This is a genomic window from Ruegeria sp. EL01, assembly GCF_900313035.1.
Taxonomy (GTDB): domain Bacteria; phylum Pseudomonadota; class Alphaproteobacteria; order Rhodobacterales; family Rhodobacteraceae; genus Ruegeria.
Genome location: NZ_OMPS01000021.1, coordinates 1 through 54997, shown reverse-complemented (window position 1 = coordinate 54997; position 54997 = coordinate 1). Strand labels below are relative to the sequence as shown.

The window sequence follows — 54997 nt, the reverse complement described above, 5'->3', positions numbered from 1 at the left end:
GTGAAATCCTACCTCGCCGCGTTGGAGAGAACACAGATCGTTTTGTGGATCACCGTTGTGGCCGCCTTGGTCAATGGGGTGACCAACTATGCGTTGATCTTCGGAAATTGGGGTGCGCCCGAGCTTGGTGTGATGGGGGCCGCCACTGCGTCGATCGTGACGCAGATTGTGTCTTTGATTGCGGTTGTTATCTACGCCATACGTGTATTGCCCGAGCACAGCCTGTTCCAACGGTTCTGGCGCCCGGATTGGGAGATGTTCTTTAGCGTTCTGCGCCTGGGGGTGCCCATTGGGCTGACCACACTTGCCGAGGTTACCCTGTTTGCAACCTCTGCCATCATGATGGGATGGCTGGGTCAGGTGCCGCTGGCCGCGCATGGAATCGCACTGAACCTGGCCTCGGCCACTTTCATGGTGCATCTGGGTCTTTCGAACGCGGCAACCATCCGGGCAGGCAACGCACTGGGGCGAAAGGATCGTGCGCATCTGGAGAAAGGCGCGATTGCTGTGACCGGCATGTCGCTAGTGATGTCCGTTCTGACGGTGATATTGTTCCTGACCTGCGCCAAGCCGTTGATCTCACTGTTCATGGAGGCCGATGATCCGCAACGCACCCAGATCCTTGTAATCGGTAGTGGATTACTGGCTATGGCCGCCCTGTTCCAACTTGTGGATGGGGCGCAGGTGATTGCACTGGGCCTGTTACGCGGATTGCAGGACGCCAAGATTCCGATGGTCATGGCCGCACTCAGCTATTGGGTCGTGGGTATTCCCGCGTCCTACTATTTTGGCTTTGTTCGGGGAATGGACGGGATTGGCGTCTGGTTGGGACTTGTTCTGGGTCTGGCTTGCGCAGCCGTCCTGTTGATGGCCCGGTTCTGGATGCGGTCTGTGCGGGAAGTCGGCGTGCCAGCCGAATAGATCACTCTTTGCTCAGCCGGTCTGCTTTTTTGCGCACCAGGACCGACCGCAGATCGTGCATCGCCATCAAAAGCCGATCAGTCACATCCTCAAGCTGGTCGTTCGAGGCCTTGGATTGGGCCCATTGGGTGGTCAGGTTCAGGTAATCAACCGCGCGATGAATATCATCAATATCCCGTTGTGCCAGCAGCGTTTTGCGATCTTCCATCCACTGCGCGATTTCGGCCTTATCTGCATCGGACAATGTGCGTTGCCCGTGCGGTTTCACCTCACCATTGCGGATATTGATGACAGCGATCTGATCCATCTCGATCCGGCGTTGCCGGTTTTCAGTGTTGATCTTGAACACGACCGCTCCGTTCTCGCGGACGCGAAAATAGTACTCTGGTAACTGGGTGCTCATTCCACCTCACTTAGTTTTTGTGACACGCCTCAGGTTTCCGTCGATATCAGTTATAGCAAACATAGCGGGAACTGGGTCGTTTTGCGGTATGATTTTCATAAGTCACAGAAATTCAGGCGATTGGGACTGCAGAAAAAGCCCTGTCCAAGCGGGCAGGGCAAGTTGGCTGAGACTCTACCCGTTGCTACCGGGCTACTATTTCAAACTCGCACAGAAATCCTGAATGCGGGTGCAGGCCTCGGTCAGGGCCTCGTCCGAGGTCGCGTAGCTGACCCGAAAGTTGGGCGACAGGCCGAAAGCAGCGCCAAACACAACGGCTACATCAACTTCTTCAAGCAGGGCTGTCGCAAAGGCCTCGTCGCTATCGATAAGAGTTCCGGCAGGTGTGGTTTTGCCAATGAGACCCGCGATTGACGGGTAGACATAGAATGCGCCTTCAGGTGTAGGGCACGTGATCCCGTCTATGGCATTCAACATATTGACCACCAGATTTCGGCGGCGTTTGAACGTCTCATTGTTCGGGGCCAGAAACGCCTGGGTTCCGTTCAACGCCTCGACCGCGGCCCACTGGCTGATCGAGCAGGGATTCGAGGTTGACTGCGATTGGATCTTGCGCATGGCGGCAATGACCTCAACCGGGCCAGCAGCATAGCCGATACGCCAGCCCGTCATGGCATAGGCCTTGGACACGCCGTTACAAGTCAGCGTGCGATCATACAGCCCGGGTTCGACCTCGGCCGGGGTGCAGAATTCGAACCCGTCATAGGCCAGATGTTCATACATGTCGTCGGACATGATCCAGACCTGCGGGTGGCGCATCAGCACATCTGTCAGCGCCTTCAACTCGTCGCGGCTATAACCCGCACCAGTGGGGTTCGAGGGTGAGTTGAAGATGAACCATTTGGTTTTTGGCGTGATCGCCGCCTCAAGCTGTTCGGGTGTCAGTTTAAAGCTGTTTTCCAGCGTTGTTTCGATGACAACCGGCGTGCCACCGGCCAGCAACACCATATCCGGATAGCTCACCCAGTAAGGCGCCGGGATAACGACCTCATCTCCATCGTTCATTGTCGCCATCAGCGCGTTGTAAAGCGTCTGCTTGCCGCCCGTTCCGACCGAAATCTGCGCAGGTGTGTAGTCGAGCCCGTGATCGCGCTTCATCTTGGCGCAGGCCGCCTGCTTTAGTTCCGGGATGCCGTCCGGCGCCGTGTATTTCGTCTTACCTGCTGCGATCGCCGCGACGGCTGCGTCCTTGATGTTCTGAGGGGTGTCAAAATCCGGCTCACCCGCGCTTAGACCAATTACATCGCGCCCGGCAGCCTTCAACTCGGCCGCTTTGGCTGTCATTGCGATGGTGGGCGAAGGTTTTACGCGTGACAATGTCGCAGACAGGAAACTCATGGTCGGCCTCGGTTTGAATGTTCAACCTGACTGTCATAGGGTGCGCCCGAATGACGATCAAGCAGTATACAAAAATAGAATTGGAGCCCCAAATGAATGACGAGACCGACTGGTACGGACCGGACGCAGCAACATTTGGGGATCGTTTGGCAGGCGCGCGCGAAGCAGCAGGAATGACCCAGTCTCAGATCGCGCGACGTCTGGGGGTCAAGAAGGCAACCATTGCCGCCTGGGAGAACGATTTATCCGAACCCCGCGCAAACCGGTTGTCGATGATGGCGGGTATGGTGAACGTGTCCATCGTTTGGTTGTTGACTGGGGAAGGCGAAGGCATGGATGCCCCGCTGGATGCCGAAGACACCAATCTCGACCTTGCCGGTGCCGTCGCCGAATTGCGGGCAATCCGCGGCGAAATGCGCGCCAGTTCGGAACGCGCGGCACGTCTTGAGAAAAAGCTGCGTCTGATGTTGGAACCAGCGAAGTGACCGAAGCACGCGACGTCCGTATCAAGCGCATGAAAATGCGCTCGATGCGGCGGGGGATCAAGGAAATGGACTTGATCCTGTCTGCCTATGCAGATCGCAATCTGGCCACGATGGATAGAGCTGGTCTGGAGACCTACGATGCGTTGCTGCACGAAAACGATCAGGATTTGTATCAATGGGTCACGGGTCAGGTCCAACCACCGGCCCCCTATGCAGACCTGATTGCGGACATCGCGCAGACCTTTCAAAAATAACAGAAAACCCGGCTTAACCGATTTTTCGGGATTTCGGTTCATCGTGGCGGAAACACCACGACTGAATCGGAGGGTCGGATGAGTATGGAATTGCAGGTCTCCGCGTTGGGAACCAAAGGGTTCATGACCAGCTATCTTGAGGCGTTGGCACTCGTGGAGCGGCTCCATCGGTTGCTTCTGGACGTCATCAAGGATGAATTTGAGCGGGTCGGCGAGCTTGAGATCAATGCCGTCCAGGCCTTGCTGTTGTTCAACATCGGTGATCACGAAGTCACGGCGGGGGAATTGAAAAGCCGCGGTTACTATCAGGGCAGCAATGTCAGCTACAATCTCAAGAAACTGGTCGAGATGGGGTATATGCACCATCAAAGATGCGAGATTGACCGGCGCTCGGTCCGTGTTCGACTGACACCTCGCGGGCGGGAAATTCGGGACGTCGTGTCAGACTTGTTCGCCCGTCATGCCGAAGGATTGCAAAACCGGGGCGTATTGGGTCTGGAAGGGATCGAGGATATCACGGGGTCGTTACGCCGGGTCGAACGGTATTGGACGGATCAGATCCGCTATATCTATTGATCAGGGGCGCGCATCTGACAGTACCAGCCCTTCCAGTTCCCGGATGAGTTTGCGGGTCATGGCGTCCTCATAGGCCTCAAAGCCCAGCGCGACTTCGACGAACGCATTTTGCCCCAGGATGACCCAGCTGTTGTAGTAAGCGGACAGTTCGCCGATCTGAACATACCGCTTGTCACCGTGACTGGGATCATCTGCGCCGATCACCAGACCATTGATGGTGATGCCAGACGCAAGCAAGGCAGATTTCACGTCACGAGGATGCGGCCCGAGGTTATGCTTCCCATCACCCGACAAATCCAACGTACGTTTCCAGCAAACTTGTTGTTGCGCCAACAGCCCCGCGCCGAACTGCATGGCTGATCCAACGGCTGTGCCTTGTGGCGCAGAGCTCCGGGCAACCGCACGGAGCTTCGCACTGACTTGCTCCAGATCGGAGATCGAGCGAATGTCTCTCCAATCCAACAGCATTCTGTGATGGCCGGGTTCGCTCCATTCAAAGATCGCAAGCCGTATCGAAGCAGCGCTGTTCGACAGGATCAACTGACTAACTTCGGGACGGCGCAGCGCCGCAGCCAGGCCACCTATCTGTAATCTATACTCGCGGCTGTCTACGGACCCGGAAACATCCAGCCCCAATGCCAGGGCCTGACGGCATTGGGCCGAAGCCGCCCCGGCCAGCAGGCTTAGCAACACGGCCAGAACCCGGGCTGTCATGGGTCAGCGCCTTGCAATGCGCCTATTTGCAGTCCTTTCAGTTCCCGCTCCAATTTCTTGCGCATGGCGCGCTCAAAGTCTTCGAACCCTTGCGCCACTTCCAGAAACGCGCCGGGGCCGTGCAGAACATTGTTTTCAAAGAACGGGATCAAAAACAGTTCGCCTTCGAAATCTGCGGCGTTGATCACCAAGCCGTTGACCACAGTGTTTTCAAAAGGAAAATGCCGATAGGCGATCTGAGGGCCGTACCCATCATTATTCGAGCCGTCACCAGACAGATCGATAGTTTGAAACAGACACTCTGGCGCTTTTTGCATCAGTGTTGCGCCAAAGGCCAATGCATATCCCATAGCGGTGGCAGAGCCGATATCGGACCGGGCAGACTGACTTATCCGGGACGAGGCGGCCAGCAGGTCGCCTACATCGTCGATCAACAGCCAATCCAGAATCACATGCTGGTTCGATCGCCCGCCCCATTCGTAAACCGCTAACGCAACAGGCATGGGCGACGCAAAAAAAGCTTCCTGAACTTCGGGTGCGATCAGGGCTGCGGCAAGCCCTTGTCTTTGCAGGGTATCTTCGAACTCGTCGACCGATACCGATATATCCAGCGCGAGCGCCAGCGCCAGACGACAGGGCTCTGCCTGAACCGGATTGGCCAAAGCGGCCAACCCCAATGCTATCAATTGACGGATCACCAGTGGCCGATGTTTTCCATGCTGCTCCAGGGTTCAGCTGGGGCCAGCGCCTCACCAATTTGCAGCAATTCGACCGAGATGTTGTCGGGAGATCGCACAAAAGCCATTCGTCCATCACGCGGAGGACGGTTGATTTCAACCCCGTTGTCCTGAAGGTGCTGACAGGCCTCGTAGATATTGTCGACGCCATAAGCGAGGTGACCAAAATGACGGCTATCGCTTGGCAATTCGTCGTCACCATCCCAGTTGTAGGTCAGTTCGATCGGTGCTTCTTCCTGACCCGGAGGCGCCAGGAAAATCAGCGAAAAGCGTCCGGCTTCGCTGTCATACCTGCGTATCTCCTTCAATCCGAGCAGTTCATAAAACGCCATGGATTTCTCCAGATCTTTCACGCGGACCATGGTGTGAAGATATGTCAGCCCCATTGTGGCTTTCCTTTTTTGATTAAACTTGGAGTCAGCTTAGCGCGCTGAAGGGGCGAGTCGAGGGGGCAGGGAAGCACAAATTAAAAAATGCACACCAACAGGCACATCTCGCGGTTTCGGCGGCGGGAATGACGAGATATAGTGGTCGGCGACTCATTACCGGAAAGGAAGATTTCATGCCGCTGTCTGTCGACCAACTGGCCGAGATCGAAGCGCAACGCGCGCAGTCGCATCCAACACGCCGCGTCGTTGCAGCGGGAATGGAAGACCACCTGTATACTGCCCACCAGGTTCTGGATCACGGGTTTGTTCGCGTGATCGACTATATGGGCGACGATTCTGCGATTTGCCAGGCGGCTCGGGTTTCATACGGCACGGGCACAAAGTCGGTGCAAAATGACGAAGGGCTGATCCGGTATCTGATGCGGCACTGGCATTCGACTCCGTTTGAAATGTGCGAGGTCAAGCTGCATGTCAAACTGCCGGTTTTTGTGGCTCGCCAATGGATTCGTCATCGCACGGCAAACGTTAATGAATATTCTGCGCGCTATTCGATTCTGGATCGTGAATTCTACATTCCTGCGCCCGAACACGTGGCCGCGCAGTCCGAGGTCAACAATCAGGGTCGCGGAGCGGCCCTGGAAGGTGAAGAAGCCGCCCGCGTATTGGAAATGCTCAAGGCGGACAGCGCACGGTGTTATGACAATTACGAAGCCATGATTAATCAGGACGGACAGCAGGGTCTGGCACGAGAGTTGGCGCGGATGAACCTTCCGGCAAACATCTATACGCAGTGGTATTGGAAGGTAGATTTGCACAACCTGTTCCATTTCCTGCGTTTGCGCGCAGATCCGCATGCGCAATACGAGATCCGGATTTACGCCGATATGATGTGCAAGATCGTGGCTGATTGGGTTCCGTTTGCGTACAAAGCCTTTGAGGATTACCGCCTTGGTGCCGCCAACCTATCCGCTCAGATGGTCGACAGTCTGCGCCGTATGCTAGCCGGAGAGACCGTCACCCAGGAAAACTCGGGGATGACCGCGCGGGAGTGGCGTGAGTTTGAGGCCATCATTCGCTAAATTCGACTCTGAAAGATAGCGTTTGTCTATACGTGTCGTCATGGAACTGTTACGTTGGTTTCATGACACGTGTCTCAGTTATTCCTATTCTATGTCTTTCCCTTGGGCTGACTGCACCGGCGCTGGCCAAATCTCCCATCGCCGAGGTTATTTGTGAGCCGACCGGAAGGCTTCATGACAAATTGAAGCGCCAATTCAGATCAGAGCGTGTGGCGAGCGGGGTTCGCGGACCAGAGCAGGTCATGGAGGTTTGGAGCAGTGAGAGGGGCGACTGGACGATGGTCGTGACCTATGCAACGGGCACGTCCTGCATCGTTGCTATGGGCCAAAACTGGCTAACGCATGCTGCAGAGACGCCAGCACGGGGATAAGGCAGATGCCGATAGGGGGCGGCTAACGGCCGGAAATTGGCCGCCAACCTTAATTGATACTCCCGGCGCGGGGCAGGGGGGCATTACAGGGGTTTTAGATCAGAAGCCATTTGGCGGCCGTCACGTCCGTCCTCCAACTCGTATGAGACTTTCTGATTGTCTGCTAGTCCGGTCAGGCCGGACCGTTCTACGGCTGAGATGTGAACAAACACATCTTTGCCCCCTTCATCAGGGGCAATAAACCCATAGCCTTTCGTGGTATTGAACCATTTCACGGTGCCGGTTGGCATGTCCCGTGTCTCCTTCTACTTACGCATTGTCCCACAAATTGGTGGGGGCCGTGATTGGAGAAACGGCAAATCTTTACTGTTTCCAGAACAAGATACAGTCCGAATTGCATGTTTCACCTTTTTCAACATTGCATGGTGAAGTAAAAAATCAAGAATTACCGCCAGAAATGGGCGGGTATGCCCAAAACTGAGTCAAACGCAGGAGCAGGAAATTGATGCGCCTTTATGGTCTGAAGACGTGCGACACATGCCGTAAGGCGCTGAAAATGTTGCCAGATGCTGAATTCTCGGATGTCAGAAACGACGGAGTGCCAGACATTGTGCTGTCGCAGGCTTTTGCCGAGTTCGGCGAGGCTTTGCTCAATACACGGTCAACAACCTGGCGCGGGCTGGATGAAGAACAGCGTGCCCGCGCACCGATGGAGTTGTTGAAAGACCACCCCACGCTGATGAAGCGCCCCCTGATCGAAAAGGACGGGGTGTTTTTGCTTGGCTGGACTGCCGAAACACGATCAAAGCTTGGTGTTTCCTGATCCAGTACTTATCTGCTCATTCGCAACTGCGAGGATAGTTTATGCGTAACGCTGCCATGATTTTGGGCGTCATTTCCGGTTTGATCGGCATGATCGTCGGCTTCTTTGGATATGGGTATGTCGAAGTGATCAACCATTTCGGCGATATCGAGGGGGTCGCGGAGCAGGTCGAAAATCCGGATTTAATCCAGGCCGCTTCGATCATTGCACCGCTTTTGGCAATTGTGGGTGGCGCTATGGCCCATGCCCGCGCTTTGATCGCGGGCATCTTGTTGTTGTTGTCCGCAGCAGGGATGTACTACGCGTTTGGTTTTGGTGTCTTCACGATGTTCCCAATTGCCTTTGCCGGCGTCGCCGGTGTCCTTGGGCTGGCCGCGGGAAAACCGGACGAGCCCAAGGCGCATTTCTAAATTACTTAAGGCGCAGGATCCGGTCCAGCGACAGTGGGCCTGCGCCATTGATCACGATGATCAGCAACAAGAACGTCCACAAAGTTCGTTGGTCCATAATCGACGGCGCTGCATCAAACAGACCGCCCAGCTTCACGCCATGGCCGGTGACGTCGACAAATGTTTGTACCCAGACAAACACGATCAACCCGAGGGCTGCCAATCGAGTGAACAAGCCCACCAGCAGTAGGGCGGGCAGAACAAATTCCGCAACGGTGCCAAAGAAGATGACGACACGCTGGAACAGGGTCATCTGCGTAACATCGTACAGCACCGCCTCGGCCGCTTTTGGAAAGATCTGGCCAAATGCACCGGCAGAAGGCGAAAAGATCGAACCGTCGATCTTTAGCATGGCCGAATTCCAGTAATAGATCAGCAAGACGGCGACAAACACCAGCCGTGCAAGCGTGGGGGTTAGCCAGCTGGACGTGTGGTCCACCTTTCCCAGAACGTTGTTGTGAAGTGAGATCAGGGCAGTCATATCTCCAGCCTTTCGATAGTCACAGAAGTTAGCGCACCGCCCTGCAAAAGCAGTGCCAAAGTGGTGCCAAGGTCAAATTCGGGTGTTTCTGCAGCGGTTTTTTCAAACGCGCCGCCAATAGTTTCGCCATTTTGAAGGCGTTCAATCCAAGCCGCTCCGCCTGATGGCAGGGCCTGCGGGATTGGGTCGTATTCGGGCCGCGTAATCAGAACATCCTGGGCCTGGGCCTCGGGTTTTGGCGCGTCTGCTTCGGTGTTGAGCCGCCAGATCGCGAAAATCGGCCAGTCCGAGCGAACAATCTGCATCGACGGTGCGAAGGTCAGCCGGGCTTGCATGACCGCCTCGGGCGACACGGCCAGTGCATCCTCTGGTGCGGCCTGACTGTCGGCGGCATGGTAAGAGTGCCGCAATGCCAGCTCTAACCGGGCGACGTCGGGCAGGTATCCCAGATGTGACAGCTGGGGCATGTCGGCCAGAAAATTCGGAAATTCTTCGCCGTAGAACATCATCAGGGGCGACGACGGCGGGTGCTGACGCAGGAAGATCCCTGAAAGGCCATCCATATTCTGCGTACCAAGCAACTTGGTGATGACAGGAAAGGCTTGATGCATCGCTTCGGTCAAAGATACAGCCACATTGTTGCGGTATACGCTAAAGCGGCGACCAGCAGGTTGTGCCATGGCGTCTGTCAGGCCATTTGGGACAGGGACCTGTGCGTCCAGTAAGGCCGCCTGAAATTCTGCCTGGGATACGCTCATGCCGGTATCCGCTCCAACGCTGTTTGAGCGCGCACAGCCTCGTCCCGTAGAACGGGCCAATCGGGGACATCCGTATCCCATTCGACCAAAACCGGTTTCGGGCCCGAGCGGTCAAGGACATAGTCCAGCAGTGCCCAGACCGGGTCCACAACTTCGCGCCCATGGCTGTCAATCAGCAGAGGGTGTCCTTGGTCGTCTTCATCTTCGTCATGCCCACCAAGGTGGATTTCGCCGACCTTTTCCAGTGGGTAGGCGTCGATATAGCCTTGCGGTGAGAAATCCAGATTAGTGGCCGACACAAATACGTTGTTTACGTCCAGCAACAGACCGCAGCCGGTGCGCCGCGCAATTTCTCGAAGGAAATCGGGCTCGGACCAGGTGCTTTCTTCAAAGGCCAGATAGCTTGAAGGGTTTTCAAGCAGCATCTGCCGCCCGACAGTTTCCTGCACCTGATCAATGTGGTGGCAGATGTTGGCCAAAGTTGCGTCCGTGTAGGGCAAGGGCAGAAGGTCGTTCAGAAAATGGCTGTCATGCGTGGACCATGCCAGATGTTCGGAAAAGCTGGCTGGGTTCAGCCAACCCACCAGATGCTTCAACCGGGCAAGATGATCGGCATCCAGCGGTCCTTCGCTGCCGATGGAAAGGCCAACACCGTGCACTGAAATTGGGAATTGCTCTGACAAATGGCGCAGTTGCGCCAAGGGCCGACCGCCATCACCCATGTAGTTTTCTGCGTGAATCTCAAGCCATTCGACTGGCTTGGACTGTTCAAGAATCTGAGCAAAGTGCTGCGGCTTGTATCCAACGCCCGGTGCTGCGGGCAGACGGTTTGACCTGAGTGCATTGTCCAGCATTTGTCAGTTCCTTGATCACAAATAAAGGGGCGGGCGATACGGCCCGCCCCCCAAACATGTCTGGCCGAAACTTATGCCGGCAGATCGCGGTCCAGTGCTTCCAGCGAACCCTTGCGCGCGGTGCCATTTGCTTCGGCAGGCAGTTCGATATCTGCGCAGGTGCCAGCATCAACCAAAGTCCATGCGTTGCCCTGATAATCAACGGTCGAGGTGCCGGCGCAGGTTGTGCCGGGGCCTGCTGCACAGTCGTTCTGACCGGCCAGCGAAACGCCATAGCATTTCTCTTTGGCTTGTGCAGATGCTGTGGTGGCGGCGCCCGAAACGGCTGCGGCGACGGCGCTTGCGATAACCAGGGTTTTTGCGGTGTTCGACATCTCGGTAATCCTCTTAATGACTGCGTATGTCTGCTTGTGACAGTGACAAAGGTAATGGCATGTACGGCACAGTTAAATTCACGAGCCCGTGTCTCACAAGCCCGTCAAAGAACGTCATGCGCTCTTGCAGGTTAACAAATTGTTTTTGAATTGAAAATTGTTAATTGTTTCAATCCGGCCCCTAAGCCGGGGCCGGATTTTTGGCGATTTGCTGCCGAATGTTACAACTGATCCGGCGGGGTTGCCGCCTGTGCCAGCTCTTTTGTTACAGCCTCAAGCGGTTGAACCTGCGTTTGTTTTTCACCAAGACGACGGACGCTGACGGTGCGCTCGTCGACTTCGCGGTGGCCGATGGCCAGTATGACCGGGACTTTGCCAACAGAATGTTCCCGGACTTTGTAGTTGATCTTTTCGTTGCGGATATCCGCTTCGGCGCGCACGCCTGCAGCTTGCAGTTGGGCAACGACCTCGTTCACGTAATCGTCTGCGTCAGACGTGATCGAAGTCACCACGACCTGACGTGGGGCCAGCCAGAAGGGCAGCTTACCCGCATGTTCTTCGATCATGATGCCGACGAAGCGTTCGAATGAGCCCAGGCAGGCCCGGTGCAACATATAAGGGCGCTGTCTGCTGCCATCTGCGGCGATGTAGGTCGCGCCCAGCCGTTCGGGCAAGTTCGGGTCAACCTGGAAGGTGCCGCACTGCCAGACCCGGCCAATGGCGTCGGTCAGGTAGAAGTCCAGTTTGGGCCCGTAGAACGCGCCATCCCCGGGTTCCAGTGTGAACTCTCGCCCGGTTGCCTTGATGGCAGATTCAAGTGCGCGCTCGACATGGTCCCAGCTCTCGTCGCTGCCAACGCGCTTTTCCGGACGAGTGGCGAATTTGATCTCGAACTTGTCAAAGCCCAAATCGGAATAGACATCCGCAAGGTAGTTGATGAACTTGGCGCATTCGTCCTGAATCTGATCTTCGGTGCAGAAGATATGCCCGTCATCCTGAGTGAATCCGCGGACGCGCATGATGCCATGCAACGCGCCAGAGGGTTCGTAGCGCGAGCATGATCCGAACTCGGCCAACCGCAGGGGCAGGTCGCGATAGGATTTAAGGCCCTGATTGAATATCTGCACATGACACGGACAGTTCATCGGCTTAAGTGCGTTGACGGCTTTTTCCTTGGCATGTTCCTCTTCGACTTCGACGATGAACATGTGCTCTTGATATTTGTCCCAGTGACCAGAGGCTTCCCACAGCTTGCGGTCCACGACCTGAGGCGTGTTGATCTCACGATAGCCACCCGCGCGTTGTTTGCGGCGCATGTAATCCTGCAACTCGGTATAGACGGTCCAGCCATTGGGGTGCCAGAACACCTGACCGGGGGCCTCTTCCTGCATGTGGAACAGGTCCATTTCCTTGCCCAGCTTGCGGTGATCACGCTTGGCGGCCTCTTCCAGCATATGCAGGTGGGCCTTAAGCTTTTCTTTGCCGGTAAAGGCCACACCATAGATACGCTGCAACATCGCGCGGTCGCTGTCGCCGCGCCAGTAGGCTCCGGCGATGGACATCAGCTTGAACGCATCACCCGGGACCTGACCGGTATGTTGCAGATGCGGGCCACGGCACAAATCCTGCCAGTCGCCATGCCAATACATGCGCAGCGGCTCGTCGCCTGGGATGGCTTCGATCAATTCGACCTTATAGGGCTCATCATTCTCCGTGTAGAACTGGATCGCGCGGTCGCGGTCCCAGACTTCGGTTCGCACAGCGTCGCGCTTGTTGATGATCTCTTTCATCTTCTTCTCGATGAGGCCTAGATCTTCCGGTGTAAACGGTTCGGCGCGATCAAAGTCATAGTACCAGCCGTTTTCGATAACCGGGCCGATGGTGACCTTGGTGTCGGGCCAGATTTCCTGCACGGCGCGGGCCATGATATGCGCAAGGTCATGGCGCACCAGCTCGTTCGCCTGCTCTTCGTCTTTCATGGTGTGAAGGGCGATCTGCGCATCAGACTCGATGGGCCATTGCAGGTCCCAGTGCTGGCCATTTACCGTGGCCGAGATGGCCTTTTTGGCCAGCGAGGTTGAGATATCGGCAGCGACCTGCGCTGGCGTGACACCTGCGTCATAGGATCGGGAATTGCCATCGGGAAAAGTAAGGGAGACTGACTGTGAGTCCAGGGCCATATCGGCTCTCCTCGTCGGTTTGGCGCCCACTGAACGCCCGGTTGCGGGTATATGTGTCCGGGCTATTTGCCGCCCGATGGGCATGATGTCAACTGGTAAGGGGGGTCGGTCAGAAAACGTCACTCAATTCGTGATCGCGTGGCGTTTTCCAAAAATTGTCAGGCTGCCGCAAAAACGGCGTAGCCCATGATCAGGCAGCAGACCCAGCCAACCGTGAACAACATCGGCCGGATGGGCATCCGGGCGATTCCGGTAATCATGCCGGCCGCGTGCAGGACGCGAATCCAGAAAAACAGGATCGCGGTCCAGTAGGTCAGCGTGGAAAACCCGTCCAATGCGTTGACGATCAACACCAAAACAGCGAACGGCATGGCCTGTTCCAGCAGGTTCAGCTGGGCCCGATGTGCTCGCTGCACCCAAGGGCGCAGGTTCGAGATCTGCGCAGGCCGGGCAAAAGCCTCTTCTTCCGAGGGGTCCGAAGAAATGCCAACGACGTAGGGTATCCACATCGAGACCGCCAATAACATGAGACAGGTGAGAACACCCAATTCAGTGGGAAAATCGGTCATCACACAGCCTCCTTCAGGGCCGAGCCCGTTTCCAACCAGGTTTTGAGAGAGGCAGCCAGTCGCGCCCAGCCTTCGGCAAAACCTTCCTGCCCTTCGGCAAGATTATAGTGCTCGATGGTCAGTTTGCAGACGTCGCCTTGTGGTTCGATCAGATAGACCATTTGCGAAGACGGAGCGTCCGGGCCCATGAACATCGGCTCAAACCCCATTTCAATCCGGGATTTCGGATCCAGCTTTTGGGTCACCTGCCGCAGCATTTCATTTCCGTCCGGCGTGATGAAATGCACGGTTTCACCGGGTGAAACCTGGCCTCGTACTTCGTTGCACAAAAAGTGGTAGGCAGCCATTTGTTCTGGCGTGGTCAGAGCGTCCCAAAGGGCATCCTGCGTGCAGCGAATAAAAGTCTGCATCGTGAAATCCGGTTTTCCCATTCGTGTCTCCATTTCCAATTTGAGTTTCAGTGCGCTGACCGCACGGGCCTGAGGTTGAAGGAAAGGTGCAACCCAGCGATCCACCATCTCCTGCAGGGGCAGGGGGTTGAGGTAATGATGCTTGAACCGGCCCTGCCTGCGGGTCAGGACAAGACCTGCTTCTTCCAGCAGTTTAAGGTGCTTCATGACGCCAAAACGGGTCATGTCGAAATGCTCTTCGAGCTGGGACAGGGATTGTCCGTCCTTCTGTCGCAACCGATCAAGGATTTCGCGGCGCGCCGGGTCATTGAGGGCTTTGAATAAAATGTCCATGAAGGCCTTATACGTGATTCTATAGTCACGTGACAATATGGTCACCTAAAAATTGTTGAATTCCGGTTTCCACTCGTCTGTCGGGCGGGCTAGGCTGGCAAAAATCAACAACAAAGGCCGGAATGATGAGCCGATTTCTGACAACCGATCAAGGGCGACAGATTGCCTATGACATCACCGAGGGGCAGGGGCCGACAATCGTTTTCCTCTCCGGGCTCAAATCCGACAAGGAAGGTACAAAAGCCGTACATCTTGAGGCTTGGGCGAAGGCGCGCGGTCGGGCTTATTTGCGGTTTGACTATTCGGGTCACGGCAAAAGTTCAGGTGAATTTACGGATGGCTGTATCGGCGATTGGCATCAGGACACCGTCGCTGCAATTTCTTCCCTGACACAAGGCCCGCTGATCGTGGTTGGGTCTTCCATGGGCGGGTGGCAGGCATTGTTGCTGGCGCGCACCATGCCCGACAGGATCGCGGGCATGGTCACAATCGCTGCCGCGCCGGATTTCACCGAAGATGGGTATTGGGCGTCTTTCAACGACAAACAAAAGGCCGCGTTGGAGGCGGTCGGTCATGTGGAACTGCCGTCGGACTACATGGAACCTTACGTCATCACCAAACGGATGATCGAGGACGGGCGACAGAACCTTGTCCTGCGATCCCCGCTCAGCCTGCCATTTCCGGTTCGCATGCTGCAGGGCACAGCAGATACGGCCGTGTCCACGGAAACCGCTGTGCGCCTTTTGGATCACGCGAGAGGTCCGGACATGCGGCTGTTATTGATGAAAGACGCGGACCACCGCTTCTCGGACGTACCGTGCTTGGGGCTGATTGAAGACGCGATACTGGACGTTATAGGAGAACGCGGATGCAGCGTGTAGGTTGGTTTCTGGGGCGCTTTCTGCCGGCGCTGATTGTTGTCGGTGGGCTGGTTTATTGGTTTGGCCCGCGAGAAGAGGTGAACCTTCGCCCGAATTTTGACGCGGGTAGGTTTGGCGAAGGTGTTCAGGTCTATTTCGAAAGCTCGGAATCCGGCTATGACGATATCGTGCCGGGCGTCGAAAAGCGGGTTATCTGGCAGGATGGGTTCAAGGAACAGCGTACGCCATACTCCGTTCTGTATATTCACGGGTTTTCAGCAAGTTCGGAAGAAATCCGCCCGGTTCCGGACATGGTCGCCGACGCGCTGGGTGCCAATCTGATCTACACTCGCCTACAAGGCCACGGGCGCAATGGCGACGCGATGGGGCAGGCGACGGCCTCGGGCTGGATGCGGGACACAGCGGAAGGTCTGGCCGCAGCACGGGCCGTAGGCGAGAAAGTCATCGTCATGTCGACCTCGACTGGCGGTACATTGGCGGCGGCTGCCGCCCTTGACCCAGACCTGAGCAAGGATGTTGTCGCGATGGTCTTTGTTTCCCCCAATTTCGGGGTCAATACGCCAGGGTCATGGATACCGGGCTTGCCATGGGCCAGAAGCTGGTTACCGATCGTTATGGGGCAAACGCGGGATGTGTCCGGGCCCAACCCCGAGAAAAACAAATATTGGTCGTCTGTTTATCCCTGGATCTCCGTCGTTCCCATGACTGCTTTGGTACAGACCGTCTACGCGCTTGATTTCTCAGGCGCTTCGGTTCCGGCGCTGTTCTGGTTTTCGGACGATGATCAGGTCGTGCGGCCTAAGCGCACGCATCAGATCGCCGAAAACTGGGGCGCCCCCGCGACGGTCGAACTGGTGACAATGGGGCCGGAGGATGACCCGCATTCGCATGTGATAGCGGGTCGGCTAATGTCACCTAGCCAGACGGATATCGTTGTTGCCGGTGTTTTGGACTGGCTTCAAAGGTTGGGTGTTGGGCCGTCTCAGTAACGGGCCTCAACAATATCGAAACTCGCACAAAGAATAGGGAGACCAAGCCATGGAACAACGTGTCAGCCTTGTTACTGTCGGCGTAGAAGACCCCGAAACCGCTGCTCAATTCTATGAAGCACTGGGCTGGAAACGGGTTGATAGCCCGGACGGGGTCATCGCCTATGACCTGATCGGTCAGACCTTGGGGCTGTACCCGATTTCGGCCTTGGCAGATGAGATCGGTGTTGAGGTCGAAACCCTGGGGCAAGGTGCATTGACGCTCAGCTACAACTGTCGATCCAAAGAAGACGTTGCACAGATGTTGACCCGCGCACAGGCAGCTGGGGCGGAGGTTCTGAAACCGGCTTCTGACGTGTTTTGGGGCGGGCATCACGGGTATTTTCGGGCTCCGTGCGGCACGATCTGGGAGGTGGCATACAACCCATTCTCGGCTCTGGGACCGGGCGGCGCGTTTCGCTGGAACGGGTATTGAGCATGCGCAAGCCGGGCAGCATGTGGAGCCTTGAGACCTTAGGTCGTGTGCGGCTGTCCCGGCACTTCTTCATGCGCGATTTCCTGTATTCCGAGATCGGAAGCTTTCATCAGAAACAGAACATCCCGGACAACCCAGATCTGGCCATCGCAACAGGCCGTGCCTTTTGCGAGACCCTTCTTGATCCGCTTGAGGAAACATTTGGCCGGGTTGCAGTGCGCTCGGGCTATCGCTCTCCTTCGTTGAACCAGTTTGGCAATGAGAACAAGTTGAACTGTGCCCGCAACGACAACCCGCTGGAATGCCACATATGGGACCGTGGCGAGAGGGACGCACGGATTGCAGGCGCGTCTGTAGTGATCCCGTGGTTTGCCGACCAATATGCAGATGGGCGGGATTGGCGGGATCTGGCGTGGTGGATGCACGACCATCTGAACTATTCCGAGATTTGGTTCTTTCCCAAGCTTTGCGCGTTTAATCTGGTTTGGCGACCCAATCCGATCCGCAGGATCGATAGTTACATCGCACCCCGCGGCAGTTTGTTGCGGCCAGGCGCAGATCCGGATGAAGACCTGCCAACCAGGCAAGCGCGTTATGGTGATTTTCCGGCCTTGCGAGCCATCGCTTATCCGTGAAGTTTCCCTTGCCCGCCCGTGGCAAAACTTTCATCCTTGGGGGAAACGAATGGACCCGGAAAACCGAGCTGATGGAGGCCCCGCGTGATCGAGCCGTTGGTGTTTTTGCCTGGTTTAATGTGTGATGCGCGACTGTTTCGGACCCAGATCGATGTGATGTCGCGCGACCGCGCTGTGACGGTGGCGCCGACATCTTCGGGTGAGCGTATCGAAGAAATCGCCTCTGGCTTACTGGATCAATTACCGCATCGGTTTGCATTGGCCGGGTTAAGCATGGGCGGAGTTGTGGCGCTGGAGCTTATCCGCCGCGCGCCCGAGCGTGTGTCTCGTTTGTGTCTTATGGCGACGGACGCGCAGGCCGATACGCCGCAAATCGCCGCCGGGCGCGAGGATCTGATCGTCGCCGCACAGGCCGGTCGACTTGAGGAGGTTATGCGGCGCGTTGTGGGGTCAGATGCACTGGCGCCGGGTCCGCAAAGGATCCCGATCCTGAACAGCCTTCTTTCAATGGCGATGGATCTGGGGCCGGAATTGTTCGTTCGCCAGATGCGTGCCTTGCAACGGCGTCCGGATCAGCAGGGAACCCTGCGACGGATCAAAGTTCCCACGCTGTTACTATGCGGTTCGCATGATACGCTGACACCGGTTCGCAAGCATACGTTTATGGCTGACCTGATTCCGGGTGCTGTCTTACAAACCATAGAGAATGCTGGGCATCTGCCGACGCTTGAAACACCGAATATTGTGATCGACGCATTGCGAATCTGGCTGAGTGTTCCCTACCAGCCGGACTATGGATAAAGCGCGTCGCGTTCGCATTTGCTGATGACGGCGGGCGTTACAATTGGGTCACCTGTCTCGGTATTGAAGAACGGTGTGCTTTTCCAGCCCCCGGTCAACCGTGATTTGGCGGCGCGCTTGAAAAGCTTGAAGATGGCTGACCCGATCTTTTCGTGCTTTTGTGTTCCATCCGGCTGGGGCACCGAGCCACGCGATGTCACCGGGCCAAGCGCCGCTGGGTCTGCGATGCGATCGACAATCACGCCGACAAAAGGAAATTTCGGCGTTTTGAAGGTGTTTGCCACCGGTGCGTTGCAGCATGTTACGTACCAGCGGTACATCCCCTTGGGGCTAAGCTGCATTGCAGCAAGATTTTCGGTGCCTTGATGGAATTCGATCGCTTCGGGCGAAATCTGCAAGATCTCCACGGGGCCCGGAGCTGGGTCGGGTTGGTCAAAATACAGCTGAGCAGCGCGACAATCGGAACAAAAGCATTCAGCATGTGTGCCCGATTTTATCCCGTCTGGCTTGATGTGGCCTTGCACGGAACCACAGCTGCAGGCAAAGGCGAGACCGGATTTTTCGCTTTTGCCCATCGGTCTTAGGCCACCTTGTTGCTGTTCGCTGCGCGCCGACGCGGTTTGCGGCTGTTCTGGTTCATGAAATCAATCACCAGGGGTCGAATGTTGTCACGCCAACTGCGTCCGGCAAAAATGCCATAGTGGCCTGCACCGGGTTCCACATGGCTGGCTTTTTTGCTGTCCGGCAGGCCGGTGCAAAGATCCAGCGCGGCAATACACTGGCCGGGTGCCGAGATGTCGTCATTCGCGCCTTCGACGGACTTCACGGCGACATTGGTGATCTTTCCGATATCCACTTTGTGTCCGGCGACGACAAATTCGTTGCGGGCGATCTCGCGGTTTTTGAAGACACGTTCGACCGTCGACAGATAGAATTCAGCCGTCATATCCATCACAGCCAGGTATTCATCATAGAACCGGTTGTGCGCGTCCTGATCCGATGCTTCGTCCCGCGCAACCCGCTGAATCTGATCTGTGAATGCCTTGGAATGGCGATCAGAATTCATTGACATGAATGATGCCAGTTGCAGCAGGCCAGGATACACCATACGTCCGACGCCTTTGTACTTGAAACCGACCCGCTGGATCATGGTTTCTTCTAACTGCCCCATGGTGACGCGCCGACCAAAGTCAGTCACATCGGTCGGCGTTGCATCCGGGTCAACAGGGCCACCGATCAGGGTCAGCGTGCTGGGTTGTGCTTTGGGCTCAACCTCGGCCAGGTATGCCGTCGCCGCCAATGTCAGAGGCGCCGGCTGGCAAACGGCGACAACATGCGTGTCTGGTCCAAGCTCTTTCATAAAATCTACAAGATATAGGGTATAATCCTCGACATCGAACTTACCGGCAGACACGGGAATATCGCGCGCATTATGCCAATCGGTGATGTAGACTTCACAATTGACCAGCAGGCTCTTAACTGTCGAGCGCAGCAGCGTGGAGTAGTGCCCGGACATGGGCGCAACCAACAGCACCTTGCGGGCTTGTTCTTTGCGGCCGTTGACCCGGAAATGAACCAGATCGCCGAACGGACGCTCCAACACTGTGGTAACTTCGACCAGGTGGTCTTTGCCATCTTCACAGGTAAAGGTTCGGATGCCCCAATCGGGTTTCACGACCATGCGCTGAAACGTGCGCTCGGTCACTTCGCCCCAAGCGGCCATCAAGCTGAACGCGGGATTCGGAACCATAGAAAACAATGGATAAGACGCCATCGCGCTGGCTGTTGCACCAAGCCACTGGTTGGTATTGCGCGTGGCTTCCATCATGTCGTAGGTCATCATGTAACGCATCGAACGGATCTCCGGAGTGTGAGCCTAAGAGTTCGGACCATTCGCCGCTTTGCCCCCCGGCACCCACGACGTTATTCTGCATAGCAGCGAGGTTAGGGGGGAATCGTTAAAATGACAACAAGTGAAGACCAAATGCCCGAAGCAACCGACGAACACATTGAACGCCTTAAAGAAAATATGGAAAAGGTCGAGAAACTCTCCAAACGTCTGATCGATGTTATGGCGGGAAAAAAGACCCATACCCCTGCGCTCGACGGCCCGAATCAAGAGCTTTTCGCACGAGCAGCAACGGCCTATTGGGCCGAGGCTTGGCAAAATCCCGCCAAGCTGTTGGAACAGCAGATAGAATTTTGGGGAAAATCGGTTCTGAACTTCGCTGAGGCGCAGCAAGCCCTGACGACCGGTGATGTCGAAGACGAGGACGCTAAGCCTGCCGACAAACGATTCGCTAACCCCTTGTGGGAATCCAACCCGTATTTCCGCCTGGTTCGCCAACAATACCAGACCAATGCCGAGGCGATCGCCCAGGCTGTGGCGTCGGTGGATGATTTGGATTCAAAAGACCGTCGGCGCCTGAGGTATTTCTCGCAGCAGATCATCGACATGATGTCGCCAACGAATTTCCTGCCGACAAATCCGGACGCACTTCAAAAAGCGGTCGAGACTGACGGGCAATCCCTTCTTCAAGGGTTGGAGAATCTGATCTCGGACCTGGAAGCCAATGATGGCGAGTTGGTTGTCAAACTTGCTGATGAAAGTGCCTTTGAAGTCGGCGGAAACCTGGCCACTACGCCGGGGGATGTGGTCTATCGCAACCGGATGATGGAGCTGATTCAGTACAAGCCCGCAACAGAAACGGTATTCGAAACGCCCATCGTTTTGTTCCCGCCCTGGATCAACAAGTTCTACATTCTGGATCTGAAATCCCAGAGCAGCCTGATCAAATGGATCACGGAACAGGGCTACACTCTGTTTGTTGTCAGCTGGGTTAATCCGGACGAAAGTTATGCAGAAACCGGGATGGAAGACTACATTCAGGACGGTTTTCTGGCGGCGATTGATGAGGTCAAGAAGATCTGCAAAGTCAAGCAGGTCAATGCTATCGGTTATTGCATCGCGGGCACCACACTCAGCCTGACCTTATCGTTGTTGAAACAACGCGGTGACAAATCGGTCAAATCTGCAACCTTGTTCACTGCCCTGACCGACTTTTCAGAGCAGGGTGAGTTCACACCTTTCCTGCAAAATGACTTCATCGACGGCATCGAGGAAGAGGTGAACAGGGAAGGCGTATTACGGTCCTGGATCATGGGGCGCACAATGTCATTTCTGCGTTCGCGCGATCTGGTCTATGGGCCCGCAATCCGCAGCTACATGATGGGGGAAACACCTCCTGCGTTTGATTTGTTATTCTGGAATGGCGATGGGGCTAATCTACCGGCCAAGATGTCAGTCGATTATTTGCGCGGTCTGTGCCAACGCAACGAATTCGTATCGGACGGCATCGAATTGATGGGTCACAAACTGCATGTCAGAGATGTGGATGTACCGTTGATGGCCATCACATGTGAGACGGATCACATCGCCGCCTGGAAGGATTGCTACCGGGGGGTGCAGCAAATGGGGTCGCGATCGAAGACCTTTGTGGTTTCGGAATCGGGTCATATCGCCGGCATCGTTAACCCACCGAGCAAGAAGAAATACGGCCACTACACCAACACAGACATGACAACGGATTCGGACAGCTGGATGAAGCAGGCCGATTTCCACAAAGGGTCCTGGTGGCCGATGTGGGATGCCTGGTTGAAGAAGCGATCCGGCAAGCAAGTTCCGGCCCGCGACACAGGTGATTCGAACCACCCTCGGCTGGCTCCGGCACCCGGCACTTATGTTGTCGCCAATCCAAACGCCTGATTTCATTTTGAAACATCTTTTTTCTGCAGTGCAGCAAGAAAAAACTTGCAATGCTGCAATGCAGCAATCATATTGTTTTCAAGCTGAGGAAAACCGGGGTGGGCCCGGCGCAGCAAAAAGGATTAGTACGATGGCAAAGACTCAAGACTTTAGCGCGATCATGAAAGACATGATGGGCGCGTTCCCTGTGGACACCTCCGCAATGGAAGACGCATTCAAATCGACCGCTTCTCTGAACGAAAAGCTGTCGGGTGTTGCTCTGGAAGCTGCTGAGAAATCGGCTGAGATCTCCAGCAAGTGGACCAAGGAAACCCTGGCAAAGATGACTGAAATGTCGAAAGCCAAGGCAGACCCTGCGGATTACGCAAAGGCAGCGACCGATTTCGCAAGCGCGTCGGCTGAAGTTGCAGCTGAAAACCTGGCTGCTTTCGCTGAAATCGCGAAAAAAGTTCAGACCGAAACTGTTGAGCTGCTGATGGCGGCAGGCAAAGACGTTGCAGAAGATGCAACCGCTGCTGTTAAAAAAGCCACCAACGATGTGACAGCCGCTGCCAAGAAAGCAACTGCTGCCAAGTAAGAACGTCCGCGAGACGCACCCATTCCTCCCATTTGGTGTTATCGCGCTGGGCAGGTCGATTGACCTGCCCTTTCTTTTTGTGCTGCACTCGCATAACCTGTGCTGCAACGCATCATCCTTGGGGAGGGTAAACGGTGTCGGATCAAGAAAAACCACTGCTGATCAAGCGCTACGCGAGCCGTCGGCTGTATAACACCGAGACCAGCGACTACGTCACGCTCGAAGACATTGCGGGTTTCATACGTAATGGCCGGGAAGTACAGATCATCGATCTGAAAACCGGCGACGACCTGACGCGTCAATACCTGCTTCAGATCATCGCAGAGCACGAGAGTCGTGGCGAGAACGTGCTGCCGGTCAATGTTCTGAACGATCTTGTGCGCAGCTACATGGTGCCAGGCGGGGGCGTGATGCCGCAGTTCCTACAAAGCTCTTTCGAGATGTTGCGCGAAAGCCAAAGCAAGATGATGGAGAACATGAGCGCAATGAACCCGATGTCGCAGATGCCGGGTTTCGACGCATTGCAGGCGCAGCAACAAGCTTTCTTAAAGGCGATGACAGGGGGCCTGTCCGGTAAGTGGTCCGGGCCCGATAAGGAAGAAGAACAACCGAAATCCAAGGAAGATCTCGATGAGATCAAACAGCAGCTGGCTGAACTTCAGCAGAAGCTGTCAAAACTGAATTGATTTTGGATCAATAAACGAAAAGGCCCGCATAGTGCGGGCCTTTTCGTTTCTTACCTTCAGGTTCCATAAACAGGGACCGGGCCTGTCACTTCACCAACCGACGCCAACAGGATATCGGCAATTATGTCCAGCTCATCTCGGGTCAGGCGCACTGGCAGGCGCACGTCGCAGGCTTTCATCAACATGTCGCGGGTTTGGGGCAGGTCGAATTCCTCAGGCAGGAACTGCCAGTTCCAGAATGCCCGCGCATTGTCCTCACTCAGTCCAAAAACCTGAACCTTGACGCCGCGCGCCTCGGACGCTGCAGCAAAGGCGCGGATGTCACTGTCATCCATTCCGACCAGATTGAACTGGATCGAATCTGGTGCACGACGTTCGGGTGCCAACGGGGCAGGGACGTCGATATGGGGCGATGTGTTCAGGCGCGTCGCCACGTAGTCGTGGTTTTCCAAACCGTCATGTACCCGTCGCGCCAGTTCCGGGATCTGAGGGCGGATCACAGCCGCGCTGAGGTTGCTCATCCGCAGATTATAAAGCGGCAACTGGTTCTGCCACCTGGCAAAGGCCTGTTCCAATTCAGGTGTATTGTCGCCATGCGGGCCTTTGTGTTTTTTCCAGTTGTGCTCATACGCGCCAGACATGATCACGGCCCGCGCCACCAGATCAGCATCGTCGGTGATCAGGATGCCACCTTCGCCCGCATTGATCATCTTGTAGGACTGGAATGAAAAGCACCCGATTTTGCCGATGGTGCCGATATTGCGCCCATGCCATGTGGTGCCCAACGAGTGGGCTGCGTCCTCGATCACCGGAATGTCGTGCGCATCACACAGCTCCATGATGGCGTCCATATCCGAGGTATGGCCGCGCATGTGGCTGATGATCACCGCCTGAACACCCTCAAGCTTGGCTGCAAAATCGGCCATGTTGATGCGATAGTTTTCGCCCACTTCGCACAGAACGGGGATGCAGTCAGCGTGCACAATCGAAGAGGGAACCGCAGCGAAGGTAAAGCCCGGGATCAGAACCCGCGCGTCACGTGGCAGATCCAATGTCTTCAGCGACAGGAACAGCGCGGCCGAGCAGGAAGACACCGCCAGCGCATATTTCGTTCCCAGCAGTTCGGCGAATTCTGCTTCGAGCAGGGCAACTGGCGCGTCCTGCGGTGCGGTATAGCGGAACAGGTCCCCCGATTGCAGCAGGACATCAATGGCGTCCCGCGCAGCTGCGGGGATGGGTTCGGCGTCATGGACGTTGGGTGGCAGCGTCATATTTGGTTTTCCCGAATTCTAACTTTCGTTTATTTAAATTGAATGACCTGCCAATGCCAAGACCCCTTTCGCCGCTTCGGCGAAATTTCACCAAACTGTCGCAATGAAAGGAGGGTCAGATTCCCAATCGGTCCCGCAACGCGTACCAGGTCATCGCCAGCACCAGAAGCGGGCTGCGCAGGGCGGAGCCCCCGGGGAAGGGCAAAGCAGGCACGCGAGACATAGTGTCGAACCCTTCGGCTTGACCCTGTACCGCCAGCGCCATCAATTGACCGGCATGGGTGGCCGTGCCGACACCGTGGCCGGAATAGCCTGACGCGGACATAATGTTCGGTGCAATCCGCGTCAGATAGGGCATCCGCCGCATCGTGATGCCCAAGGTTCCGCCCCAGGCGTATTCGATCTTAACATTTTGAAGATGAGGGAAAATCTGCGCCATCGGTTTGCGAACTGTGGCGGTGATATCTGACGGAAACTGATACCCATAGCTTTCACCTCCGCCAAACAGCAGGCGACCATCGGCGCTGAGGCGAAAGTAGTTCACGACAAACTTTGTATCGGCAATCGCCACGTCCCGGGTCAGAACCCGTGCGGTGTCCGCGCCCAGTGGCTCGGTTGCGGCAATGAAATTGTTGATCGGCATAACGCGAGAGGCCACCTGCCGGTTCAGATCGCCCAGATATCCATTGCAGGCCAGAATGACATGATCGGCTGTAACCCGCCCCTGCGCGGTCTGAACGCAAACGCGCGGGTCTTGTTCGATGTTCAACACCTCGGTGCTTTCGTGAATGCAAGCGCCTGCCTTTGCAGCAGCAGTGGCGAGACCCAAAGCGTAGTTGAGCGGGTGCAGATGAGCCGCCCCCATATCCAAAAAGCCGCCCTTATAAGTCGGAGAGGGGCACAGCGCGTGCCCGGCCTCAGCATCCAGAACCTCGATCTGATCATAGCCGTATTTGCCCGAAAGATGCGCAGCATGGTCGTGCAATTCGTGCCGTTCAGAGCTGCTTAGCGCCATCTCGGCCACCCCGGGCTTCAGATCGCAGTCGATCTGGTGCTTCAAGATCAGCGATTTGACCAAATCCTTGGCGTCTTCGGCCAGATCCCAAAGCTTGGCGGCATCTTCGTCGCCGACCAGGCGCTCCAGATCTTCTTGCGCCATCCGCTGCGCGCTGCCCAATTGACCGCCATTGCGGCCTGACGCGCCAAAGCCCACGCGATGCGCCTCAAGCAGCACCACGTGAAACCCGGCGCCAGCTAGATGCAGAGCCGCTGAAAGACCGGTGTATCCACCGCCAACAATGCAGACATCCGCCTTGGTATCGCTTTCCAACTCAGGAAAACGGTCCATCGGATGCGCAGTTGATGCATACCAGCTTGGCGGATACTCGGCCTTGCGGTCGTTGGAATAGAGCAGGTTCATTGCGTCGCCTCAGACGTTCATAAGAAGATGCTCGCGCTCCCACGGAGAGATGACTTGCAAGAACTCTTCGTATTCTGCCCGTTTCACGATGCCATAAACACGTGCGAATTCTGGGCCAAGAACGTCGTGCAAGGCGGTGGCCTCATCAAACAGATCAAGCGCATTGCCCATCACCTGCGGAATGTCCCCTTCGCCTTCATAGGCATCGCCATGGAACTGGCGGCGGGGGCGTTCCTGCTGGGTCAGGCCCAGATAGCCGCAGGCAAGCGACAGCGCGATACCCAGATACGGGTTGCAATCCATCCCGGCGATGCGGTTTTCAACCCGTCGTGCCTCGGGGCCTGACAGTGGAATACGGATTCCCGTGGTGCGGTTGTCGCGCGCCCATTCCAGATTGATTGGGGCCGCGTGATCTTTGACGTATCTGCGATAGGAATTCACATAGGGTGCCATTACCGCCAGACCGGCGGGCAGGTGGTTCTGCAGTCCGGCAATAAAGTGGTAAAACGCGTCTGTCTCACCCCCCTGAGGGCCGGAGAAGATGTTCTGACCGTTTTCCATATCGATGATCGAGTGATGGATGTGCATGGCCGAGCCAGGCTCATCCTCGATCGGTTTTGCCATGAAGGTGGCAAAGCAATTGTGGCGCAGGGCCGCTTCGCGGATCAGGCGTTTGAAGAAAAACACCTCATCGGCCAACTTGACCGGATCACCGTGGCGCAGGTTGATCTCTAACTGACCGGCGCCGCCTTCCTGCGTGATGCCATCAATCTCGAACCCCTGATGTTCTGCAAAGTCATAGATGTCGTCGATCACCGGACCGAACTCGTCCACGGCCGTCATCGAATAGGCCTGTCGCGCCGCTGCGGGACGCCCTGATCGGCCCATCATCGGTTTGATCCCCTGTGCCGGATCGACGTTTGGGGCGACCAGAAAGAACTCCATCTCGGGCGCGACAATCGGGTCCCATCCTCGATCGTGATAAAGTTGCACAACGCGTTTCAACACGTTGCGCGGGCTGAAAGGAACCGGCTCACCCTCTCGGTCATAGGCGTCATGAATGACCTGCAACGTCCAATCACCAGTCCAAGGAGCGGCGGTGGCTGTCGAGAAATCCGGTTTCAGGATCATATCCCGCTCGATAAACCCGTCTTCGCCTGCGGCTTCGCCCCAGTCGCCGGTGATCGTCTGATAAAAAATACTGTCGGGCAGGTAAAAGTAGGATTGCCGCGCAAATTTGGACGCGGGCACCGCCTTGCCGCGCGCAATGCCCGGCAAATCAGAAATGATACACTCGACCTCGTCCAGCCGGCGGCCTTCGAGGTAATGCTTCGCCGCCTGAGGCAGTTCGTTTGTCCAATCGGCCATCAGGCCCTCGCTTTCTTTAGGAAATCCGCCATGTATCGTGCGATTTCAGCATTGTCGTCCGGGGCGGTTTGTCGGTTTGCGGCGTCCTGCATCAGGTTGTCCGGGACAACACCTTTGCCGCGTGTGCGCATCAGACCTTCGACGAATTCGTCGGAAAATTCAGGATGTGCCTGCACAGTCCATATCTGGTCGCCGTAGGACAACATTGCGTACTGGCAAAACTCGTTTTGCCCCTGAACCTGCGCACCTTCGGGCAAGACAGTCACCTGATCCTGGTGCCAGGCGTTCAAACACACGTTTTTGCCACCTAGATCATAGTCCGTGCGCCCAACAGCCCATCCGCCGGAAAACTTTTCGACAGCGCCCCCAAGGGCCTGCGCAATGATCTGGTGGCCAAAGCACACACCAATCAGAGGTTTGCCACTATCGTGAATGTCATGAACCAGGTCTTCAAGTTTGGGGATCCACGGCAAATCTTCATAGGCCCCGTGGCGCGAGCCCGTGATTAGCCAGCCATCCGCATCCTGCGCGCCTGTTGGAAAGATCCCGTCTACGACGGCAAAGGTCTCGAACGCAAACCCGTTTCCGTCCAACAGGGCCGGAAACAGGGAATCGTAGTCCCCGAACTCACTCTTCAATACGTCAGGGGTATGGCCGGTTTGTAGAATACCGATTTTCATGGGTCACCGAATTTGATCAAATTAAATCTAGCGGACTCGGAAGCGCTGGGCAAGAGGGGTCAAACCGCCTCGAGGTAACTCAGCCAGTGCTGGTCTTCGGGGCGGTCTGCGAAGCGCGCAATTTCCTGGCGTTTTGTCATCGCCATGTATCGGATCAGATCGGTTGGAAAAATGCGTGCGACCATCTGGTCAGTTTCGAAGGCGTCAACTGCAGATACCCAGTCGGACGCCAATTGCGGCAGGTCTGCGATTTCGTATGCGTTTCCCGAAATCGGGTCCGGCGGTTGCAGACCGTCTTCGATCCCGACCAGGGCAGCGCCCAATACGGCTGTCAGCATCAAGTAGGGGTTAATGTCACCCCCGGCCACGCGGTGTTCAACGCGTCGCGATTCCGGCGCACCGCCCGGAATGCGAAGGGCGGCGGTACGGTTTTCATAGGCCCAGCTTGCGCCGGTCGGGGCGTGCGCGCCGGGCACCAGACGGGTGTAGGAATTGCCGTGTGGTGCAAAGATCAACGTGCTGCCGGGCATGGCGTGAAGGCATCCGGCGACAGCCGAGCGCAAGATGTCAGTCCCCTCTGGACCGCCATTGTTGAACACATTGCGACCTTGGCTGTCGATGACAGAGAAATGAACGTGCATGCCGTTGCCTGCGTCGCCTGCATAAGGCTTGGACATAAAGGTGGCTGCAAAACCGTGTTTTCTGGCTAAACCGCGCGTCAACACTTTGAAAAGCCATGTATCATCTGCGCAACGCATGGCGTCCTGGTGGTTCAGGTTGATTTCAAACTGGCCAATTCCACTTTCGGAAATCGCGGTTTGCGCAGGAATGCCCATAGCCGCGCAACCATCATATAGGTCGGTGAAGAAAGCCTCGAACGCATCCATTTCGACAACCGACAAAACGGCTTCCTCCGACAGACGACGGCCGGTAATTGGGTTGATCGGAGGTTGCGGGTGCGGGCCAGATGCGTCGATCAGTGTGAACTCCAGCTCCGTCGCTGCAACAATTGACCAATCGCGCTCAGCATACCGCGACAACACAGCAGAAAGCGCATGGCGGGGGTCACCTGCAAACGGCGTGCCATCGTCATCGTAAAGGCACATCGGTACCAAAGCCGTTTCAGAGTTGAGCCAGGGCATTGGCACAGGGCCGCGCCCTGTCGGCAGCAAAATCCCGTCGGCGTCACCAGTTTCAAACACCAATGGGCTGCCCGCAATGTCGGCCCCCCACAAATCCACATTCAGGGCGGAAAACGGCATGCGAACCGCCCCTTTGTCCAGCTTGCTGGCATATTCAGGCGGCACGCGTTTGCCGCGCATCTGTCCGTTCAGATCACAGGCGGTGACGCGAATATTATTCAGGGCGCTCAGGTCCATTGGGGCCTCCGTTCCTCTCATTACCCGAGATGTACTGGAGGTGTTCCAACTTGTCACGAAATTTGATCAAATTATTTCTGATCGGAAAATAGAGACTCCCCGCGCCAGTCCACGAGGGGACCGGCGCGGGGATATATAGGTCAGAAGAAGTTGACCCCATTTTCGACCATCGGCAATTCCGCGACGTGGACACCTGACAGCGCGCTGATCGCGTTTGCCAGGGCAGGGGCCGACGGCGGCGTGCCGGGTTCGCCTACGCCTGTCGGAGCCTCTGCTGACGGTACGATATGCACATCAATTGCGGCGATGTCCCCGATCCGCAGCGGTTCATAGTCGGGGAAGTTGAACTGATCCACAGCGCCATTTGTCAGCGTAATCTGATCGCGCATCACATGACCGATGCCATAGCCGATCCCGCCTTCCATCTGGGCACGCACCACATCGGGGTTCACTGCAATGCCGCAGTCAACGGCACAGGTGACCTTTTCGATCCGAACACCGTTTTCAGGGTCGCCCGATACTTCGACAACCTGAGCGGCGTAAGACCCGAAGGACTTATGCACCGCGATGCCCTGCGTCCGACCAGCTGGCGCTTTGCCCCATCCGGCTTTCTCAGCGACCAGTTTCAGCACGCCCGCCTTTCGTTTCTGGTCGGCATCGGCATCATCCGCCAGGTGCGCCAGTCGGAATTCGACAGGATCCCGCCCTGCGGCTTGCGCCGCGAGATCCATCATCGTTTCCATCGTGTAGGCTGTGTGAGTATGGCCGACCGAGCGCCACCACAAAACTGATGTTGCCTTTGGCGTGTCGGTCAAACCCAAGGCCATGCCTGGGATATTGTAGGGGCTGTCCGCGATACCCTCGATCGAGCTGTGATCGACACCGTCATGAACCGCGAAGGATTCAAATGCTGTGCCTTTCATGATCGATTGTCCAGCTACCTGATGATGCCACCCAACGATGTTGCCGTCAGCATCCAGCCCAACGCGGACCTTGTGGCCAAACGCAGGGCGGTAGTATCCGCTGCGCATGTCGTCTTCCCGCGTCCAGACCAACTTGACCGGGCGTGTCCGGTCGGTGACCACAAAAGCCAGACCCGCCTCAACCTGATAATCCGCATCCGGCGTGGCACGTCGTCCGAAGGATCCACCTGCCAGCATCGTGTTGATCTGGATCTTTTCGGCTGGCAGTTCAAAGATTTGCTGGTAGGCCATATGCGGACCTGTGGGCATCTGGCTGCCATCATGCAGAACAATGTTGCCTTCGGCGGTTTGCTCGATGGTGCAGTTCAGCGGCTCCATTGCTGCATGGGCCAGCAAGGGGAAATAAAAGGTTTTTTCCACCACCTTGTCTGCGCCACCAATCGCCGCAGCAATTGCCGCCGCATCGGCGTTGTTCACATTGTAGGTTGGTTCGGCGTCCAGGGCCGCAATGATCTCGGCCTTGATCTGATCCGAGTCGCGCGTTTCCGCTGCGGACATGTCCCATTCGACCTCCAACGCATCACGCGCCTGAATCGCGGCCCATGTGTTTTCAGCATACACCGCAACGCCGGCCTGGTTCGGCAGGACCGCCGCATTGAAATAGCCTTTCACTTCTTTCGACCCGCTGTCATCAAAGCTGACGGCAAGCCCGCCTTTCGATTCAGGACGCTTGATCATGGCGATCATCTGGTTGGGCAGATGGACGTCCATCGCATACATCGCTTGCCCGTTCCCTTTGATGGCCGAATCCTTGCGTCGCACGGCCTCGTTGCCGATCAAGCGGAATTCTGATGGATCTTTCAGGAGTGGTTCAACTGGGGCTTCCAGCTGAGAGGCTGCAGCAACGAATTTGCTGATCGGGGCAGATTTGTCGCCAGCTTTGACGATACCTTCTTCGATCGTAACGGTGGACGCGTCCACACCCCAGCTTTGTGCGGCGGCGGTGACCAGCATTTCGCGGGCGGCGGCACCAGCTTGGCGGTATTGCATCCACGAGTTCGCCATTGCGGTTGATCCGCCGGTGCCCTGAAACGGACCAAACAGGAGATTGTTGTAGATCTGCGGGTTGGACGGGGCGAATTCGTATTCGATCTGGTCCATGCGCAGACCGATTTCTTCTGCGATCAACGTTGGCAGGCCGGTCGCAGGACCTTGGCCCTTTTCAAAATGCTTGACGATGGCGGTGACTGTGCCATCCGCGTCAATTTTCACGAACGGGTTGAACTGCGCGGATTCCGTTGTAGCTGCCGCCAGCGCGCCATCGGTGCGTGCGCCGACCAGCAAGACGGCACCAGCAGCTGCGGCGCTTTTCAAAAATCCACGGCGGGAGGTGTTGATGGTCATGGATCAGGCCTCCAGAATGTCAGATGCGCGTTGAATGCCGGCGCGGATGCGTTGATAGGTGGCGCATCTGCAGGCATTACCATGCATGTATGCGTCGATTTCATCGGCGGATGGTTTTGGGTTCTCGGACAGCAACCCAACGGCCGACATCACCTGACCCGACTGGCAATAGCCGCACTGAACCACATCCAGCTCTACCCAGGCCTGCTGAACTGCAGCACCGATCTTGTCATCGCCGATGGCTTCGATTGTGGTGATTTCGGCATCTTCAACGTCTTCGATGTAGGTCTGGCACGAGCGTGTCGGCTCGCCGTTCACATGCACGGTGCAGGCGCCGCATGAGGCGACGCCGCAGCCGAATTTGGTTCCGGTCAGCTTAAGTTCATCCCGGATCACCCACAACAAGGGCGTGCCGGGTTCGGCATCGACCGTGTGGGTTTCGCCGTTCAATTTCAAAGTCAAAGCCATAGGGGGACTCTCCTGTTCGCGCTGGTTTCCTGAATCGGTAAACTGGCGGGTTTACAAGTCGCACAGATCTTCAAGGGTGTAAACTGCCGAGTTTACGTGGTGTTTGACCCAGGCGCGTCAATAGGTCTATAGCTCTGACATGAACGAATGCAGTGTACCAAACGCGTCCAAGCGCGCACAGATCATCGAAGCTGCGGTGGCCGAGTTTCAGGAAAAGGGCTTTGCCGCATCCAGTATGGATCGCATCTCGGCGCGGGCCGAGGTGTCCAAGCGTACGCTGTATAAGTACTTCGAAAGTAAAGAAAACCTCTTCCGCTCGATTGTGATCGAACTGTCGAGTCGGTTTGCCGAAGTTTTGGAGATCCGATACGAAAAAGGACGTTGCGTTCGCGAGCAATTGACAGAGCTGGCCTGGGCCGAGGGTCGTATTCTCATGCTGCCCGATGTCATTGCGATGTCGCGTATGGTCATAAGCGAGACCCTGCGCAATCCCGTGTTAGCGGCCGAGGCACAGGGCAAGTTGGACAAGACCGCCACTTTTATCGACATGCTGCGCGATGCGTCTGAAGATGGTCAATTGCAGATCGGAAACCCCGAACAGGCCGGGCGTGAATTCATTGGTTTGATCAAGGCCCGCGCGTTCTGGCCCATGCTGTTCACGGGCCAAGTTCTCAGCCGATCAGAAATGGCAGAGACGATTGAAAACAGCGTCGAGATGATGATCAGCCGATATGATGCCAAAACCGAGAAAGCTGGCGTGTGAATTCGTCGGGTCACCAGTGGGAAGGGCGGGTTAGATTATGTTAGTCCTCTCCGGCCCGATTCGGATCACCGATCTTTCGAGACAGGCAAATAGGACCGCAAACCCCTGTGCGACGGAGTCGTTTTTGTGACTGGCAAGGCGAACAAAGCAGCGCGTTTAAGCGTGGCACCCATGATGGATTGGACGGATCACCACTGCCGGTACCTGCATCGGCTGCTGAGCTCGGAAGCGCTGCTGTATACCGAGATGGTAACTGCTCCGGCCTTGGTCCGTGGCGGGGCCTTGCATTTGTTGGAGTACAATGATGCTGAGCACCCGGTTGCCTTGCAGCTTGGGGGATCGGATCCGGAAGAACTTGCGCAAGCGGCACAGCTTGGGGCGGATGCGGGATATGATGAGATCAATCTGAATTGTGGCTGCCCGTCGGACCGGGTTCAGTCGGGTACATTTGGTGCCGTGTTGATGAAAGACCCGGCACGGGTCGCGGAATGTGTCGCGACGATGTGCGAAGCGGTGGACGTGGACGTGACCGTAAAGTGCCGGATTGGTGTTGACGAGCAGGAACCGAAGGACATTTTACCCGTGTTTCTAGAACAAATCCGCGCAGCTGGGTGTCAGCGCGTCACGATTCATGCGCGCAAGGCTTGGCTTAAGGGCCTCAGCCCGAAGGAAAACCGGGACATTCCGCCTTTGGACTACGATCTGGTCCACCAGATGAAAACTGATTTTCCAGATCTGCACATTTCCCTAAATGGGGGCGTCACGTCATTGGATGAGGCACAGGCGCATTTGGATGCGGGTCTAGATGGCGTGATGATCGGACGAGCGGCGTATCATCAGCCAACAGATATCTTGTCCGAGGCGGACACACGCATTTTCCAGACCGGAACTGCCCGTGATCCGATTGCCATTGTTCGACAAATGGTTCCTTATGTCGAACGGCATATTGCCAATGGCGGGCGACTGCACCAAATCACACGTCACATGCTTGGGCTGTTTGCTGGACGGCCCGGCGCGCGGGCTTGGCGGCGGGCCTTGTCTGAAGGGGCGGTGCATGACGGGGCGGGGCCCGAGGTTATGTTGCAGGCGCTGGACCGTGTGGCACCTTTGGCTGAGGTTTGATCGACGGAAACTCCGGTTCAATGCCGGACTGGGGGAATGATGCCCGAGACGATGTTGCTGGCCCAGATGTTGGGCCTTTTGCTTGTGATCGGGGCGCTGGCCGGCGTGCTGGCCGGACTTTTGGGGGTCGGCGGCGGTATCGTTCTGGTGCCCGCCTTTTTTTATACGTTTCAGACGCTTGGATACGGCGGCCCGCAACTGATGCAATTGTGCCTGGCCACCTCACTTGCCACCATTATCGTCACATCGATCCGATCCGTACTGGCCCATAACAAAAAGGGCGCCGTGGATTGGGATATCCTGCGTGGCTGGGGGCCCGGTATTGCAATTGGAGCCATCTTTGGCGTTTTGGCTGCCTCTGCGCTGCGAACCGAAGCGCTGCAGGCGTTGTTTGGTGTTTTGGGTATGGTGATTGGTGCTTATCTGGGGCTTGGCCGCTCGAAATGGCGGCTGGGCGATGCTATGCCAAAAGGGTTCAGGCGCGCTGCGCTGTCGCCATCGGTTGGGTTTCTATCCGTCCTGATGGGGATCGGGGGTGGCAGTTTTGGCGTCCCGTTGATGAGCCTATACAACACCCCCATTCACAGGGCGGTGGCGACGGCGGCCGGGTTTGGTGTGATCATCGCGGTGCCGTCTGTTTTCGGTTTTCTGTTTCTGGACATCAACGCGGACCATCGACCACCCTGGACCATCGGAGCAGTTAACCTTGTCGCCTTTGGAATCGTCGTGGCGATGACAATGATCACAGCGCCCTGGGGGGTCAAACTGGCCCATGCGATGGACCCAAAACCGTTGAAACGTGTATTCGCGGTGTTCCTGACTCTGGTAGCATTAAACATGTTACGCAAGGCATTGGGGTGGTGAGAGATTTCTGGTCCAAGGGCTGGCTGAAATTTCCCTATGATCCAGCAGTGGCAGAGTGGGTCGGCCATGCTCTGCCTGTGGCCCGCGCATCCGTCACTGATCCAGCATTTGCCGAATGGATGGATTGTGAAGGCACCTGGTTTGTAGGGGTGGACGCCCTGCCCAACGATGCCGAGGGCAAGGTGGCGCGGTCCCAGCCATTGTCTGGCCTGGCCATGGACTTCCTAACTGATCAATATGGCGGTTTGCCTTTGCACAAAGGGCAGGTCTCGGTCATCTATCCCGGCTACCCGCGTCCGCGCAGGGGCGAAAGCGAAGCGGCGGGTCGGTATCGCCGAAACCGCGATGCGGCGCATGTGGACGGATTGCGCCCGATGGGGCCGGATCGGCGTCGCAGGGTCGACGAACCCCATGCCTGGATTCTGGGTATTCCGCTAACCGAAACAAGCGAGGACGCCGCGCCGATGGTCTTGTGGGAGGGGAGCCATATCCTCATCCGCGACGCGTTTGAACGTGCTCTTTCAGATCACCCGCACGACACCCTGCACGAGGTAGACATCACCGATATCTATCAGGTTGCACGGCGTGAAGTATTTGAAACCTGTCGCCGGATCGAATTGCCCGCCAAACCCGGCGAGGCATATCTGTTGCATCGCCACTGCCTGCACGGGGTGGCACCATGGGGGGCGGACGCAGCTGCGGGCCCTGATGGACGGATGATCGCCTATTTCCGCCCGGAGTTTACCGGGGGTGTAGCCGAATGGATCAAACTCCCCTAACGTTTTGTCATTCATAGATATTGAGGGATTTGACCCATGATTACGGTTCACACAAATTCTGATGGCGCACTGATCGAAGTTGAACTGTCCGGAGAAGTCACCAGCGCGGACTACACCAACACTCTGGTTCCTGCGATCGAGGCGGCCTTGGCGGAACATGATGCGGTGCGTTTGCTGGCAATCGTCCAGCCAGAATTCAAAGGCTACGATCTGGGTGCGGCGTGGTCGGATACCAAGCTGGGCCTAAGCCATTGGCGTGGATTCGAACGGATTGCTGTTGTGGCGGATCAGGGGTGGGTGCAGACGAGTATTCGTCTTGCCGCTCCGATCCTGCCTTGTCCGGTTCAGGTATTCGAAATGGCAGAACTGGAAGCCGCCCGCCGCTGGATGCGCGAGTCACTCGGGTCAATTCACGTTACCGATCTGGGTGGCCCCTGTGTTCAGGTGAGCCTGTTGGGCAAGCTTGATCCCGAGGACTACAAACAAACCGAAAAGGATTTGGATGCCCTGTTGCAGGACCGGCAGGGCTTTCGCCTGTTGATTGATCTGAGAGAATTTGACGGCTGGCAGGGGCTTTCGGCTCTTGCGGCTCATTTCAGGTTGGCCAGCCGGCATATCGGGATGCTGGACCGCGCAGCCATTGTCGGAGACAAATCCTGGCAACACATGGCGCAAAGAGTGGCCAGTCATGTGTTGGGAACCCGGACGCAGTTTTTTGCGTCTGAAGACTATGAAAACGCCAAAAGTTGGTTGGCTACCGGGTAACCTTTTGTCGGGGTCAAAGCTGGTCGAGTGTTTTTCTGGAACGCGAATCGAATCGCGCGATTTTTGACACCAAACCTTCGATGCATGGATGTCTTGTAAATCACTCTGGGACTTCACGGCGAATTTTTTGTTGCTGACGCTACGGAAGGTGTGGGTTTTTGAGTTTTTTTCTTGATTGACTAGTCAAGGAAGTAAAATAACAAAAACATTCCCTCAAAACCAACGGGAATTCTAACAACTCGCATTGCGTCGCTGTGGGTCGCCACTCACTCAACCGTTGTTCTCGGGCTCTTTTCTCCCCCCTCAGAGTTCAGACCAGATCTACAGCGACGCAGGACAAACCAAGCCAAGGTGCTGAAATGCAGGTTAAGTCGTTTGTAAAGAACATGTTCCAGGGGCGCAGTTTGACCTTGTCCATACCCGGTGACCTACGTTCTGGGCCCGAGGCGCATGTTCAGACGCCAACCACAAATCAGTCCGAGATTATCGAGCTGTTTCGGTCCGAGTTGAGGGGCAAGCAATTTGTGTCCAACACGGATGTTTGCCAAGTTCAAGCGGCGAAAAATTCCCCAAAATAGCCGATCAGGGCAAAGGTCTTACGACTTGCTCAACCTCGCCGCGCGTCCGCCGCGCCGCTTGCTCAGCCGCGGTTTGCGCTCTGGTAGGTCCGCCATCACCTCGGCTCGCTCGGTGCTGTCCATTTTGGACCATCTGGAGATTTCGTCGATGGTCCGATAGCAGCCTGTGCATATCTTCTCGGTCGGATGGACGACGCAGATCTGGATGCAAGGGCTTTCGACCTCGTTCCGTTTCCAAACCATATTCGTCATTCGTGGTCTCCGACCGTTACAAAAAGCGCATCCTGTCGAGCGCCCCCTGCAAGATATAACCAGCAGCGACGTGGTCGATAACCTGTCCGCGACGTTTTCGTGTCGTATCCGCCTCAAGCAGTGCCTTTTCTGCCGCAACCGTGCTGAGCCTTTCGTCCCAGAACCCTATGGGCAGCGCAGTCAGCCGGGATAGATTACGGGCAAAAGCACGGGTGGACTGGCAGCGCGGCCCTTCGGTACCATCCATATTCTTGGGAAGACCCAACAGGACGCCGCCAATTTCACGGTTCTCGACAAGTTCCAGCAAACGGGCGGAATCCAGCGTGAACTTCTTGCGCCTCACCGTTTCCAAAGGACTGGCCACCGTACGCATTCGGTCCGAGACTGCGACACCGATGGTCTTTTCCCCCAAGTCCAGACCCATCAGTGCAGACATCGGGGAAAGGGCCGCAGCAAAGGCTTCAAATTCGTCGTGAATCATTGCGCAATCCCAGCCTGAAGTGCTGCTGCATCGATCATCTCAAGCGCGGCGTCGTCGCCAGCAAAGACGGTCATGGCTTCGTCGCGGATGTCGATGGCGCGTTGGGCCTGACCCATCACACCAAGAGCCGCAATCAGTCGAGCCCATTCCTCGGGTGATCCACCTTCGGTAGCCAGCCGGTCTGACAGTTGGTTCACCATACCTTGAATCATCTCTTGCCGCTCTTCCGGGGTCAACTCGGCTGCCGCCGCGACTTCGCCCTGACTTGGGCCAGGTTGGCCTGTCGCACCACTCAGGTTTGGTGCGTTGAAGACACCGGCACGGAAAGCCAGCTCGTCAATCTGTCGGCGAATGGCGTCCGCCCATGGCGCGCCAGGTGGAGCATCCTGTACGGTTTCTACCCAAACGCGGTAAGCAATATCCGGTCGCCCAACTTGCGCCAACATCTGTCCCCAATAATACCGGGCCGGACCATGCCGGGGATCACGTTTAAGCGCTTGATCCAGGGCCTGTTCGGCCTCGGGCGAAACATATCCGCCTGCCGCCAGGATCATCATTTCGGCAAGGTCCGAGTAAGCGTCCGCTGTGACCGCCTCGCCGGATAACTCCACCACGTTTTTCTGGGCCGTGTATCCGGCCATGAAATTACCTGCGTTGGTTTCGTGCTGAGCCAGCAGCATATGGCCCTGCAGATCGTCAGGGCGTGCAGCAACCGTTTCGCGCAATTGTTTGAGAAGATTGGCGTAGCTGTCTTCCAACTGGCGCGGCACGGGCGGAGTCACCAATTCCTCAGCCGCAGCTTGAGACGGACGATTGGCACGGACTTCTTTGGCCATTTCGACCCGGGCAGCCAGAGGCATGTCCGGAAGGCCAACAGCGCCCATCCGATGGTACATCGCCGTGGCGCCACCGATCAGAACCAGCGCAAGACACGCAATTGCAACGACCGATACCGATCGCGCAGGTCCGCCGCTTCTACCTTCCTGTTTCATCTGCGCGTCAGCAGCCAGAATGCGACGCGAGATTTCGGTACGCACTCGATCAGCATCCGCCTCACCAATCACGCCGCGGGTCAGGTCGCGATCAACGCTCGCAAGCTGCTCACGATAAACCCGCAGGTCGTAGGCGGCCGCAGGCTCATCGCTGCGACGGTTGCGCAACAGTGTGTAGCTTAGGAATGCTGCGATCAGCAGTGCGACAAGAAATATCAGAACCCAGAACGTCATGGCCCCTCCGAAGTGGCTGCTCTGACTTAGACCCGCAGGCCGTCCGACAAAAGGGACAAATGGCCGCGAATAGTGCACATGTCGCAATAGTGCGATATTGCGGCGTTGCACGGCAGGGGTAAACTGTCGGTACGCGGCATATCTGCGCCCAATCACCGAACCGGATGGATTCGCATATGAAACACTATTCAGCCTTTGCTGTGGCGCGGGAAGCTCTGCGCTATCACACCGGATGGGAGCGCGCCTGGCGTTCGCCCGAGCCAAAGAAGCGTTATGACGTCATCATCGTCGGTGCTGGCGGACATGGTCTTGCGACTGCGTATTACCTGGGTAAGAACTACGGAATCCAAAACATTGCGGTGATCGAAAAAGGCTGGCTGGGTGGTGGCAACACCGGGCGTAACACCACCATCATCCGGTCGAACTATCTGCAGGACCCATCGGCGGCATTGTATGAAAAAGCGCGCGGCCTGTACGAAGACTTAAGCCAGGACCTGAATTACAACGTCATGTTCAGCCCACGTGGCGTCATGATGCTGGCCCAGACCCAGCACGAGATTCGTGGCTATCAGCGCACCGCGCATGCCAACGCACTACAAGGCGTCAAGACTGAGTGGATCACACCCGAGCGTGTCAAGGAACTGGTGCCGATCATCAACCTTGACGGTCCACGCTATCCCGTTCTGGGTGCGTTGTGGCAGGACCGCGGTGGCACCGCCCGGCACGACGCCGTGGCTTGGGGCTATGCCCGTGCGTGTTCAGCCATGGGTATGGACATTATCCAGCAATGCGAAGTGACCGGCGTTCGGTCCGAAAATGGCCGTGTTGTTGGCGTCGACACCACAAAAGGCGCCATCGATTGTGACAAACTGGGCATGATCGTCGCAGGTCATTCCGGTCAACTGGCTGAAATGGCAGGCTTCCGTCTGCCGCTCGAAGCGATTTCGCTGCAAGCGCTCGTGTCCGAGCCGATTAAGCCCTGCATGGATGTCGTCGTGATGGCCAACACTGTGCACGGCTACATGTCGCAATCCGACAAGGGCGAGATAGTGATCGGCGGAGGGACTGACGGGTACAACAACTATACCCAACGCGGATCTTTCCATCACATCGAAGAAACCGTGCGCGCACTGGTCGAGACATTCCCGATGGTCTCGCGCCTGAAGATGCTGCGCCAGTGGGGCGGGATCGTGGATATGACCGGCGACCGGTCCCCGATCCTGTCGAAAACACCTTTGGGCGGGTGCTTTATCAACTGCGGCTGGGGCACTGGTGGCTTCAAGGCCATCCCGGGTTCCGGCTGGGGCATGGCGCAACTGATGGCCACGGGCCATTCGCCGCTGACCGAAGCGTTTACGCTCGACCGGTTCAAAGAGGGCCGCTTTATCGACGAAAGCGTTGCCGCTGGGGTGGCGCACTGATGGACGCGTATTCTGTCGAGCGCACTAAGAACCCAGCTGCCTCACTAAGAGTCTCGCGGGTAGTCGCCCTTGTTGATCGCCTTGCTGTGATCATAGCCGACGTTCGGAGCGTGGGGGCGGTGTGTCTGTTGCAGTTTTTGAGATTGTCGCCCGCGAGAGCGGCTTCTGACCAGCAGCCAAACCACACCAACCAACGCACCGATTCCGGCCAAAAGCGTTATCAAAGGTCCCCTACCCATGCCCGCAATCTGGGCGTGTGGTCTCTAATTTACAAGCGAGGAGTGGCGTCATGCTGATCCTGAATTGCCCCTGTTGCGGCGTCGATGCCGAAGAAACTGAACTGGCCGCGGGTGGCGAGGCGCATCTGAAGCGCTTTGGCCCGGGCTCGTCGGAAGACGAGTTCCACGACTATCTTTTCATGCGCGAAAACCCCAAAGGCGTTCATTTCGAACGCTGGCGTCACGCAAATGGCTGCGGCAAGTGGTTCCATGCCGCACGTTGCACGCAGACTCTCGAAGTGTTCGGCACCTATTCCGCCCAGACCACCGAGCCGCCTCAAGAGATCAAGGATGCCATCACAGCCAAGCGCCCGGGCTGGGCGTGGAGAGGGCTCACCTGATGCTTCATCTTTTCAAAAATACTCCCGCCGGAGGCTCCGAAGCCTCCATCTGCGAAAGGTCCGCATCATGAGCACCCGTCTCGCAAATCAAGGCCGGTTGATCGACCGGTCCAAAAAGGTCACCTTTACCTTCAACGGCACCTCTATGCAGGGGTACGAGGGTGACACGCTTGCCTCGGCCTTGCTGGCCAATGACCAGATGATGATGGGCCGGTCTTTCAAATACCACCGCCCGCGTGGCGTGGTCGCCAGCGGTGCGGAAGAGCCAAACGCGCTTGTCGGTCTGGGGCAGGGCAGCCGGTTCGAGCCGAACCAACGTGCCACAACGACCGAACTGTTCAATGGTCTGACTTCCGTGTCGCAGAACCACTGGCCGAACCTGGAGTTCGACATCGGTTCTGTGAATACCTATCTGTCCCGGTTCCTGCCGGCGGGTTTCTACTACAAGATGTTCATCCATCCCAAGCCGTTCTGGAAGCATGTGTACGAACCCTTCATTCGGCAATCGGCCGGTCTTGGCAAAGCTCCGGACAAGGAAACCAAAGACGCCGACACCTATGAACACTTCTACGCCTTCACCGATGTTCTGGTAATCGGCGGCGGTGTTGCAGGGCTGCAGGCCGCCAAAGCAGCGGCGCTATCCGGCGCCAAGGTCCTGTTGATCGAGCAGAGCGCTCATTGGGGCGGTCGCGCTCCGGTTGATGGCGGCGCGATCAATGATGAGCCTGTGGATAAGTTCGTGGAACAATTGGTTTCCGAATTGGAAACAATGAACAACGTTACAATGCGCGCGCGCTGCATGGGGGCAGGCGTCTATGACCACGGCTACGTGCTGGGTTATGAGCGTCTGAACGACCACAAACCGGGCATCCAAGGCCCCCGTCACCGCCTATGGCGCATCCGGGCCAAGCAAGTTGTGACAGCGACAGGTGCGATTGAACGTCCGTTGTCATTTGCTGGCAACGATGTTCCGGGGGTGATGCTGGCATCAGCCATGCGGGATTACGCGGTGAACTGGGGTGTGGCGCCGGGCGAGCGGGTGATTGTGGCGACAAACAATGACGACGCTTATCGCACCGCGATCATCCTGAAGCAGGCAGGTGTTGATGTTCTGCGGGTTGTTGACGCGCGAGCTGCGGCGGGTCCGCTGGCCGAGGAAGCGCGTCAGCTTGGCATCCGAGTAGATCCGGGCAAAGCGATCGCCAAAGTCAAAGGCGGTAAACGCGTCAAGAAAGTCGCGATTTGCAATCAGGAAGGTGTTGGCGGCGCCCGTGAAGAGGTGGAATGCGATGCCGTTGCTATGTCGGGCGGTTGGTCTCCGGTCGTGCACATGTGGTCCCACTGCGGCGGCAAGCTGATTTGGGATGACGCAAACGCTCATTTCCGTCCTGACCCCAAACGCCCGCCGTTGGGCGCGGATGGCGAAGGATTTGTTGTCGCCGCTGGCGCGTCGAACGGACCGCTGGCGCTGGGTGAAGTGCTGACTGACGCGCATGCGGCAGGTAAGGCAGCCGCTAAAGCTGCGGGCTTTAAGCCCAAGAATACCAAGGCGCCCGTTGGCGAGTCGACGAACGAAGCGCCGATGGAAGCGGTCTGGTTGATGCCCGCGAATGCTGAAATCCAACTGCGCATGAAGTCCTGGCTGGACTTTCAGAACGACGTCAAAGTGTCTGACGTTCAACTGGCGGCACGCGAAGGATACGAAAGCGTTGAGCACACCAAACGGTACACCACGCTGGGAATGGCGACTGATCAAGGTAAGTTGAGCAACATCAACGGTTTGGCTATCCTTGCTGACTCGCTGAATTCGGAAATCCCGAAGGTGGGGACCACCACCTTCCGTCCGCCCTATACCCCCATTTCGATGGGTTCAATCGGCGGTGAGGCACGCGGTGATACGTTCCAACCCATCCGCCAAACACCGATGCACAACTGGCACGACCAGAACGGTGCGGATTGGGAACCGGTCGGTCATTGGCGCCGCACATATGCTTATGTTCGCCCCGGTGAGTCCGTGCATGACGCGGTCAATCGCGAGGTCAAGAACACCCGAGAAAATCTCGGCCTTCTGGATGCATCGACACTGGGAAAACTGATCGTCAAAGGCCCCGATGCAGGCAAGTTCCTGGACATGATGTACACCAACATGATGTCCACGCTGAAGGTCGGAAAATGTCGCTATGGCCTGATGTGTTCCGAAAACGGCTTCCTGATCGATGATGGCGTTGTCGCCCGGATCGATGAAGACACATGGCTGTGCCACACCACCACCGGCGGCGCGGAACGCATCCATGGTCACATGGAAGAATGGCTGCAGACCGAATGGTGGGACTGGAAAGTCTATGTCGCCAACGTGACCGAGCAATACGCGCAGGTCGCCGTGGTCGGCCCGAATGCCCGCAAAGTGCTGGAAAAGCTGGGCGGCATGGATGTCAGCAAAGAAGCGCTGCCGTTCATGGAGTGGCGCGATGGCAAGATCGGCGCGTTCGATTGCCGTGCCTATCGCATCTCGTTCTCGGGCGAATTGTCATATGAGATCGCAGTACCGGCGTCTCAGGGGCAAGCCTTCTGGGATGCTCTGATGGAGGCAGGCAAAGAGTTCGGTGCAATGCCTTACGGCACCGAATGTCTGCACATCCTGCGGGCCGAGAAGGGCTTTATCATGATTGGCGATGAGACTGACGGCACCGTGATCCCACAGGATCTGGGGCTGCACTGGGCGTTGTCGAAAAAGAAAGAAGACTACCTTGGCAAACGCGCCCATTCGCGTAGCCACATGGCCGATCCCGAACGCTGGAAACTGGTCGGACTTGAGACTGTGGATGGTTCTGTCATCCCAGATGGTGCATATGCGGTGGGCGAGGGCGTCAACGCCAACGGTCAGCGCAACATGATCGGGCGTGTGACGTCGACCTATTACTCGGCCAATCTGGGCAAAGGCATCGCCATGGGGCTGATCAAGCACGGGCCCGATCGCATGGGCGAGATTGTCGAGTTCCCGGGCACGGACGGCATAACCTATAAGGCAAAGATCGTAGATCCGATCTTCTTCGACAAGGACGGGGAGAAGCAGAATGTCTGAACCCATCAGTGCACTGAACCACGTCAGTTATGACGGCATCGCCCGGGTCGAGGAATGTGGCCTGCAGGGTATGATTACATTGCGTGGCAACCTGTCCGACAAGGTTCTAATCAAGGCCGTGAAGGACGCAACCGGTCAGAAAATGCCGGACCAGCGGGGGGCCAATGTCGACGGAGATACCGGCGTCTGCTGGATGTCATCGGATGAACTGCTTGTCCTTATTCCTTATGCGGAGGTCGAGGCCAAATTGGCGGCAATGAACAACGCCCTCAGCGGCGTTCACGCTTTGGCGGTCAACGTCTCGGATGCGCGCGCGGTCTTCCGGATATCGGGCGCAAGCGGGCGCGAGGTTCTGGGGAAACTGGCTCCGGTCGAATTGTCGGCTGAGGCCTTCCAGCCCGGTCAAATCCGCCGCTCGCGCCTTGCACAAGTTGCCGGTGCCTTCTGGATGGACGATGCCGAAACGTTCCGCGTGGTCTGTTTTCGCTCAACTGCGGATTATGTGTTTAACCTGCTCAAGATCGCGGCACAGCCAGGCAGTGAGGTTGGGGTTTACTAGGCACTCCAGAAACATTCACTGATCGAATTGTGGTCGCCTTACTACACTAGGGCGGCCATTTTCTTTTGGTGTTGCGGCTTCGCCAAGAAAACACCTAGAAGTTTAGCACATCGACATCGGGACAGGTTTTAGTACCTAAGGCTCTCGCCCCAACGTAAAGCGAACAACTAACCAAAGAATATGGATTAACCTATTGTTAAGATATTCTTTTTGCAAAGAAGAATGAGACTTTTCTGCTAACCTGATTGACTTTCTCACAACAATTTCAAAGAAAAATGACCAGAATACTACTTGCTTGCTTGATAGCCCTGTATGCTCAAACTTCACCTTTGGTTGCAGAGACTTACACAGAGACATTTGAATGTACGTTTGGCAAAGGGGTCCGAAACCGCCCAACGCCAACGCGTGTTCTGTTTTCGATCGACGAATTTGGTCGTTCGGCTTTATTGCACAACGTTGAAATTCCAAAGATCGACACCGTGAAGGGGTCGGGTCAGATAACACGGAATAGCATTCGCCGGTTGTCGATCGCTTGGAGCGGGAGAGAGTACATCTTTTCTGCAAGTGGAAGAAGTGTTGCATCCAACGAAACCCGGCCGCGAGCTGTAGATCTGCGAGATGTCGAGTTCACGATTTTTCTCGACCGCCGCACAATGAAGGCCAGCGTGCGGTCCAACGCGCTTAGGTTAAATGTTTCGCGGGATGGCCATGCCAAAGGCAAATGCCTGCTTGTCACCGCGCCAAAGTAAACTAAACGGAGCTTCAAATTTGAAAACTAAGATAATCACCTTGGCGTTGAGCCTTTTGGTCACGCCCACAGCCGGAATTGCCGAAACCTTTAAAGAAAGTTTCGAGTGTCATTTTGGACGTGGGCTCGCAAATCGCCCGACACCAAGCCACCTGGTTTTTTCGGTAGATGAATTTGGCCGCTCGGCACTCATCCATGAGGTGGATATTCCCGACATCAACACTCACTCCGGACCCGGCCGGGTCAAGCGTGACAGTATCCGGCGTCTTTCGATTGGATGGGTCGGTGAGAACTACGTTTATTCTGCAAGCGGACGCAGCATTGCGTCGAACGAGTCTGTTATTGATGCCATTGACCTGAAAACTCAGGAATTCTCAGTCTTTTTGGACCGTAAAACAATGAAAGCTACAGCTCGGTCGTCATCACCCAGTGCCTATTTACCGCGGGACGGGTACGCCACCGGAAAATGCGTAGCGGTCGCAACACCAAAGTAAAATTCATAAGCATTTTGAGGGGTATTAAATCATGAAGTTTACTACCATAGCACTGGCAGCAGGGTTGTTTGCCGGGGCTTCCCATGCCGAAGTCGTAACCTACGATTGTAGCTTGCATAACCTTGAGCAGGGTTGGATTTCTGAACGGGTCCTCCTAAGCGTGGATGCTGAAAACAAGCGCGCCCGAGCGTACGATGTCTATATCCACGAACTGGATGGGCAGCCGAAGGACGTCAAATTGAAAACGACCCGCAAGGGTGAGTATAGAATGACGTGGAAAATGAACATTCCTATGAGCACAGGCGGGACTGCCTATGTCAGCTATACAGCGACATTGAATCCGAAAACGCAAAAGCTGAACTTACTGGCACGGTTCCCGCAGGTGAATGCCACCAACCGTCCACGGGGAAGCGGGCCTTGTAAAGTGCAGCAGGGGGAGTCGCTCTACGGCTCTTAAGGTTTGCGCGATTTAGCCTCTCGTGCTGCCTATTGCAGCTATTGAGCTCCGGTACTACCGGAGCTCAATTTACTTTTCGACGCGACAAGTGCCAACGCCATAAGGTTTGTTTGAGGCGTTTGTGCTGACAAACGCCATTCTGACGGTCACACTGTTCTTGGTGGGGTTGAGATTGGCTTGGTATCGAACACGCAGGTTACCGCCCGCAGAGGCTGTCATTGTTCGGTTCCAGGACAGGCGATAGCCTTTGGCTCCGCGATCTTTGAACCGTGTGGCAAGCCACTCGGGATTGATTGCAACCTGCGCGGCTTTGTTTTCTGCATCCACGCGAAATGCGTACTCTGGCGCAATCCAGCCGCGGCTGTCCTGTTTGGTCATTGTACAAACGTAAGTCTTTGTTTCAGCGAAAGCACTTTGAGCAAACACGGTGGCTAAGAAAGCTAAGGTAAGATGTTTCATTTGTTCCGTTATTCATTGACTTGGCGCACGAAGTTGATCAATCCAGCCGCGTAATTGCAACAGCAAAAACCCGCTCTGCGATAAAATGTTCGACGCCTAGTCACCCGTGCAACACAATCGTCCGGTATCGAGTCAGAGCCTCTGGATCAAACAGGGTTTCGATCTGAATGGGTAGCAGCTTTTCCGTGCTGATGTTGGGGTAGAAACTCAGTTGTTCCAGCAGAGTTTCGGTGCGTTCCAGCCGGTCTTGTTCATCCAACAGGGGCGAGTGCAAAGACAGATAAAGGGTCGGGCGTTGCCGCTGCAGCCATGGCAAAAGTGTTGGCAGCACAAAGAACTCAGCCCCTTCGATATCCATCTTAACCAGCGAAACAGCGGACAGATCATTAGCTGCTTCGAATTGGTCCCATGCAATTGTCAACGCATCGCTGCCGTGAGCGCCGTCATGGAGCAGTGAACTGGTCGAATCCCCCGGCTCCCCACGGACCGAAGCCATGCGTGCCACCCCGAACTTATCTGACAAGGCGACACCAAAGGCCGAGACGTTGTGGATGTCGTTCAGGTCCAGATTCCACGCCAAATGCCGGAATGCTGTCGGGTCGGGTTCGAAACACCAGACGTGCCGGGCTTTGCGGGCTCCATACAGCACCGTTGGGCCGATCCATGCACCTATGTCTAGATAGTCGCTGGTCGGGGACAGATACCTGTCCAGCAGGGAAAAGGTCTCTGGTTCCCAATCGCCAGCGGCCGCCTTGCGCCAGAATTTCGAATGATACGGATCCAGACGAAACGGTTCGCCGTTCAGGGTGCCCGCATAATATCCGCGAGCGCGGTAGAACATCTTGCGCGCCTGTGTAAGCATTGCCGCCTCCGGGTTTTCTTGTCTCAGCCCTTGACCTGCGGCGGTTGCCAAAGCATTTAACCTTTGGAACCGCAACTTACATTTACAGGGGGCCGACATGGCTTTTGAACTTCCTGATCTTCCTTATGCACATGACGCGCTGGCAGCCAAGGGTATGTCCGCGGAAACGCTGGAATATCACCACGATCTGCACCACAAGGCCTATGTCGACAACGGCAACAAGCTGATCGCAGGCACCGAGTGGGACGGTAAATCGCTGGAAGACATCATTGTCGGCACCTACGACAAGTCCGCCGTGGCGCAAAATGGCATCTTCAACAACATCAGCCAACTGTGGAACCACAACCAGTTCTGGGAAATGATGGGCCCCGACGGCTACGCCATGCCCGGTGAACTGGAAAAGGCTCTCACCGAAAGCTTCGGTTCGGTTGACGAATTCAAGTCGCAGTTCAGTGCGGCTGGCGCCGGTCAGTTCGGATCTGGCTGGGCATGGTTGGTCAAGAACGCCGACGGCTCTCTGGCTGTGACCAAAACCGAGAACGGCGTGAACCCGCTGTGCTTTGGCCAGACCGCGCTGCTTGGCTGTGACGTGTGGGAGCACTCTTACTACATCGATTTCCGCAACAAGCGTCCGGTTTACCTGTCGAACTTCCTCGACAAACTGGTGAACTGGGAAAACGTCGCCTCGCGGATGTGATCCATTGACCCGACGAGGGTTTATCAAGGGCCTGCTGGCGGTGACGCTGGCAGGCCTTTTTGCGTCCCTTTATGGGTTTTTCATTGAACCAGCCTTGCGGTTGCGCGTGCGAAAATGGCGGGTGAAGCGCTCGGACTGGGCCGCAGCACCTGTGCGTATCGCGGTTCTGGCCGATTTGCATGTGGGCGAGCCCCATGTCGGGTTGCGGAGAATCCAGCAAATTGTGCGGCGCACCAATGCGTTGTCACCCGACCTCGTATTGTTGTTGGGGGACTATGCCGCGGGTCATAAGATGGTGTCCCATGCGGTGCCAATTGCCGATCTGGCCCCAGTCCTGGCCGGACTGCAAGCGAAACATGGTGTCTATGCCGTGTTGGGTAACCACGATTGGTGGGACGACCAAAGCGCACAAAGGCGCGGTGGCGGCCCTAACATCTATGCACAGGCGTTAGAACAGAACGGAATACCGGTGCTGTCCAACGCGGCAATCAAGTTGGAAACGTTGGGAATCTGGTTGGCCGGGCTGGAGGATCAGCTTGCCCTGAAACGGGGTGGTGGGCAGTTTCAGGGATTGGATGATCTTCCCACAACGCTTGCGCATGTCACCGATGAGGCACCGATTGTGATGATGGCACACGAACCGGATATCTTTCCTACGGTGCCCGATCGCGTGGCGCTGACGCTGTCAGGGCACACACATGGCGGTCAGGTTCGTTTGTTTGGCTGGTCGCCTGTTGTGCCTTCGCGGTTCGGTAATCGGTATGCCTATGGCCATGTTCGCGAAGGTGGGCGCGATCTGGTGATCTCTGGCGGAATAGGATGTTCAATTCTGCCGGTCCGCTTCGGCGTTGTTCCGGAAATCACGGTGATTGACGTGTCTGCATAGATCGGTGCTTTTCGTCGGTGGAAAGCTGCCGACCTGTCAAGAATCGGCCTGCGGACCCATTGTAAGAACGCCCACATTACATAGCTATATTGTGTGGGAGGAGAGAACCGCCAATCACATAAAACAGTCGAGCAGCGCGCCAAAAACCATAGGCGCGCGACGGATTAACTGCGCTTGGCAGTCGAGGGATGCCCACATATCAGCCATATCAGGAGATCAATATGGTCGCACTTGCACAGGGAACATGGGTTATCATTGCAGACGGAGAAAAGGCGCTGTTTATGGAAAACATAACGGATGCCGAAGATCCCAATCTGGTTGTTGTTTCAGTTGAAGAACAGGACAAACCGATATCCAGACCATCAGACCGTGCAGGTCGACGCAACGATGGTGGGCCAAAACAGAAGTCAGCGATTGAAGAAGCGACCTGGAAAGACCATGCCAAATCCTTGTTCGTGCAGGATCTGGCCGATCTGTTGAACCGCAAAGGGTTGAAGGGCGCGTATAAACGCTTAGTTCTCGTGGCCAGTCCTCAGGTTTTGGGTCTGCTCAGACGCCGCCTGCACAGCGAAGTCCTGACCAAAGTTGTGGCTGAAGTGGACAAGACCCTGACCAATCACCCGCTTCACAAAGTCGAACAAGTTCTTAGGAACAGTCTGCAACCGGCTAGACGACCAGTCTGATCTTTCGAACGGGCGGTTCGGGCCGCCCGTTTTCATCGCAGTATCAGCCCAGCTTTTCCCGTAAGACCGACATCGCCGCTTCAGCGTCATCGACCCAGGATACGAAGTCGGCCAGTGAGGCATCCGCAAATCCCTGGCCAATCACTTGATCCAGAAGCGCATGCAGCGCGTTCCAATATCCACCCACGTTCACAATCAGAATGGGTTTGTCGTGCAGACCCAACTGCCGCCATGTCAGCGCCTCGAACAGCTCGTCCAACGAGCCGGTGCCACCGGGCAGGACAACAACAGCATCGGCATTCATGATCATGACTTTTTTGCGCTCGTGCATCGTCTCGGTGATCACGAAGTGTGTCAGGTCTGTTTTACCGACTTCCCGTCGGACCAGGTGAACGGGAATGACGCCAAATGTTTCACCGCCAGCAGATTGCGCCGCACGGGCAACTTCGCCCATCAAGCCAACATCTCCGGCACCGTAGACCAGCCTCCAGCCTTCGTGGGCCAAAAGCGTTCCGAATTGCTGGGCGGCTTCGGAATAGGCGTTATTCGCGCCATTGCGTGACCCGCAATACACACAGACGGATTTCTGAGACATCAAAGGGGCTCTCCGGGGTTGTGTCAGAAGTTTTGACCCGTGATAGCGGGATTGATAGATTGGCTCAACTGTCCGCCGGAACGCTTTGTAACTCAAGATGTTCGCAGCGCGGAGCGAAAGGGAAAGAATGGACGCCAAATCGGGAAACGGAAACTCGGGCAACTTCATCTGGGGTGTCATTGCCGGTCTCATCGCGATTCTGGGCGCGGGTGGGTTGTATCTGTCGGGTGCTTTTACCAGCGCGCCAGAGCCGAAAGACGCACCGCAGGAACAAACCGCGTCCGCACCTGCGCCGGAAACCGAACAGCTGGAACAGAGCTCTGCCCCCACTGAGGGTGGCGAGGGTGCGTCGGAAACGGCGGAACAGACTGCAGAAACACCGGCCGGACAGCCAGCAGTTGAACGCGGAGAAGAGGTCACCGACACCGGGTCCGAAACTGCGTCAGCCGACGGCACTGAGGAGGGGGCGACCGCACCGACTACGACGCCACCGGTTTTGGACCAGATCTTCGTTGAAACGGATGGCAATGCGCTGTTGTCCGGCTCGGCGGAACCCGGCAGCGAAATACAGGTTCTGTTGAACGGAGAACCGGTTCATGAGTTCACCGCAGACAGCAGCGGGAAGTTTGCTGAGTTTGTCTCAATCCCGTTTAGCGATGACGCTCAGGGTTTGGTGTTGCAAACAACCCAAGGCGATCAGACGGCGCGATCGGATGACTATCTGATCGCAGCGCTGCCTGAACCTGCCGAGGAACAGGTCGCCAGCGCAGAAACCTCCGCTCAGCCCGAGGTGGGGCCGACTGAAACGCCTGAACAGCCAACGACCGCCGGTGCTGCAGAAACCACAGATCAATCCGAAGACGTCACTGAGACCGCGAGCACCGAAGCGCCATCTGCAGAGCCTGGGGAAGATACCAGCAAGGACCAGCAGGTTGCCGTCCTGCGCTCGGGCGAGGAGGGGGTCGAACTGGTGCAATCACCTTCAAGGCAAGACACAGATCCTGAGCAAGTGGCGTTGGACACAATCGGGTATTCCGACACGGGCGACGTTCAACTGACCGGTCGCGTACAGGATGGGTCTGCCGTGCGGCTCTATCTGAACAACGAACTTGTGGCCGATCTGGCGCCTGAAGAAGACGGCAATTGGCGCGGCGAACTCGAAGGCATTGACCCGGGTGTCTATACGTTGCGGGTGGATGAGGTGTCATCAGACGGCACTGTGCTCAGCCGCGTTGAAACCCCGTTCAAGCGCGAACCGGTTGAGGTGTTGCAGTCCGCCGAGGCCGAAGATCAACCGCAGGCCTCCGACGAAACACCGTCGATCCGATCAGTGACCGTGCAAAAGGGTGACACGCTTTGGGCCATCTCGCGTGATCGGTTTGGGGATGGCGTTTTGTACGTGAAGCTGTTTGATGCCAACCGCGAGTTGATCCGTGACCCGGATCTGATCTATCCCGGGCAGGTCTTTACCATCCCCCAGTAAGAATTGCCTCTGGCCTATAGCGGGCCCGGGGTCTATCTCTGACCGTGGACAAGGCACGTGATGAGACGGAACACCTATGCAATCGGATGACGATACCGACGAACGCCAGTCTGGCTGGCGTACAATCCGAAAGGTTGCGCCGTATCTGTGGCCCGATGATGAGCCCTGGGTGAAGCGCCGGGTGATGATCGCGATGGCTATGCTGGTCTTGGCCAAGCTGATCGCGGTTTACACTCCGATTCTTTACAAAGGCGCGGTTGACGGGCTTGCGGGTGAAGGTGTTCCGCCCCTGGCACTGGGCGCAGTCGGGTTGACTGTCGCCTATGGTGTGGCCCGGCTGATGACCGTTGGCTTTCAACAGTTGCGGGATGCCGCTTTTGCCCCAGTGGGTCAGCGTGCTTTGCGGGCGCTGGCGCTTGAGACATTCGGACATATTCATCAACTGTCGATGCGCTATCACGTCACGCGGCGCACAGGTGGTCTGAGCCGTATCATCGAGCGCGGCGTCAAAGGCGTAGAGTTTTTGCTGCGGTTCTTGCTGTTCTCGATTGGACCACTGATCCTGGAGCTGCTGTTGGTCGGTATTATCCTGATGTGGCTGTTCGACGTCTGGTATCTGGTCGTCGTGGCCGTCACGATCGCATTCTACATCTGGTTTACATTTGCGGTGACCGAATGGCGCGTGAAGCTGCGGCGCGAGATGAACGACCAGGACACCGAGGCCAATCAACGTGCCATTGACAGTCTTCTGAATTTCGAAACCGTCAAGTATTTCAACGCCGAAGCGCGCGAAGCTGAACGATATGACGTATCGATGAAAGCCTACGCTGGCGCGGCGTTGAAAACAGCGTATTCATTGGCCTTCTTGAATTTCGGCCAGTCCTTCCTGATCACCTGTGGTCTGATCGGTGTGATGGTTCTGGCAGCAATGGGAGTGCAAAGCGGGTCACTCACCGTTGGCGATTTCGTAATGGTCAACGCCTACATGATTCAGATCACCGTACCGCTGAACTTTCTGGGCACGGTGTATCGCGAGATCCGTCAATCGCTGGTCGATATGGGCCAGATGTTTGATCTGCTGGGGCAACCCGCCGAGGTGACCGACAAGCGGGATGCAACGCGTCTGCAGGTCAATGGCGGTGAGGTTACGCTGGACAATGTTCATTTCGGCTACGACCCGGATAGGGAGATTCTCAAAGGGGTATCGCTGTCCGTTCCGGCTGGTCAAACCGTGGCCATTGTTGGTGCCACCGGATCGGGAAAATCCACAATTGGGCGGTTGTTGTTTCGGTTCTATGACGTCACTGGCGGTGCTTTGAAGATCGACGGACAGGACGTGCGGGACGTGACGCAAAACAGCTTACACGCGGCGATTGGTGTCGTGCCGCAGGACACGGTGCTGTTCAATGACACGATCCGCTACAATATCGCCTATGGACGGGATGGCGCGACGCAAGACGATGTCGAAGACGCGGCCAGGGCGGCCCAGATCCATGATTTCATCGCGACGTTGCCAGAGGGCTATGACACTAAAGTGGGCGAACGTGGTCTGAAACTGTCGGGTGGCGAAAAGCAGCGCGTGGGCATTGCGCGGACACTTCTCAAAAACCCGCCAATCCTGCTGTTGGATGAGGCGACCTCGGCCCTAGATACCGATACGGAACAGGACATCAAAGATGCCCTGGCGCGCGCGGGCGTGGGGCGAACCGTGATCACCATTGCCCATCGCCTTAGCACCATTGCCGAGGCGGACCGGATCGTGGTGCTGGAAAGCGGTGAGATTATCGAACAAGGCACCCATGATGAACTGCTCATGCGCGAAGGCCGTTATGCTCAGCTGTGGAACCGGCAGCAATCGGATACTCAGGCGGCCTGATCGCAATTTTCTAAGACAAAACACCGATATGTGGAGGCATTTGAATGCGTAGCACTTTGTTGAAGGCCCTCGGACCTGCCATGGCGGTTTTGCTGTTTCCCGCTATGGCTATGGCTGATCCGATTGTTGGGGTTTGGAAGACAGAACCCGATCGCAAGAACTTGATCTCTCATATCAAGATCACGGCTTGCGGAGAGAATTTTTGCGGAAACATCCAGTCCGCCTATGACGCCGCTGGAAAAGAAGTTCAAACACCGAACATCGGTAAGAAACTGTTCTGGGATGTAGCTAGCGAAGGCGATGGCAAATACGGCGGAGGGGAATTCTGGGTCCCTTTGATCGATGTCGATGCTGTCCCTCAGATGACCTTGCAGGGGGATCAACTGCTGGTCAAAGGGTGCGAGCATTTGGTGTGTGCTCATCAGACTTGGACCCGCCTATAGATGGCAAACAAGAAAGGGCCGGAAAACCCGCCAGCCCATGCGACAAATGTCGAAAAAATGCTGTTCCGCACCATGTATTGGCAGGCCAGTACTCCGTAGTTTCAGTAACTGGGAGGATGAAAATGGGTATCCTCGGAAAAGATCATCTCGAAGAATTCATCGAGAGACTACCCGTTAATGTCCAATAAAGACATTCGCCTGAAGTGGATTGATTTCTGCTTTGCGGACAAGGACGAAACCGCTCTCGCGGTATTGGCGCTTGTGGCGAGTGATGCACACTAAATGGACGCTACGATTTTGTAGATGGGCGCGCCTGTCTGACGATTGGGACCTTCTCAATCTGATGACAGGAGGTTCCGATGACGGACCAGTATGTGCCTGCGCTGCGCCAGCGTTTTCTCGAAGACATGCGGATCAAGGGGCTGCAGCCCAAGACGCAGACGATGTACCTGCGGGCGATGCGCGACTTCACGCGGTTTCTCGGGCACTCGCCGGACACAGCGACACCGGAAGAGCTCAGGG

The 54997-nt window shown here is 56.4% G+C and carries 62 protein-coding genes (1 of these 62 cut by a window edge); 34 read left to right on the top strand and 28 right to left on the bottom strand.

The annotated features are described in order from the left end of the window. Positions 1-921, top strand: partial view of an MATE family efflux transporter gene (locus tag D9K61_RS10650; protein ID WP_120633254.1) — the 3' portion only. Its footprint begins 444 nt before the window's first position; 921 of the gene's 1365 nt are visible here — the last part of the coding sequence; its start codon lies beyond the left edge, outside the window; the stop codon is at positions 919-921. A 1-nt stretch (position 922) separates the two neighbouring features. Here the strand turns inward: D9K61_RS10650 and D9K61_RS10645 are convergent, their stop codons facing one another. After that, positions 923-1324 carry a hypothetical protein gene (locus tag D9K61_RS10645; RefSeq protein WP_120633229.1) on the bottom strand — a complete coding sequence of 134 codons (402 nt, stop codon included), beginning with the start codon at positions 1322-1324 and terminating at the stop codon, positions 923-925. Positions 1325-1519: 195 nt separating this feature from the next. Beyond that, the gene (locus D9K61_RS10640) at positions 1520-2722 is read right to left on the bottom strand and encodes a pyridoxal phosphate-dependent aminotransferase (protein ID WP_120633228.1); all 1203 of its coding nucleotides are present in this window, start codon (positions 2720-2722) and stop codon (positions 1520-1522) included. 92 nt (positions 2723-2814) lie between these two features. Here D9K61_RS10640 and D9K61_RS10635 point away from each other — a divergent pair, with 92 nt between their 5' ends. The 3 genes from D9K61_RS10635 (at position 2815) to D9K61_RS10625 (ending at position 4037) form a co-directional block, all read left to right on the top strand. Next, positions 2815-3207: a helix-turn-helix domain-containing protein gene (locus tag D9K61_RS10635; protein ID WP_120633252.1), complete on the top strand. Its 393-nt coding sequence runs from the start codon at positions 2815-2817 to the stop codon at positions 3205-3207. Continuing rightward, complete coding sequence (locus tag D9K61_RS10630; protein ID WP_174235094.1) at positions 3204-3461, top strand: succinate dehydrogenase assembly factor 2; 258 nt, start codon at positions 3204-3206, stop codon at positions 3459-3461. Before D9K61_RS10635 ends, D9K61_RS10630 begins: the two co-directional genes overlap by 4 nt. Positions 3462-3539: 78 nt before the next feature. Further along, a complete protein-coding gene (locus tag D9K61_RS10625; RefSeq protein WP_174235093.1) occupies positions 3540-4037 on the top strand; it encodes a MarR family winged helix-turn-helix transcriptional regulator in 498 nt (165 codons plus the stop codon). Here the strand turns inward: D9K61_RS10625 and D9K61_RS10620 are convergent, their stop codons facing one another. The 3 genes from D9K61_RS10620 to D9K61_RS10610 are packed head-to-tail and all read right to left on the bottom strand — an operon-like array spanning position 4038 to position 5874. Beyond that, positions 4038-4751, bottom strand: a complete 714-nt coding sequence (locus D9K61_RS10620) for a DUF1194 domain-containing protein (RefSeq protein ID WP_120633226.1) — start codon at positions 4749-4751, stop codon at positions 4038-4040. Then, positions 4748-5449: a DUF1194 domain-containing protein gene (locus tag D9K61_RS10615; RefSeq protein WP_120633225.1), complete on the bottom strand. Its 702-nt coding sequence runs from the start codon at positions 5447-5449 to the stop codon at positions 4748-4750. The genes D9K61_RS10620 and D9K61_RS10615 overlap by 4 nt, the downstream gene beginning before the upstream one ends. Further along, a complete protein-coding gene (locus D9K61_RS10610; RefSeq protein WP_120633224.1) occupies positions 5446-5874 on the bottom strand; it encodes a VOC family protein in 429 nt (142 codons plus the stop codon). Before D9K61_RS10610 ends, D9K61_RS10615 begins: the two co-directional genes overlap by 4 nt. Positions 5875-6050: 176 nt before the next feature. On the opposite strand from D9K61_RS10610, the gene thyX reads away from it, so the two are divergent. Further along, a complete protein-coding gene (thyX, locus tag D9K61_RS10605) occupies positions 6051-6956 on the top strand; it encodes an FAD-dependent thymidylate synthase (protein WP_120633223.1) in 906 nt (301 codons plus the stop codon). A 62-nt stretch (positions 6957-7018) separates the two neighbouring features. Further along, positions 7019-7327, top strand: a complete 309-nt coding sequence (locus D9K61_RS27300; protein ID WP_120633222.1) for a hypothetical protein — start codon at positions 7019-7021, stop codon at positions 7325-7327. An 83-nt stretch (positions 7328-7410) separates the two neighbouring features. On the opposite strand, the gene D9K61_RS10595 is transcribed toward D9K61_RS27300, so the two are convergent. Beyond that, on the bottom strand, positions 7411-7617 hold the full coding sequence (locus tag D9K61_RS10595; RefSeq protein ID WP_010439113.1) for a cold-shock protein: 207 nt from the start codon (positions 7615-7617) through the stop codon (positions 7411-7413). 215 nt (positions 7618-7832) lie between these two features. Here D9K61_RS10595 and D9K61_RS10590 point away from each other — a divergent pair, with 215 nt between their 5' ends. Together D9K61_RS10590 and D9K61_RS10585 are read left to right on the top strand one after the other, a co-directional pair. Continuing rightward, a complete protein-coding gene (locus tag D9K61_RS10590; RefSeq protein ID WP_120633221.1) occupies positions 7833-8150 on the top strand; it encodes an ArsC/Spx/MgsR family protein in 318 nt (105 codons plus the stop codon). A gap of 41 nt (positions 8151-8191) precedes the next feature. Continuing rightward, complete coding sequence (locus D9K61_RS10585; protein ID WP_120633220.1) at positions 8192-8560, top strand: hypothetical protein; 369 nt, start codon at positions 8192-8194, stop codon at positions 8558-8560. Between the two features lies 1 nt (position 8561). Here D9K61_RS10585 and D9K61_RS10580 read toward each other — a convergent pair whose 3' ends face one another. The 7 genes from D9K61_RS10580 to D9K61_RS10550 all read right to left on the bottom strand — a co-directional run bounded on the left by D9K61_RS10580 (position 8562) and on the right by D9K61_RS10550 (position 14558). After that, positions 8562-9080 carry a DoxX family protein gene (locus D9K61_RS10580; protein WP_120633219.1) on the bottom strand — a complete coding sequence of 173 codons (519 nt, stop codon included), beginning with the start codon at positions 9078-9080 and terminating at the stop codon, positions 8562-8564. Then, positions 9077-9838, bottom strand: coding sequence for a putative DNA-binding domain-containing protein (locus D9K61_RS10575; protein WP_120633218.1), 762 nt, complete (start codon positions 9836-9838; stop codon positions 9077-9079). Before D9K61_RS10575 ends, D9K61_RS10580 begins: the two co-directional genes overlap by 4 nt. After that, positions 9835-10692 (bottom strand): DUF692 family multinuclear iron-containing protein, encoded by an 858-nt coding sequence (locus D9K61_RS10570; RefSeq protein WP_120633217.1) that lies wholly within the window; start codon positions 10690-10692, stop codon positions 9835-9837. The genes D9K61_RS10575 and D9K61_RS10570 overlap by 4 nt, the downstream gene beginning before the upstream one ends. A gap of 71 nt (positions 10693-10763) precedes the next feature. Further along, positions 10764-11066 carry a DUF2282 domain-containing protein gene (locus D9K61_RS10565; protein WP_120633216.1) on the bottom strand — a complete coding sequence of 101 codons (303 nt, stop codon included), beginning with the start codon at positions 11064-11066 and terminating at the stop codon, positions 10764-10766. 221 nt (positions 11067-11287) lie between these two features. Next, entirely contained in the window at positions 11288-13246 is a 1959-nt protein-coding gene (thrS, locus tag D9K61_RS10560) for a threonine--tRNA ligase (protein ID WP_120633215.1), read from the bottom strand. Between the two features lie 158 nt (positions 13247-13404). Further along, positions 13405-13815: an MAPEG family protein gene (locus D9K61_RS10555; RefSeq protein WP_162946837.1), complete on the bottom strand. Its 411-nt coding sequence runs from the start codon at positions 13813-13815 to the stop codon at positions 13405-13407. Further along, on the bottom strand, positions 13815-14558 hold the full coding sequence (locus D9K61_RS10550; protein WP_120633213.1) for a metalloregulator ArsR/SmtB family transcription factor: 744 nt from the start codon (positions 14556-14558) through the stop codon (positions 13815-13817). The genes D9K61_RS10555 and D9K61_RS10550 overlap by 1 nt, the downstream gene beginning before the upstream one ends. Positions 14559-14683: 125 nt before the next feature. Between D9K61_RS10550 and D9K61_RS10545 the strand changes: the two genes are divergently transcribed. The 5 genes from D9K61_RS10545 (at position 14684) to D9K61_RS10525 (ending at position 18339) form a co-directional block, all read left to right on the top strand. Beyond that, complete coding sequence (locus tag D9K61_RS10545) at positions 14684-15439, top strand: alpha/beta fold hydrolase (protein WP_120633251.1); 756 nt, start codon at positions 14684-14686, stop codon at positions 15437-15439. After that, positions 15427-16428 carry a carboxylesterase gene (locus D9K61_RS10540; RefSeq protein WP_120633212.1) on the top strand — a complete coding sequence of 334 codons (1002 nt, stop codon included), beginning with the start codon at positions 15427-15429 and terminating at the stop codon, positions 16426-16428. The genes D9K61_RS10545 and D9K61_RS10540 overlap by 13 nt, the downstream gene beginning before the upstream one ends. Positions 16429-16477: 49 nt before the next feature. Next, positions 16478-16903: a VOC family protein gene (locus D9K61_RS10535; RefSeq protein ID WP_120633211.1), complete on the top strand. Its 426-nt coding sequence runs from the start codon at positions 16478-16480 to the stop codon at positions 16901-16903. Positions 16904-16923: 20 nt separating this feature from the next. Beyond that, the gene (locus D9K61_RS10530; protein WP_120633250.1) at positions 16924-17538 is read left to right on the top strand and encodes a hypothetical protein; all 615 of its coding nucleotides are present in this window, start codon (positions 16924-16926) and stop codon (positions 17536-17538) included. An 84-nt stretch (positions 17539-17622) separates the two neighbouring features. Then, on the top strand, positions 17623-18339 hold the full coding sequence (locus D9K61_RS10525) for an alpha/beta fold hydrolase (protein WP_120633210.1): 717 nt from the start codon (positions 17623-17625) through the stop codon (positions 18337-18339). On the opposite strand, the gene D9K61_RS10520 is transcribed toward D9K61_RS10525, so the two are convergent. Both D9K61_RS10520 and phaZ read right to left on the bottom strand, forming a co-directional pair. Further along, positions 18330-18914: a DUF6151 family protein gene (locus tag D9K61_RS10520; RefSeq protein WP_120633209.1), complete on the bottom strand. Its 585-nt coding sequence runs from the start codon at positions 18912-18914 to the stop codon at positions 18330-18332. The two genes, D9K61_RS10525 and D9K61_RS10520, sit on opposite strands and share 10 nt — an antisense overlap. A 5-nt stretch (positions 18915-18919) precedes the next feature. After that, entirely contained in the window at positions 18920-20191 is a 1272-nt protein-coding gene (gene phaZ / locus D9K61_RS10515) for a polyhydroxyalkanoate depolymerase (RefSeq protein WP_120633208.1), read from the bottom strand. A 111-nt stretch (positions 20192-20302) separates the two neighbouring features. Here phaZ and D9K61_RS10510 point away from each other — a divergent pair, with 111 nt between their 5' ends. The 3 genes from D9K61_RS10510 to phaR all read left to right on the top strand — a co-directional run bounded on the left by D9K61_RS10510 (position 20303) and on the right by phaR (position 23368). Continuing rightward, positions 20303-22105: an alpha/beta hydrolase gene (locus tag D9K61_RS10510; protein ID WP_120633207.1), complete on the top strand. Its 1803-nt coding sequence runs from the start codon at positions 20303-20305 to the stop codon at positions 22103-22105. Between the two features lie 130 nt (positions 22106-22235). Beyond that, complete coding sequence (locus D9K61_RS10505) at positions 22236-22682, top strand: phasin family protein (RefSeq protein ID WP_120633249.1); 447 nt, start codon at positions 22236-22238, stop codon at positions 22680-22682. Positions 22683-22816: 134 nt separating this feature from the next. After that, positions 22817-23368, top strand: a complete 552-nt coding sequence (gene phaR / locus D9K61_RS10500; protein ID WP_120633206.1) for a polyhydroxyalkanoate synthesis repressor PhaR — start codon at positions 22817-22819, stop codon at positions 23366-23368. Positions 23369-23424: 56 nt separating this feature from the next. Here phaR and D9K61_RS10495 read toward each other — a convergent pair whose 3' ends face one another. The 7 genes from D9K61_RS10495 to D9K61_RS10465 all read right to left on the bottom strand — a co-directional run bounded on the left by D9K61_RS10495 (position 23425) and on the right by D9K61_RS10465 (position 32281). Further along, positions 23425-24639, bottom strand: coding sequence for a DegT/DnrJ/EryC1/StrS aminotransferase family protein (locus D9K61_RS10495; RefSeq protein ID WP_120633205.1), 1215 nt, complete (start codon positions 24637-24639; stop codon positions 23425-23427). Positions 24640-24754: 115 nt separating this feature from the next. Then, positions 24755-26059: an FAD-binding oxidoreductase gene (locus tag D9K61_RS10490; RefSeq protein ID WP_120633204.1), complete on the bottom strand. Its 1305-nt coding sequence runs from the start codon at positions 26057-26059 to the stop codon at positions 24755-24757. A gap of 9 nt (positions 26060-26068) precedes the next feature. Next, on the bottom strand, positions 26069-27427 hold the full coding sequence (locus tag D9K61_RS10485; RefSeq protein WP_120633203.1) for a glutamine synthetase family protein: 1359 nt from the start codon (positions 27425-27427) through the stop codon (positions 26069-26071). Further along, on the bottom strand, positions 27427-28107 hold the full coding sequence (locus D9K61_RS10480; protein WP_120633202.1) for a type 1 glutamine amidotransferase: 681 nt from the start codon (positions 28105-28107) through the stop codon (positions 27427-27429). The genes D9K61_RS10485 and D9K61_RS10480 overlap by 1 nt, the downstream gene beginning before the upstream one ends. Positions 28108-28166: 59 nt before the next feature. Then, positions 28167-29486, bottom strand: coding sequence for a glutamine synthetase family protein (locus D9K61_RS10475; RefSeq protein ID WP_120633201.1), 1320 nt, complete (start codon positions 29484-29486; stop codon positions 28167-28169). A gap of 140 nt (positions 29487-29626) precedes the next feature. Continuing rightward, positions 29627-31813 carry a xanthine dehydrogenase family protein molybdopterin-binding subunit gene (locus tag D9K61_RS10470; RefSeq protein WP_120633200.1) on the bottom strand — a complete coding sequence of 729 codons (2187 nt, stop codon included), beginning with the start codon at positions 31811-31813 and terminating at the stop codon, positions 29627-29629. A gap of 3 nt (positions 31814-31816) precedes the next feature. Further along, positions 31817-32281 carry a (2Fe-2S)-binding protein gene (locus D9K61_RS10465; RefSeq protein WP_120633199.1) on the bottom strand — a complete coding sequence of 155 codons (465 nt, stop codon included), beginning with the start codon at positions 32279-32281 and terminating at the stop codon, positions 31817-31819. Between the two features lie 139 nt (positions 32282-32420). Between D9K61_RS10465 and D9K61_RS10460 the strand changes: the two genes are divergently transcribed. From D9K61_RS10460 to D9K61_RS10440, 5 genes are all read left to right on the top strand, one after another. Then, on the top strand, positions 32421-33044 hold the full coding sequence (locus D9K61_RS10460; RefSeq protein ID WP_120633198.1) for a TetR/AcrR family transcriptional regulator: 624 nt from the start codon (positions 32421-32423) through the stop codon (positions 33042-33044). A 126-nt stretch (positions 33045-33170) separates the two neighbouring features. Further along, positions 33171-34166 (top strand): tRNA dihydrouridine(20/20a) synthase DusA, encoded by a 996-nt coding sequence (gene dusA, locus D9K61_RS10455; protein ID WP_120633197.1) that lies wholly within the window; start codon positions 33171-33173, stop codon positions 34164-34166. 39 nt (positions 34167-34205) lie between these two features. Further along, positions 34206-35030 (top strand): sulfite exporter TauE/SafE family protein, encoded by an 825-nt coding sequence (locus D9K61_RS10450; RefSeq protein ID WP_120633248.1) that lies wholly within the window; start codon positions 34206-34208, stop codon positions 35028-35030. After that, positions 35024-35809 (top strand): hypothetical protein, encoded by a 786-nt coding sequence (locus tag D9K61_RS10445; RefSeq protein WP_120633196.1) that lies wholly within the window; start codon positions 35024-35026, stop codon positions 35807-35809. The genes D9K61_RS10450 and D9K61_RS10445 overlap by 7 nt, the downstream gene beginning before the upstream one ends. Positions 35810-35845: 36 nt before the next feature. Next, positions 35846-36574 carry an STAS/SEC14 domain-containing protein gene (locus tag D9K61_RS10440; protein ID WP_120633195.1) on the top strand — a complete coding sequence of 243 codons (729 nt, stop codon included), beginning with the start codon at positions 35846-35848 and terminating at the stop codon, positions 36572-36574. Positions 36575-37170: 596 nt separating this feature from the next. Here D9K61_RS10440 and D9K61_RS10430 read toward each other — a convergent pair. The 3 genes from D9K61_RS10430 to ccmI are packed head-to-tail and all read right to left on the bottom strand — an operon-like array spanning position 37171 to position 39111. Continuing rightward, positions 37171-37404, bottom strand: a complete 234-nt coding sequence (locus tag D9K61_RS10430) for a DUF1289 domain-containing protein (RefSeq protein WP_120633193.1) — start codon at positions 37402-37404, stop codon at positions 37171-37173. A 16-nt stretch (positions 37405-37420) separates the two neighbouring features. Continuing rightward, positions 37421-37885 carry a Holliday junction resolvase RuvX gene (ruvX, locus tag D9K61_RS10425; RefSeq protein WP_120633192.1) on the bottom strand — a complete coding sequence of 155 codons (465 nt, stop codon included), beginning with the start codon at positions 37883-37885 and terminating at the stop codon, positions 37421-37423. Continuing rightward, on the bottom strand, positions 37882-39111 hold the full coding sequence (ccmI, locus tag D9K61_RS10420) for a c-type cytochrome biogenesis protein CcmI (RefSeq protein ID WP_120633191.1): 1230 nt from the start codon (positions 39109-39111) through the stop codon (positions 37882-37884). The genes ruvX and ccmI overlap by 4 nt, the downstream gene beginning before the upstream one ends. 176 nt (positions 39112-39287) lie before the next feature. On the opposite strand from ccmI, the gene D9K61_RS10415 reads away from it, so the two are divergent. From D9K61_RS10415 to D9K61_RS10380, 6 genes are all read left to right on the top strand, one after another. After that, positions 39288-40532, top strand: a complete 1245-nt coding sequence (locus D9K61_RS10415) for a sarcosine oxidase subunit beta family protein (RefSeq protein WP_120633247.1) — start codon at positions 39288-39290, stop codon at positions 40530-40532. A 289-nt stretch (positions 40533-40821) separates the two neighbouring features. Beyond that, positions 40822-41151 carry a sarcosine oxidase subunit delta gene (locus D9K61_RS10405; protein ID WP_120633189.1) on the top strand — a complete coding sequence of 110 codons (330 nt, stop codon included), beginning with the start codon at positions 40822-40824 and terminating at the stop codon, positions 41149-41151. A 67-nt stretch (positions 41152-41218) separates the two neighbouring features. Continuing rightward, positions 41219-44233 carry a sarcosine oxidase subunit alpha family protein gene (locus D9K61_RS10400; protein WP_120633188.1) on the top strand — a complete coding sequence of 1005 codons (3015 nt, stop codon included), beginning with the start codon at positions 41219-41221 and terminating at the stop codon, positions 44231-44233. Continuing rightward, a complete protein-coding gene (locus tag D9K61_RS10395; RefSeq protein WP_120633187.1) occupies positions 44226-44792 on the top strand; it encodes a sarcosine oxidase subunit gamma in 567 nt (188 codons plus the stop codon). The genes D9K61_RS10400 and D9K61_RS10395 overlap by 8 nt, the downstream gene beginning before the upstream one ends. Before the next feature lie 702 nt (positions 44793-45494). Further along, complete coding sequence (locus D9K61_RS10385; RefSeq protein ID WP_216825780.1) at positions 45495-46034, top strand: hypothetical protein; 540 nt, start codon at positions 45495-45497, stop codon at positions 46032-46034. Positions 46035-46065: 31 nt separating this feature from the next. Continuing rightward, complete coding sequence (locus tag D9K61_RS10380) at positions 46066-46491, top strand: hypothetical protein (RefSeq protein WP_120633184.1); 426 nt, start codon at positions 46066-46068, stop codon at positions 46489-46491. A gap of 69 nt (positions 46492-46560) precedes the next feature. Here D9K61_RS10380 and D9K61_RS10375 read toward each other — a convergent pair whose 3' ends face one another. Then, positions 46561-46869, bottom strand: a complete 309-nt coding sequence (locus D9K61_RS10375) for a hypothetical protein (RefSeq protein WP_120633183.1) — start codon at positions 46867-46869, stop codon at positions 46561-46563. 181 nt (positions 46870-47050) lie between these two features. Continuing rightward, positions 47051-47812: an FkbM family methyltransferase gene (locus D9K61_RS10370; protein ID WP_120633246.1), complete on the bottom strand. Its 762-nt coding sequence runs from the start codon at positions 47810-47812 to the stop codon at positions 47051-47053. A 97-nt stretch (positions 47813-47909) separates the two neighbouring features. On the opposite strand from D9K61_RS10370, the gene D9K61_RS10365 reads away from it, so the two are divergent. The 3 genes from D9K61_RS10365 (at position 47910) to D9K61_RS10355 (ending at position 50078) form a co-directional block, all read left to right on the top strand. Next, complete coding sequence (locus D9K61_RS10365; RefSeq protein WP_120633182.1) at positions 47910-48509, top strand: superoxide dismutase; 600 nt, start codon at positions 47910-47912, stop codon at positions 48507-48509. A 4-nt stretch (positions 48510-48513) separates the two neighbouring features. Further along, a complete protein-coding gene (locus D9K61_RS10360) occupies positions 48514-49395 on the top strand; it encodes a metallophosphoesterase (RefSeq protein ID WP_120633181.1) in 882 nt (293 codons plus the stop codon). Positions 49396-49616: 221 nt separating this feature from the next. Further along, positions 49617-50078 (top strand): host attachment protein, encoded by a 462-nt coding sequence (locus D9K61_RS10355; protein WP_120633245.1) that lies wholly within the window; start codon positions 49617-49619, stop codon positions 50076-50078. A 43-nt stretch (positions 50079-50121) separates the two neighbouring features. Here the strand turns inward: D9K61_RS10355 and D9K61_RS10350 are convergent, their stop codons facing one another. Beyond that, positions 50122-50673 carry a TIGR00730 family Rossman fold protein gene (locus D9K61_RS10350; RefSeq protein ID WP_120633180.1) on the bottom strand — a complete coding sequence of 184 codons (552 nt, stop codon included), beginning with the start codon at positions 50671-50673 and terminating at the stop codon, positions 50122-50124. Between the two features lie 127 nt (positions 50674-50800). Here D9K61_RS10350 and D9K61_RS10345 point away from each other — a divergent pair, with 127 nt between their 5' ends. From D9K61_RS10345 to D9K61_RS27685, 4 genes are all read left to right on the top strand, one after another. Beyond that, positions 50801-52156, top strand: coding sequence for a LysM peptidoglycan-binding domain-containing protein (locus D9K61_RS10345; RefSeq protein WP_120633179.1), 1356 nt, complete (start codon positions 50801-50803; stop codon positions 52154-52156). 76 nt (positions 52157-52232) lie between these two features. Beyond that, a complete protein-coding gene (locus D9K61_RS10340; protein ID WP_120633178.1) occupies positions 52233-54032 on the top strand; it encodes an ABC transporter ATP-binding protein/permease in 1800 nt (599 codons plus the stop codon). Positions 54033-54076: 44 nt separating this feature from the next. Next, positions 54077-54475 (top strand): DUF2147 domain-containing protein, encoded by a 399-nt coding sequence (locus tag D9K61_RS10335; RefSeq protein WP_120633177.1) that lies wholly within the window; start codon positions 54077-54079, stop codon positions 54473-54475. 359 nt (positions 54476-54834) lie between these two features. Continuing rightward, on the top strand, positions 54835-54997 hold a 163-nt coding region (locus tag D9K61_RS27685; protein ID WP_174235092.1), incomplete at its 3' end, for a phage integrase N-terminal SAM-like domain-containing protein.

Bases quoted from the DNA above. Each gene is read 5' to 3' on its own strand.
- D9K61_RS10430 (WP_120633193.1), bottom strand. From the start codon at position 37,404: ATGACGAATATGGTTTGGAAACGGAACGAGGTCGAAAGCCCTTGCATC.
- D9K61_RS10535 (WP_120633211.1), top strand. From the start codon at position 16,478: ATGGAACAACGTGTCAGCCTTGTTACTGTCGGCGTAGAAGACCCCGAA.
- ruvX (WP_120633192.1), bottom strand. From the start codon at position 37,885: ATGATTCACGACGAATTTGAAGCCTTTGCTGCGGCCCTTTCCCCGATG.
- D9K61_RS10595 (WP_010439113.1), bottom strand. From the start codon at position 7,617: ATGCCAACCGGCACCGTGAAATGGTTCAATACCACGAAAGGCTATGGG.
- D9K61_RS10590 (WP_120633221.1), top strand. From the start codon at position 7,833: ATGCGCCTTTATGGTCTGAAGACGTGCGACACATGCCGTAAGGCGCTG.
- thyX (WP_120633223.1), top strand. From the start codon at position 6,051: ATGCCGCTGTCTGTCGACCAACTGGCCGAGATCGAAGCGCAACGCGCG.
- D9K61_RS10585 (WP_120633220.1), top strand. From the start codon at position 8,192: ATGCGTAACGCTGCCATGATTTTGGGCGTCATTTCCGGTTTGATCGGC.
- D9K61_RS10350 (WP_120633180.1), bottom strand. From the start codon at position 50,673: ATGTCTCAGAAATCCGTCTGTGTGTATTGCGGGTCACGCAATGGCGCG.
- D9K61_RS10575 (WP_120633218.1), bottom strand. From the start codon at position 9,838: ATGAGCGTATCCCAGGCAGAATTTCAGGCGGCCTTACTGGACGCACAG.
- D9K61_RS10490 (WP_120633204.1), bottom strand. From the start codon at position 26,059: ATGAACCTGCTCTATTCCAACGACCGCAAGGCCGAGTATCCGCCAAGC.
- D9K61_RS10550 (WP_120633213.1), bottom strand. From the start codon at position 14,558: ATGGACATTTTATTCAAAGCCCTCAATGACCCGGCGCGCCGCGAAATC.
- D9K61_RS10565 (WP_120633216.1), bottom strand. From the start codon at position 11,066: ATGTCGAACACCGCAAAAACCCTGGTTATCGCAAGCGCCGTCGCCGCA.
- D9K61_RS10475 (WP_120633201.1), bottom strand. From the start codon at position 29,486: ATGGACCTGAGCGCCCTGAATAATATTCGCGTCACCGCCTGTGATCTG.
- D9K61_RS10580 (WP_120633219.1), bottom strand. From the start codon at position 9,080: ATGACTGCCCTGATCTCACTTCACAACAACGTTCTGGGAAAGGTGGAC.
- thrS (WP_120633215.1), bottom strand. From the start codon at position 13,246: ATGGCCCTGGACTCACAGTCAGTCTCCCTTACTTTTCCCGATGGCAAT.
- D9K61_RS10395 (WP_120633187.1), top strand. From the start codon at position 44,226: ATGTCTGAACCCATCAGTGCACTGAACCACGTCAGTTATGACGGCATC.
- D9K61_RS10355 (WP_120633245.1), top strand. From the start codon at position 49,617: ATGGTCGCACTTGCACAGGGAACATGGGTTATCATTGCAGACGGAGAA.
- D9K61_RS10460 (WP_120633198.1), top strand. From the start codon at position 32,421: ATGAACGAATGCAGTGTACCAAACGCGTCCAAGCGCGCACAGATCATC.
- D9K61_RS10610 (WP_120633224.1), bottom strand. From the start codon at position 5,874: ATGGGGCTGACATATCTTCACACCATGGTCCGCGTGAAAGATCTGGAG.
- D9K61_RS10480 (WP_120633202.1), bottom strand. From the start codon at position 28,107: ATGAAAATCGGTATTCTACAAACCGGCCATACCCCTGACGTATTGAAG.
- D9K61_RS10495 (WP_120633205.1), bottom strand. From the start codon at position 24,639: ATGACGCTGCCACCCAACGTCCATGACGCCGAACCCATCCCCGCAGCT.
- D9K61_RS10640 (WP_120633228.1), bottom strand. From the start codon at position 2,722: ATGAGTTTCCTGTCTGCGACATTGTCACGCGTAAAACCTTCGCCCACC.
- D9K61_RS10440 (WP_120633195.1), top strand. From the start codon at position 35,846: ATGATTACGGTTCACACAAATTCTGATGGCGCACTGATCGAAGTTGAA.
- D9K61_RS10625 (WP_174235093.1), top strand. From the start codon at position 3,540: ATGAGTATGGAATTGCAGGTCTCCGCGTTGGGAACCAAAGGGTTCATG.
- D9K61_RS10635 (WP_120633252.1), top strand. From the start codon at position 2,815: ATGAATGACGAGACCGACTGGTACGGACCGGACGCAGCAACATTTGGG.
- D9K61_RS10570 (WP_120633217.1), bottom strand. From the start codon at position 10,692: ATGCTGGACAATGCACTCAGGTCAAACCGTCTGCCCGCAGCACCGGGC.
- D9K61_RS10540 (WP_120633212.1), top strand. From the start codon at position 15,427: ATGCAGCGTGTAGGTTGGTTTCTGGGGCGCTTTCTGCCGGCGCTGATT.
- D9K61_RS10365 (WP_120633182.1), top strand. From the start codon at position 47,910: ATGGCTTTTGAACTTCCTGATCTTCCTTATGCACATGACGCGCTGGCA.
- D9K61_RS10335 (WP_120633177.1), top strand. From the start codon at position 54,077: ATGCGTAGCACTTTGTTGAAGGCCCTCGGACCTGCCATGGCGGTTTTG.
- D9K61_RS10620 (WP_120633226.1), bottom strand. From the start codon at position 4,751: ATGACAGCCCGGGTTCTGGCCGTGTTGCTAAGCCTGCTGGCCGGGGCG.
- D9K61_RS10645 (WP_120633229.1), bottom strand. From the start codon at position 1,324: ATGAGCACCCAGTTACCAGAGTACTATTTTCGCGTCCGCGAGAACGGA.
- D9K61_RS10450 (WP_120633248.1), top strand. From the start codon at position 34,206: ATGCCCGAGACGATGTTGCTGGCCCAGATGTTGGGCCTTTTGCTTGTG.
- D9K61_RS10465 (WP_120633199.1), bottom strand. From the start codon at position 32,281: ATGGCTTTGACTTTGAAATTGAACGGCGAAACCCACACGGTCGATGCC.
- D9K61_RS10415 (WP_120633247.1), top strand. From the start codon at position 39,288: ATGAAACACTATTCAGCCTTTGCTGTGGCGCGGGAAGCTCTGCGCTAT.
- D9K61_RS10530 (WP_120633250.1), top strand. From the start codon at position 16,924: ATGTGGAGCCTTGAGACCTTAGGTCGTGTGCGGCTGTCCCGGCACTTC.
- D9K61_RS10510 (WP_120633207.1), top strand. From the start codon at position 20,303: ATGACAACAAGTGAAGACCAAATGCCCGAAGCAACCGACGAACACATT.
- D9K61_RS10405 (WP_120633189.1), top strand. From the start codon at position 40,822: ATGCTGATCCTGAATTGCCCCTGTTGCGGCGTCGATGCCGAAGAAACT.
- D9K61_RS10485 (WP_120633203.1), bottom strand. From the start codon at position 27,427: ATGGCCGATTGGACAAACGAACTGCCTCAGGCGGCGAAGCATTACCTC.
- D9K61_RS10545 (WP_120633251.1), top strand. From the start codon at position 14,684: ATGAGCCGATTTCTGACAACCGATCAAGGGCGACAGATTGCCTATGAC.
- D9K61_RS10555 (WP_162946837.1), bottom strand. From the start codon at position 13,815: ATGACCGATTTTCCCACTGAATTGGGTGTTCTCACCTGTCTCATGTTA.
- ccmI (WP_120633191.1), bottom strand. From the start codon at position 39,111: ATGACGTTCTGGGTTCTGATATTTCTTGTCGCACTGCTGATCGCAGCA.
- D9K61_RS10505 (WP_120633249.1), top strand. From the start codon at position 22,236: ATGGCAAAGACTCAAGACTTTAGCGCGATCATGAAAGACATGATGGGC.
- D9K61_RS27300 (WP_120633222.1), top strand. From the start codon at position 7,019: ATGACACGTGTCTCAGTTATTCCTATTCTATGTCTTTCCCTTGGGCTG.
- D9K61_RS10340 (WP_120633178.1), top strand. From the start codon at position 52,233: ATGCAATCGGATGACGATACCGACGAACGCCAGTCTGGCTGGCGTACA.
- D9K61_RS10470 (WP_120633200.1), bottom strand. From the start codon at position 31,813: ATGACCATCAACACCTCCCGCCGTGGATTTTTGAAAAGCGCCGCAGCT.
- D9K61_RS10375 (WP_120633183.1), bottom strand. From the start codon at position 46,869: ATGACCAAACAGGACAGCCGCGGCTGGATTGCGCCAGAGTACGCATTT.
- phaZ (WP_120633208.1), bottom strand. From the start codon at position 20,191: ATGCGTTACATGATGACCTACGACATGATGGAAGCCACGCGCAATACC.
- D9K61_RS10370 (WP_120633246.1), bottom strand. From the start codon at position 47,812: ATGCTTACACAGGCGCGCAAGATGTTCTACCGCGCTCGCGGATATTAT.
- D9K61_RS10380 (WP_120633184.1), top strand. From the start codon at position 46,066: ATGAAGTTTACTACCATAGCACTGGCAGCAGGGTTGTTTGCCGGGGCT.
- D9K61_RS10400 (WP_120633188.1), top strand. From the start codon at position 41,219: ATGAGCACCCGTCTCGCAAATCAAGGCCGGTTGATCGACCGGTCCAAA.
- D9K61_RS10345 (WP_120633179.1), top strand. From the start codon at position 50,801: ATGGACGCCAAATCGGGAAACGGAAACTCGGGCAACTTCATCTGGGGT.
- D9K61_RS10385 (WP_216825780.1), top strand. From the start codon at position 45,495: ATGGCCATGCCAAAGGCAAATGCCTGCTTGTCACCGCGCCAAAGTAAA.
- D9K61_RS10520 (WP_120633209.1), bottom strand. From the start codon at position 18,914: ATGGGCAAAAGCGAAAAATCCGGTCTCGCCTTTGCCTGCAGCTGTGGT.